The organism is Paenibacillus tritici (assembly GCF_013204885.1).
Taxonomy (GTDB): domain Bacteria; phylum Bacillota; class Bacilli; order Paenibacillales; family Paenibacillaceae; genus Paenibacillus_AQ; species Paenibacillus_AQ tritici.
In genome coordinates this window covers 115,344-173,014 of record NZ_JABMKX010000002.1, presented here as the reverse complement: position 1 = coordinate 173,014, position 57,671 = coordinate 115,344, and the positions used below count along the sequence as shown (strand labels likewise).

Genomic DNA, 57,671 nt, shown 5'->3' with positions numbered 1-57,671 from the left:
TCAAAATTGTCAGAAACGGTGAAGCGCAATATTTGAGAATTGTACAGAACGAATGGGTGAAGCCCCGTTAAGCGGATTATACCAAATACTAGAAAGGGGGATTAAGCCTTGCTGCATATGATTATCCTGCTTCCGTTTTTGCTGGCTGCGCTAATGCTGCTGATGAAGCAGAAGAACACCCGGTTTCACCTGGGCTGGATCGTTCTGCCCCTTCCTGCGGCTCTCTTCATTTATTTCCTGACGAGAATTCCATTCATCCGGGCGGGAGAGCCTATTGAGAACAGTATCACCTGGATGCCGTCCTTTGGGGTGAATATCTCGCTGGTACTGGATGGACTCAGCTTGCTCTTTGTCCTGCTCATTACCGGGATGGGTGCCCTGGTGGTGCTCTATTCGATTTATTATCTCGATAAGCTCATGGAGGGAATCCGCCAGTTCTATATCTACCTGCTCATGTTCATGGGAGCCATGTTAGGAGTGGTGCTGTCAGATAATCTGATGGTGCTGTACGGATTCTGGGAACTGACGAGCATATCCTCGTTCCTGCTCATTGCCTTCTGGCACCGGCGGGAAAGATCCTCCTATGGAGCAATGAAGTCCATGCTGATCACGGTGTTCGGCGGTCTGGCAATGCTTGCCGGATTCAATCTGCTATATGTAATGACCGGCACTTATAGTATACGTGAGATTGTTGCACAAGCAGGGACTTTGACAGAAAGTGTAATGTTTATCCCGTCCATGCTGCTTATTCTCCTGGGAGCCTTTACGAAATCTGCCCAGTTTCCGTTCCATATCTGGCTGCCTGATGCCATGGAAGCGCCGACTCCGGTCAGTGCGTATCTTCACTCGGCTACCATGGTTAAGGCGGGGATCTATCTGGTAGCGCGGCTCACCCCGCTGTATGCCGGACAATCCGAGTGGTTCTGGCTGGTCTCAGTCACAGGACTGGTAACTCTGATCTATGGGTCGTTCAAAGCGATCCGGCAAACCGATCTCAAGGCCTTACTCGCGTACTCCACGATCAGTCAACTTGGCTTGATCATGTCTTTGCTTGGACTGGGGTCGGCGGCAGCCTTCTTTACCGGTACGGGGGATGCGGTTTTCTATACGATGGCTACTACAGCAGCGCTTTTTCACCTTATTAACCATGCTGTATTTAAAGGCAGTCTGTTTATGGTCGTGGGCATCATTGACCATGAGACGGGTACCCGTGATCTGCGCAAGCTTGGTGGGCTTATGTCTCTCATGCCGGTCACCTTCTCTATCGCATTGATCGGGACCTTCTCCATGGCCGGATTGCCGCCATTCAGCGGATTCCTCAGTAAAGAAATGTTCTTCACTTCTGTCCTCAATATCCGGGAGTTTGACATCCTGAGCTCAGGATACTGGACCCAGCTCTTTCCGGTGATTGCCTGGATTGCCAGTGTATTTACCTTTGTATACAGCATGATCTTTGTCTTCAAGACCTTCCGCGGCAAGCTGAAGGAAGACAAATTGGATAAAGTGCCTCATGAAGCTCCACTGGGTCTCTTACTGTCACCGGTGATTCTAATTTCACTGGCTGTAGTGTTTGCTTTCTTCCCTGACCTGGTCTCTGCTACGCTGATTGAACCGGCCATGTCTTCCATCCATACGGGATTACTCGCACCAGAAGAAGCCTTTGAGGTTTCTATTCATTTCTGGCATGGCTGGACACCGGAAATCTTCATGACCCTCGGCGTTATAGCAGCAGGTACGCTGTTGTTTAGAATCTATACCCGGTTACGTGTACTAGACCGTGAAGCCGGCGGCACCAATGCACTGAGCCGGATGTATGACTTCTCGTTAAGACTGCTCGAGCAGGGTTCAAGACGCTTAACCGATGCCTATATGACTGGCTCGGGCCGCCATTACCTGATCTATATTTTCAGCTTTTTCATCATTTCCTTGCTCACAGTTCTGCTCCGGCAGCCGGGCATTAGCTTTGGTATGGATCAGTATGCCTCATTGTCTTTTTATGAACTAGCTGTTGTAGCAGCCATGCTGCTGGCTGCCTTTGCAGTTCCATTTGCCAAGTCACGTGTGAGCGCGATTCTGTTCACCGGTGGTGTGGGGTACATGGTGACGTTGCTCTTCGTGCTTTTTCGGGCACCGGATCTTGCACTCACACAGATGATTATAGAGACCGTATCGGTCATTCTGTTCCTTCTTTGTTTCCGGTACTTGCCGAAGCTGAAGAAGCAGAAGGAGCCGCTACGCTTTAAGCTGCCCAATTTAATTATAGCGGTGGGAGCCGGGATCACGATGACGTTGATTGCTCTGGCGGCGATGGGGACCAGTCCGTTTGAACCGATCTCCGAGTTTTTCCTGAAGGAAAGCTATAACCTGGCTGGCGGCAAGAATGTCGTCAACGTCATCCTGGTAGATTTCCGCGGATTTGATACCTTGTTTGAAATCATGGTGCTTGGCATCGCCTCACTGGCCATTTATGGTCTGATTCATCTGAGAATGGAGACAGAATTACCGCCGCTGGAGCCTGCAAAGGAAGAAATATTGCCGCTGCGCAGCAATGATGTGATTCTACAGACGATCTCGAAGGGCGTTGTCCTTATCATTCTGATATTCTCCCTGTATCTGTTCTTTGCCGGACATAATCATCCCGGGGGAGGCTTTATCGGGGCTTTGATGGCTTCTGCTGCGCTTATGCTCATTGCCATCGCCTTTGGCAGGGATCAGGTACGCAAGGTGCTCCCTGTGAATTACCGGCTGCTGACCGCTTCCGGGCTCATGCTGGCTATTCTGACAGCGTCAGGTTCATTCCTGTTTGACGCTCCTTTTCTAAGTCATACGTTCGGCCACTTCCATCTGCCAGTACTTGGGGATACGGAGCTGGCGACTGCCGTCCTGTTTGACCTTGGCGTATTCCTGGCTGTAGTCGGCGTGACGATGACCATCATTTTATCGATCGGAGGGGAGAAGAAATGGAACTCGTAATGGCGGTAGCGGTCGGAATTCTCTTCATGATCGGTGTTTACCTGATTTTGTCCAAAAGCCTGCTGCGCATTGTGCTGGGCACCTCCTTGCTGACGCATGGAGTCCATCTGCTGCTGCTCACGATGGCCGGGCTCAAAAAGGGTGCAGCGCCTGTACTAGGCAAAGCGGATACCTATGTTGATCCGCTGCCGCAGGCGCTCATTCTAACCTCCATCGTCATTAGCTTTGGAGTCACAGCCTTCTTTTTCGTACTCGCATACCGGTCTTATCAGACGCGGGGTACTGATGAAATGGACAGCATTAAGGAGGACAACGAATGAGCAATCTATTGGTGCTCCCGATTCTCATTCCGCTGGCTACGGCGGTCATCCTGATTTTTCTCAAAGAGAAGATCCGGCTTCAGCGCGTGATTAGTGCGCTCAGCGGCCTATTGAATATTCTGATTGCGGTGCTGCTGGTTACACGTGTCCACTCAGAGGGCATTCAGACCCTGCAGATGGGGGGCTGGCTTCCTCCATATGGCATTGTTTTTGTGGGGGATATGTTTGCTGTATTGCTGGTAATGATGGCTTCGATCGTCAGTTTTGCGATTCTGTGCTACTCCTTCAGCAGTATTGGAGAGCAGCGGGAGCGGTTCTATTACTATACGTTCTTTCAGTTTTTGCTGGTCGGGGTATATGGCTCGTTTCTTACCGGAGATATTTTCAACCTGTTTGTCTTTTTTGAGGTCATGCTGATTTCTTCTTATGCGCTCATCTCACTCGGAGGGACCAAGCTTCAGCTAAGAGAAACGTCGAAATACCTGCTTATCAATATCGTATCCTCGACACTGTTCGTAGCAGCGGTAGCTTATCTCTATGCAGCGGTAGGAACACTTAACATGGCGCACCTGTCCCAGCGTATCGCTGAAGCGGGACAAGGCGGTGTGCTTAATGTGATTGCTGTTTTGTTCCTGATTGTATTTTCCCTGAAGGCCGGACTATTCCTGTTCTTCTGGCTTCCAGGGTCCTACAGTGCGCCTCCGGCGGCTGTCAGAGCGTTATTCGGTGCCCTGCTGACCAAAGTAGGACTCTATGCAATCATCCGCACCTTCACGTTGCTGTTCGTGAACGATCCCGGCTTCACCCATGACTGGATCGCCTGGATGGCTGCTGCTACCATGATCCTGGGCAGCCTGGGGGCCGTGGCTTATAAGGATATCCCGCGGATTCTGAATTATAACATCATTATCAGCGTTGGATTTGTAGCCTTTGGACTCGCTGCGGGGACTGCAGATTCAATGAATGGGGCAGTCTTCTATCTGCTGCACGATATGCTGGCCAAGGGACTTATGTTTATTCTGGGCGGGATGATTATATCCGCAGCCGGAACCGACCGGCTAGGCAATATGGGCGGGATGATCAGAAAGTATCCGCTTCTCGGCTGGATGTTTTTCATTCTGGCACTGGCCCTGGTGGGGATTCCGCCGCTTAGCGGTTTTGCCGGCAAAATTATGATCCTCCGCGGAGCGTTGTCAGAGGGGATGCTTACGTTGTCTCTCATTGGTCTGGGGTCAAGCTTTATGGTGCTGTTCTCCCTGATGAAGGTGTTCCGGCTGGCATTCTGGGGAAATGAACCCAAGGAAGAGCAGCCTAAGGTGAGCTTGAAGGCTGCTTCGGCTGTGGCTGCCGGCCTGCTGCTGCTTGTGATTGCAATGGGGATCGGGGCGGAGGTTGTGTATACTTATGTATCGCAGGCTGGTGACGTTCTGGCTTCACCTGCGCTATATATAGAAGCCATAATGAAGGAGTAGAGGAGATGGCCTTACAATTCCTGTTTAATCTGTTGATTGCCTTTCTGTGGATGGCGATAAATAATAATAACTCCGGTTCAAGCTTCGTTGTAGGTTATCTGCTGGGCATCGGGCTTTTACTGTTATTTAGGAAATCCAGGTCCCAGTCCCGGCCATTCTATCTCATACGTATATGGGCTGTACTTAAGCTTCTGCTGATCTTTGCCCGTGAACTTACGGTTTCGAATTTCGTGGTCATAGGTCATATTATCCGTCCACGACTGGCTATACGTCCCGGTATCTTTGCTTATGAGACTGCTTTGACCACGCCCTGGGAAGTCACACTGCTCTCGTGCCTGATTTGTCTGACACCGGGAACCCTGACCCTGGATGTGTCCAAGGATGGCAAGACGCTGTACATTCATGCTATTGATATCAAAGATGCAGAGCTGCTGGTCACGCAGATTAGAGGCACTTTCGAACGAGCGATTAGGGAGGTGACCCGTTAATGATCCCAGTTATGCTAACCGTGGCTATGATCATTCTGGCTCTGGCGATGCTGGCCTGCCTGTTCCGTCTCCTGAAAGGGCCAACCCGCTCCGACAGGGTTGCCGCCCTCGATACGATAGGCATTCATGTACTCGCTATGATAACCGTCTTCAGTATGCTGCTGGATACCCAGGACTTTATAGAAGTCATCCTGGTTATCGGGATTCTGACGTTTATTGGTACTACGGCACTGGCCAGATATATTGAACGGGGAGCCGTTATAGAAGATGGAGGGAACCCCAATGACAGGTGAACTGATTAGCTCGATGATTGTGGTAATGGGTGCAGTCTTCTGCGGCTTAAGTGCCTTCGGCTTAGTACGGCTGCCCGATGTCTATCTGCGTTCACATGCGGCTACCAAAAGTGCAACCTTCGGGGTATTGTGTTTGCTGACAGGAGGCTTCCTGTACTTTTGGTTCAAAGACGGAACGGTTAACGTCAAGCTTCTGCTGGCGATTGTATTTGTATTCATCACTTCACCGGTAGCAGGTCACCTGAATGGCCGGGCTGCCTACCGTTCCGGAGTGCCCTTATGGAAGGGAAGCGTTCAGGATGACTTGAAGGTGCTGGAGGAAGAAAGCAAGGAAATGTCTGTAAAATAACAGTTAATCGCTGAATTGCTGAGCTGAGCGTAATTGGAGACGATGCTCCTGTACAATGAAATGGATAAATTCTATAATAGGGATCTAAATCGGTATTGAAGGAGCTTGCTTATAGCGGGCTCTTTTTAATAAGCTGAATGGAGCCAAACTATGTTCTTTAACAGAATTTCATCCTTCATCACAAATCTCAAACTGACCTCATCCAGAATCATTTTGCTCGGTTTTGCCGTCCCTATTTTGCTGGGTACAGTGCTGCTGGCCTTGCCGATATCTTCGTCCAGCGGACTTAGTATAGGCTGGCTGGCAGCTCTGTTCACTTCGACTTCAGCCGTATGCGTAACGGGACTTGTTGTACTTGATACCGGTACCGACTTTTCTTATTTTGGACAGATGATCATCTTACTTCTGATTCAAATTGGCGGTTTGGGATTTATGACATTCAGTGTTTTGATCGCCGTGATCATGGGCAAAAAGATTGGACTAAAAGAACGCCTGCTTATCCAGCAATCATCTAATTCTGTAACCACACAAGGAGTCGTGCGGTTATCGCTCAGTATCTTTCTCATTACGTTTATTGTGGAGACAGCTGGAGCTATATTGTTGGCTCTTCGATGGGCCAATGAACTAGGAACAGCAAGGTCAATTTATTATGGGATATTCCATTCAGTGTCTGCCTTTAATAACGCCGGATTTGGATTGTGGCCAGACAGTCTGAGCCGCTATGTCGGTGATCCGTTGGTTAATATTGTGATCTCCCTTTTGTTTATCGTCGGCGGGATTGGATTCACGGTGATTCTGGATCTGTACCGGAAAAGAAGATGGAGAGATCTTTCGCTTCATACTAAAATAGTTTTAATTACTTCCGGGCTCCTTTGTATGGCAGGGTTTTTGGTCATATTTGCGATAGAACTCTTTAATACGGAAACCTTTAGTTCCCTCTCATGGAGCGAAAGGTTTTGGGCGGCCTATTTTCAGGGTGTTGTTACCCGTACAGCCGGCTTTAATTCTATTGATATTGGAGCAATGCTCCCGGCCTCACAATTTTTTATGATTTTCCTGATGTTTGTAGGGGCTTCTTCCGGATCGACGGGAGGAGGTATAAAAACGACTACTTTTGCTGTACTTATGTTAAGTATCGTCTCAACGATTAAGGGGAAAACAGATGTGCAGCTGCTTAAAAAACGGATCTCCCAGGATATCATATTCCGGGCACTCGCAGTATTGACCATATCCCTGGGCGTAGTTCTTACAGCCACCTTTCTTCTATCCATTACAGAATATGCTCATCCTAAAGACTTCCTGGCGCTTCTCTTTGAAGTAACCTCAGCATTTGGAACTGTAGGAATGTCTATGAATCTAACGCAGGAGCTTTCGCCCCTGGGGAAATGTATCATCATAATTACAATGTACATCGGGAGACTAGGGCCCTTGACTCTAGCTTTGGCACTGGCACAAAAAAATGTGAAGCAAAAATATCGGTATCCGGAGGATAAGCTGCTTATCGGCTAAAGATTAAGTCTTCAATCACCCGAAAACAAGCCATCCCGTTAATCAGCGGAAGGGCTTGTTTGGCATGTCTCTTAACGTTCCTGGCGTTTATCTAATCCCAAGGCTTCCTTAAGACCGTTCTGGAGAATTTGTGAGAAGTTAAGGCCGGCTTCGTCTGCCGCTTCCCGCAGCCACTTTGGCAGTGTGCAGTTTTTGGTTACAGACTTGTTGGCTGCTTCGTCACGGTAGGGCGGCATAAATACGTCAATGAAAATAACTTTGTCGGCCGGGTCTTCTAGCTGAATCTGTTCAGGGGCAGAAGGATTTGGAGGGATGTTTCCGTTATCTTCTAACTCTAATAGGAAATCGACTAACATATCTTTTGCGTTACGGACAGCGGTCTGAATGTCGAGTGCAAGAATCGCACTTCCGGGAAAATCCGGAAAATACAGTCCATAACCGCCATCCTCGCCCTGTTCAGCAACTACTGGATAAATATAACGTTGCACCCATTTCGCCATTTTTTCATTCTCCTCTTATAGGTTAAGGGAAACCCCAATTATTAAAATATAACTCCGGAAGTTCGTTCAATGCTTTTGAGTGTGCCTTTTGGTATTACCTGCCCCATTGCATGGACGCTTACATCAGCGTATCGAGCCGGGTCAGTACGGTATATATAGTGCTGGTGGCTTCCGCGATTGCCATAATTAAGTGAAGGTATGAATCCGGCATCCTGCAAGGCTCTAAGCATTTCCCGTACTGTAACTTGTGTGCCCAAGCGTTCTCCGCCTTTCAGATTATATTGTAACGCGCATTACTATCACAATCGCACATGACATTTATGTCACACCAAATCCGATATTGTAAGATATAACGATGGGGAATTTCCTCCCCGCCTCTTATACTGGAAATATATTGATCTATTTCCGAAAGGGGACTATTTAACGGTGACGGACGCAATAAAGGCAATCATATTGGGCATTATAGAGGGACTGACGGAATTTCTACCGGTATCGTCCACCGGACATCTTGTATTGGCAGGGGATTTGCTGGACTTTGACGGAGACACGGCAGTAACCTTTAAGATTGTGATACAATTGGGGGCAGTGATGGCAGTACTGCTGCTGTATTGGAAGAAGTACCTGAACATTGGTGTGAATATGCTTAAGATGGATTTCGCAAAGAGTAAGGGATTGAACGCCATTCATATGATCCTCGCTATGGTGCCGGCGTTAATCATCTATCTGCTATTCAAGGACACGATTAAAAGCCAGCTGTTCGGTCCGAAGCCCGTCTTAATAGGGCTTATTGCCGGTGGCTTGCTGATGATCTTCGCCGCACGCAGCAAGAGAACCGAAACGGCAGAGACCGTGGACGGTCTGAATTATAAACAAGCCTTCGGGATCGGACTGTTCCAGTGTCTGGCGCTGTGGCCCGGCTTCTCAAGATCGGGCTCGACGATATCAGGGGGCTTGCTGCTGGGAACCAGCCAGAAGGCCGCGGCAGACTTCACCTTCCTGATCTCCGTGCCGGTCATGTTCGGGGCAAGCCTCCTGGATCTGTACGACAGCCGTGATTTGCTGAGTTCGGATGCGCTTGTGCTGATGCTAATCGGATTTATTACTTCCTTCATCGTGGCAATGATAGCGGTAGTAACATTCATCAAGCTAATTAAGCGGCTGCGCCTGGAATGGTTTGCTCTATACCGGTTTGTATTAGCAGGCCTATTCTATGTAATTGTCATCCTGTAACTATTCTTAAAATAAATCATTGAGGAGAGTGGCAATGACCGAAGCAGAGAACAAGAACCGGGAACTGGAGAAGCGGATTGCTGTATTGGAGGCCCGTCTAACCAATATGGAGAATGCGCCCCGGCAACCCGCCAACAACTTAGGCAGGACCGTCCTTGCGATCGTACTCGGTATCCTGCTGTTCCTGGTGGTTATCGGGGTTGTCCAGTTTGTAAGCACAGGCTAGTTGGCTTGAATGATCTTCATATACAAGGTGGCCCTGCCGGAAGTTGGCGGGGTCTCTTACGTGTAAGCTGCTTCGGAGGTTCAGCCGTATTCCTTGGGCTCCTGCAGCAGAATGGAGAAGGTCTGGGTCTCGTGGTCCACTTCAATCGTCTCGATACCCACGAAATCCGGGATTTCGGGATGAACCGCATCCACGCTGTAATCAGGATGAGTCAGCAGTAATTGAATGACTTGTATGGCGTCCACGTTGATCTTGATCCCCTTTACAGTAGAGTCTCACCATGCCCTTATCTCTGTACCGTATTATCCCCGCAGCGCTTAGCGAATATGTCTGTGGATTATATTTCTGTCTTCGTTCCGCTCCATTACAGCCATTAATTGCCCCTGAAAAATCCGTCTCTGGATCTGATCAATCCGCTGCAGCGCCAGAGGGACGGGAACCTGGAAGGCTACAGCGAGTTCGGCCACAGCATCCTCACGGAGTTCGGGCAGGACATTCGCAGCGATCATCGAATAGGGCATGGAGGCATACAGAATAAACCGGTCGGATTCGTCCTTCTGCGCCTGTGTGAATTGTCCGGGCATCAGGGTAGACTTACCGGCATGCCGGAGCAGGTGGCAGAGCACCTGGAGGAATTCCAGCCGCTGCAGCTCGGGAGGCAGCCTGTTGTCGATGAACATACTGTACATTCCGGCCGTCGCTTCAATCCCCTTGCTTCTGACGTCCAGGTAGTGCACCCAAATATTCAGCCGTTCGGCTATGTAGTCAATGGATATGTCGGATGGCTTACGGACGCCAATACGCTGGTATAGATCCTCTGTCCATTTCTCCAAAGCGGTCATCTGATAATAGCCTTGCATATTCAATCACCCCAATATAAGATCGTATGTTCGTGTTATTGGCCAAAAGAAAAGCCCGCAAGGGCTTAGCAATTCAGCGCACGTACAACTCAAGCGGCTGAAATATGGAACGAGTGTTCCTATGTATGTAAGCATAAAGGAATTACGCCCGAATATCAAGTGTTTTTCCCAAGGTGGGGTGTGTGGCCTGACTCAGCATCTGGACCATGTTCTGGGCATCCGTCTGCGCCTGCTCCTTAGCGAGGCTCATTACCTGCAGCCCTGCGGCCTGCTGTAAGGAAGACTGGCTCATGACAACGGATAAAGCTGCAATATCCATGTAGTCACCTCCTTCTGGGTAGTCTGGAAGCGACGATGCTTCCTCTACTTATTATCGACTGCTGGCCGCCTGTCCGTTAGGTGAATGACATTTCTTTGCCGATTGGCCCATGCAACGGGGCGGATTTCCACATATTCTGTGCTGTATTCAATATTCAAGAGGAGGAATTAATTATGGGAGCAGAGTATGGTTGCGGTTGTGGAAATAACGTAGGTGGAGTGAATCAGGGACCACCAATCCTTCCGGTAGCAAGCCCTTGGACTTCGACGGGTGCAATTCTGGTACTGTTCATTCTGCTGGTTATTATCACTAAAGCCTGCTTATTCTAAAACCAGCCTGTAGCAAGTGTGGCCCTGTCCGGCTGTTGCCGGACAGGGCTATTTCTTTTTCTTTTTATAACTACGGACCGCCGGTCCGATCTGACGTTTGATTCGGCCTGTGGCTTCGTCGGTTTCAATGATATATAATTCCCTGATTGTTCCTGCAAGCGCGAACCATTCCTGCAAAGCTTCAGCCTCGGACATAGGGCCGTACAGCCGTTTCCCCCGATAACAGATATAGAACACTTCAGGCTCTCCATCTAAGTCAGATTATCCCATTTCATTTTACGCTTTATCGCGGTGAAATTGAATAACTAAGCAGGGCCAGGGGTTCAGCTCTGTGCAAGTCCAATCCGGCAGCCTCCTGTTTACTTGAACATGAACTCCACCCGGGTACCGTCGGCGAAGTCCTCCAGCTGATTGCCGACCCAGCTTCCTGCCCCGCGGTTATCGCCGGGGGTTATGTATTCAATATGTGCGCCGGCACCGCCTTCTGCGCACATGGCCATGGGCCATTCATCCCGGTCATAGCCTTTTTTGGTGGGGACACCCTTCAGGGATGCCTTACGGTTCTCCTCCGCTTCATTCCGGTCGATGGTGCAGATGGCAGACTCCCCCTTCCGGATGGCCTCCTGAATATGTCTGGCGGTCTCCGGGTAGCGTTCTGACGGGAATTCCAGCTTCACTACCTCCGAAGGATCTGTAGAAGGGGTCTGCGGCAGCAGCTGCCCGTTCTCCCCGAACCAGTAAGCGGCCAGACTGAGCAAGATGAGAATCAAGAGACTGGTGAACGTTTTTTTGGCTTTCATATCTGCTCCTTTGCACATGTTGTGGGTATATAGCCTATGCTCACAATAGTATAGCGTAAGAGTACAGGATTGCGACAGTCCAATTTCTTAGGGATTCGCCGTGCTGAGATTCCATAATTCGTCATAATATGTACAAACACCAAGCAGAAACGGCTTTGTTGTCCTTGTACAGGACGTACCGTTTCAGCGAGAAATAGAAGGATAATGTATGGCGTGAAGCATATAAATTCTTATATTTAGGAAAAGGATGGTGGAAACTGTGGAACAGCGCATACTCAGGGATCTGCTGGATTCGGCCTCACGGCTCATTGGTGATGTGCAGTGGCAGGCGGCTTTTCGCAAAGTGCTGATGGCACCTGCGGATGATGAGCTGGGCCCTCCGGCCAAGCAGCTGCTGGAAACCTTGTACTGGCTGCAGGGGCAGGGGATGATCAGCGGACAGCATGACTATCTGGAGAGCCCGGATGATCTCAATAACAAGCTGAAGAATACGGCTGGCAGCTATGCCGGACTTCACGGCTATGAGATGGGGCCGATCGGCAATCAGACGGAACAGTTAATCAGCAGGCAGCGGCAGGGGGTTACGGACAGTGCCATCCGCTGGCACAAAGCCGGGGGCATTGTGGCCATGACCTATCATGCCCATCTGCCGGGTACGGCCCCGGCCTGGACGAATGTCTCCATGAGCCTCAGTGAAGCTAATTTCAGCAAATATATCACACCGGGAACGCCCGAATATACGGCGATGATTGCCGAGCTGGATAAGGTGGCTGTTTTCCTGAAAAAACTGAATGACGCCGGCGTGCCTGTACTCTGGAGGCCCTATCATGAGATGAACGGCGGCTGGTTCTGGTGGGGGCAGAAGTCTTCCTTCGTTACCCTCTGGGAGATTATGTTTGAGCGCTACACCGTCTATCATAAGCTGCATAATCTGCTCTGGGTATGGAGCCCGAATGCCAAGAACGAGTGGAGCGATGAACTGGCGAAGTATTATCCGGGCAGCGGAAGAGTGGATGTGCTGGCATCAGATATCTACGAGGGGGATTTCAAGGCAAGCCATCATGACAGCCTGTGGGATCTGGGGCGCGGCAAGCTGATCGCCGTAGGTGAGAACGGAGAGCTTCCGCCGCCTTCGGTGCTGACAGGAACGCAGAATAAATGGAGTTACCAGATGACCTGGGGCAAGCTGCTGTATGAGCGGAACAACGATGCTACGATTCAGGCTTTTATGAAGAATGGTGCTGTGTTCACCAGGGATGAGTATGCGGCTAAGGCGGCGGAATTTGCTTCAACAGGCGGCGAGCTTCCGAAGCAGGGGTTGTACGGGCAATACTATAATAATATTACGCTTAGCGGCACGCCTGCCCTCACCCGGACGGATGCCAACATTAACTTCGCCTGGAGGCAGTCCGCGCCGGGTCCGGCGGTTCATGCAGATCTGTTCTCCGTGCGCTGGAGCGGCAGACTGAGTGCGGCCTACACTGAGACTTACAATATCTATTCTTATTCAGATGACGGAATCCGGGTATGGATTGACGGGAAGCTGATTATCGACAGCTGGATCAAGCAGAGCGGGCAGGAACGGAAGGGCACAGTGAAGCTGATTGCGGGGAAGCTGCATGAGCTGAAGGTGGAGTACTACGAGAACCAGGGGGATGCGCGTGCAGTACTTATGTGGGAGAGCCCCAGCCAGGCCAAAAGCGTAATTCCGGCAGGAGCCCTCTACCTTCCCTAATCAGATCTGCTCGCGGTAGCTGATGTTGTTGGCGATCTTCTCGTCGCGGACGGCCTGGCGCAGGATATCCTTCACATCCTGAACCTTACGGATTCTATAGAAGGGGAGCTGTGGAGAAGAGGCATCGTCTGACAAAATTATAAGCGTCCCGATGCCCAGCATACGCTGCATGACCGACTGGCTGACGGAGAAGTCGTTCACCCGCAGGAGCTCGATTTCTTCGACATCCTTGCCGATCAGTCCGCTCTTCACCATAATCCGCTGGGACGTAATCGTATACTTGGTTGAATTCAGTCCGACCAGCCCCTTGAGACGGTCGGATATGCCGGCAGGCTTGCCCTGCCATAATTCTTGTTCCGTACCGGAGCCGGAGCGGCGGCCAGCCGCCGGACGCTGTGCTGCTGCCGGTGTATTGTGATTCTCTGTGCTTGCTCCGCATTCTCCGCAGAATTTGGCATCTTGCTTGTACTCCGCACCACAGGCTGTGCAATAAGGCATAAGATAACTCCCTCTCATCTAACGTATAATTTCATTATAGTATAACAAGAATTCCCGGTCATTACGGGGTTCTTGTTTCTATTTCCCCATATGAATACGCTTAACCGCTGAAATATGTTTCATAACCGCGGTTTTTACATTAATTTCATTTGCACTTAACAAAATTCGATATTATTCTGTTAAGTGGAGGGATATTAACTATGAGACAAGCTTTATTTGCAGGACTAATTATGGTGGTTGTTCTACTTAGTGCCTGCGGCAATAACAGTGCTGAACCTGCTTCAGAGGAAGTGGTGCAGGAGACAGTGCAGAGCTTTTACAATGAAATGTCAAAATATGACGAAATGGGCAAATCCTCGCTGGAGAATTTCAACACCACGCTAACCTCTTATTCCACCGGACAAGCGACGGACAAAGAATTGCAGAAGGCGGTTAACCGTTTCCAGGATACGGCCTCCGAGATTGCAGATCAGGTGAACGATGTCAAAATCTCGAAGAGCCTGCCGGATACCGTGCAGACGTTGCTTAGAGATTCGGTTATCGCGTTCCAAAGCGCCTATCAGCTCAAGGAAAAGGCTTCCCAAAGCGCAGTATCTCCCGATGTAACCGCCGAGGAGTTCAACGCGATGAATCAGCAGGCAGACGTAGCGATGCTGTACGGCATTTCCAAGCTGAACGAAGCCAGACTCGCAGCGGGACTGATTGAGCCGGAGAAGGCCGTAACAGGAACCGTGTCAGAAGCAGGGGCAGATATCGGAAAAGCTCCAAGTACTGGCGGCACAGAGACTACTTCAGGGAAGTAAGCGGATAAGAGAGTTGTGATCGCGCAAGGTGTTTCTGATAAGACGCTTTACAGTGTAACTGTGGGCGTCTTTTTGCTGCCGGTTGAATCATATGTCTAACCTTTTTGAGAAGTACTTAGGGGCCTCCTTGAAGCCTTGTCTCTCATAAAATTTATGAGCCTGTATTCTTCTGGAATGACAATGAACCTGGATACTAGCACATCCTCTTTGGTGGGCACAAGCTGAGGCGTATTCCTCTAATGCCTGACCAATGCCCTTACTTCTAACGGAGGAGTCCACAACCAAATAACTAATGGAGGCGATATCTCCTCTCATGCCCAATTGCGGGATATAATGCAGGGACAGACAGGCGATTACACCTCCTTCCGCTTCATAGACCATTAATTCCTCGTTGGGGTCAGCAAGAAATCTCTCTATGTTCTCTTTCATAAAAGTCTCCGTATCCGGGTAACCTAATTGCGTCAATAGTCTGGAAATATCCTCACGATCCTCCACATTTGCAGCTCTAATCATAAATTTCGTCTCCACTCCTTTTCTTACTCTTCACCTTAATGATGGCATCAGATTAGACAAATTACTAGAACCACGGTATGGATGTTTCAATGCAGGTGTGGTGCTATATAGAGTGTACTTGTATTACTTCTCTTATGGGATTACAGTGACTCCAGAGAATGTTTGGCCCTCCTTCTGCGTCCTTTTACTGACATTAATTTCTGCTTGCCTAACAAGAGGGATCACGGATATAATACAAACATACGTTCGGTACATAGGCGGCAAGATAATGAGTCCGGGTTATACACACATAGAGTGGGGGAATAGGTAATGGGCAAGAAGCTTGAAGCGGGCAGTCTGCGGGAGAGCAGTAGAATCCTGCTTACGGAGCATAAGAGCGGGATCAGGAGAGACGAACGGGAGGCCTGGCGCAGCCTGAGACCGGTTCTGGATGAGCAGAAGGTGGAGGAGATTGAGCATACGCTGGCCTTATCGCTGCGGAGTCATGTGCGGGTGACGGTAGTGCTGTTTGACCCTTTGGAGCAGAAGCTGCTGAGCGGATTCGTAACCTCCATTCACACCCACTCGCGTGAGATTAAGCTGCAGTGGGCGGAGGAATGGAAGTGGCTGCTTATAGATGACATTGTCGAGGCTTATATTGTCTGACGAAGGAAGGCTCTGCCTGTAAAAGGAGTCCTTAGTTACTCCCGTTCCCGGCCCGGTCCGTCTTCTCATAGGCAATCAGCGTCACTTCCGGGTTCCCGGTCATCCGGGCAATCTCCGATTCAGCCTGACGGATCACCTCCACGACATCCTCCTGGTCGCTAAGCGCGGCTATTTTGTAGCTGTCGCTGTGAATATCCATGTTCAACCACCTTTCATGTATTAAGACTTACAGGTCCGCTTACTTATTCTGGCCTGTTATGGCGGAATCCATCCGGCTGAACAAGATCCCTGGAATACCGGGGGTCTTATTTCTGATTATACGGATAGTACATCCGAATTTTACGGGCTGTATAGGTTATTCGTACAAGCAACACGGGAAAAGGGGGCATTAACTATATAAGGGGGTGAGTATATGCTGACTTTGGAACAAGTGAAGAGTAAATCGGCCGGGAAGCTCGGCAATCTGCATCCGGCTGTGCTGGCAGGGACCACAGAGCTGATTAGACGTTGTTATAACCGGGGAGTGCCGATCCTCATTACGCAGGGAATGCGCACGATAGCGCAGCAGAATGAGCTTTATGCTCAGGGAAGAACGAAGAAGGGCGATATTGTGACTAATGCCCGGGGCGGGAGCAGCTACCATAATTATGGACTGGCGATTGACTTCGCACTGCTGCTGCCGGATGGTAAAAGTGTATCCTGGGATATTAACCGGGACGGAGACGGTGATAAGGTGGCAGACTGGCAGGAGGTTGCACAGGAGGGCAAGAAGCTTGGCTTCGAATGGGGCGGGGACTGGACCTCCTTCAAAGATTATGCCCATCTGCAGATGAGCTTCGGCCTGACTACCTCACAGCTTAAAGCCGGTAAACGGCCGGCGGCGCAGCAGGTCACAGCCGCGTTAAGCCGCATTAACGGAGGTGAACCAGAGGTGAATAAGGATATCCCCATTAACATCACGCTGAACGGGCGGAAGCTTACGAACGGGCTGATGGACAATGCCACAACCTATGCTCCGGTCCGTGCCATCGCTGAAGCGCTGGGTGCCCAGGTAACCTATGATGCGCGCACCAAGACTGTGAACATTGTGAAGGAATAACTTCTCTGTATAGATGCTGTCCCGGATGGGGAAATTATCAGCGATAAACCACATCCTTGAAGGGGGCACAACATTTTGAACAAGCTGATCACAAGCCTTGCCTGCGGTACAGTCCTGTCCATGAGTCTGCTCGGAGCCGGTGACATCTCCGCAGCAGCAGGCGGTATGAGCACAACTACACCACCGGGAATGAACAGCACAACGACAGATGGCAGAATGGGTAATATGGGCAACATGGGGAATATGGATGACCGGACGATGGACAACCGGGGCAACACCCTGATGAATGAGACCAGAGATTCCATGCACAAGACCGAAAACATCATGAAGGACAAAATCCGTACCGGAGACAACAGCTCCGTCTCTCCGCTGTCGAACAACACGACTACCGGCAGATATCGGGCGCAGAGTACGACCGCCACAGACAATAACGACAACCGCTCCAACTGGGGCTGGCTCGGCCTGCTCGGCCTTCTCGGTCTTGCTGGAATGCGCAGCAGAACCGGTGAGCGCGACCGCCACTAGGATTTGGCCGTGGACAACAAGCCCGTATCAGCTTTGGCTGACCGGGCTATTTTTTTGAGCACAGGGAAAACAGGAAAAATTTATTGCGTATCCACCTAATACGTGCTATTATATTTCTTGTCGCGTAAGAACGCGCAATAACATGCCGGGGTGGCGGAACAGGCAGACGCACAGGACTTAAAATCCTGCGGTACGTGAGTACCGTACGGGTTCGACCCCCGTCCTCGGCATCCATATTAATAGTAGTGAAAGGCGCATTCAACCGAATGCGCCTTTTCTATACATACAGAACAGAAAAAGGATAATGTAAATGAAGAATCGAATTAAGTGAAGCTTGTTGCTGCTCCTTTGGCAGAGCAATCCTAAGTTGCCAGAAGCACTCACTGCTTTCCAGAAGGAGCTGTTTATAAATAGGATTATTAACAGTTCACGATACATCCTTTCAAGCCGGATACGGATTAGTGGTCGGTTGAGGCTATAGCAGCGGCTAATTAGCGTCGATCTTCGGTAAGATACGGTTACATTGGTCCTGAATTTCAACTCCTTTCAGGGACTGCAAAATAAACGAGGAGAGGTGCTGCTCTTCTCGTTTATTGTTAACTCTAGGTATCTATCAATCAAAATGGGGTAGCGGCCCAGTTGACAAATACAGATAGGCTGGTTTTATAGGGTTGGATTTATATGGATGTTGGTAGGTGTTTTTTAATATCTGAGTCATGCTATTGGCTTTTTCCTCAATTTGAAATGACAGAATTTTTGATGAGGTAGATGATATAAAAAAGCTAATAGGCATAAGATCCCAAGTAAAAATTGCTGATCATTTTGATGGATAAAGATTGGAAATTAAAGAAGATTTTTAAAGGCTTACTCGAGGTAATAGGAGGGATGGTAACACTTTGTTTTAAGAGGATAGATTTTTACAAGCTGAATAAAAGCTAAGGGTCTACTTATCAAAAACTATTTCGTCTCAAATACCGTGGGATTAGACTGATTCATTTAACTTCAGCCACTAATGTCTTTGGATTTCCTATATTAAACTTCTGTTCTCTTTAGAAATCCAAAGACAAAAGCAGGCTTCATCGCTCATCCAGTTCCAAATTACCCTTCAGCTATACGTTCCTTTTCAGATTATTTTTGGTTCAAAAAAATAGATTTTTTATCTCAATTTTTCAAATTAGAAACCAAGATATTAGTTATATAGATTGTACAAGTGAAGTTCCTGTCGCAATTTCGGTAGATGTTGGCAGTTATCCTTCTATAAATGATTAAATTTAAGTATTTCGCTCACGCTCCCCCACTGCAAATATCTCCTCCGTAATTTTTCTTTTTAGAGATTGACCAAAATGCAATAATCAGATCTTTTGTCTTAATCTTTGATACTTGGCATCTCCAAAATCAATATATTTCTCTTTCATTAATCGACCAATAACAATTCCGATATTTACTCCAAGTTCAATGGAGAATTCACGGATTTTTTTAATATCTAGAAAATCTGCTTGTTTTAGGAATGAAGAGTATTTATCTTGCGGTATTAAAAAATCCATTGCAAACTTGTCTGCATCTTTTTCTAATTGATCTACTTCATCATTTTCAATGTCGATAAAGACAATATTTTTTTTGTTTTGAAATACATGACCAATTTCATGAAAGAATGTAAACCAAAAGATATCCTCATATTTCCCTCTTGTAGTGAGAGCGACCATAACCCTGTCATTGGAAAGCCATTTAGTTGCTCCATTAACATGTGTTTTTAATAACGCTTCAACCATGACGCAGGAAACTCCGGCTTCAGCACATAATATAACTAAGTCTTTCCAGGAAGACTTTAGAGGTCGAGTCGTAAGTCGTCTAATTTTAGGTAATAGATCAGCTAATTTCTCTGCATTATAAGAATTTATATCTGAATTTTCTTGAGCTTCAAATTCACATTGATTAATCCATGCTGCTAATGCATATTCATTAGCATTAAAAGCTTCAGACTTTCTAAATGCTGTTGCTTCAACAGTAGGTAAACAGTCAAGTGAAACCACACGAAAATACGATCTTAAATTTTTGATTTTTTCTATTGATGAGCTAGCCATAGGAATCCAACCTTTATTAGACATCTCATCATAAGGGATTTTTTTTAATAGTTGTGTTTCTTCAGTTAACTGCGGTAATGCTTGCATTCTTGCCAAAGTATCCTGATACTTTGTTTCGAGATTATTCCAGAATGAAGATGGAATACCTAAAACACTTTCAAGCCTCAATGCCATATCGTAGGTTAAAGAAGCTGTGCCTTTAATCAATTTATTAATGTGTTTTGGTGTAACTTGAAGTCTTTCTGCGAGTTCTTTTTGAGTCATTCCTCTATCATCAATAATTTCTTGTATAGTAACACCAGGAGGTATTGCAATACTTGGTTGAAATTTATTTCCCATGATAATCCTTCACCTCCATGATAGTAACAATAAAAATAGTATGTAAGTTGAGTTCTGAAAAATCAGTGTGTTCTTCGTACACAGGCTTAATTATCAACCTATAATTTCCCGTTAAATTAAGTCCAATATGATATTTATATTCATGATCCAACATATGCGCCTTTCCAATTTTTGTGTCTAATAATACTCCTACCGAGTCTAATGATTCAATTTGTGAAATTCTGTTTTGAATTGATTTTGCCATAATTTCCCCATGTTTTTTTCTTAAATATTTAATGTTTTGATAGTTCTCTTCTTCTTTTTCACTAAGATAACGAACCTCCACAAGTATTCTCCTTGTATAAATTATTAACCAATTTGGTTAATTATATGATATCATATTCTTTAGAGTAGTTGTAATTAAATTAAACTATGGAGATAAAAATGATGGATGAAAATCTCATTAAAAGGCGTTGGATGGTAAGGGAAGAAGAATTGGATGAGGATCAATACAAAGTTAGGACGCTTCGACCTGACAACTATGTAATTGACGGTTGTGCTGGAAGTGGAAAAACAATACTAGCTTTGCACAAGGCAAAGGAGATTCAAGACAATAATGAAGGAACTTATTTACTAGTTATGTTTACAAAGACTTTAGAAGCGTTTATAAAGGATGGAATTTCAAGTTTAGAATTGTCTCCTGATTGTGTTTGTACTGTTGATCAATTAGATAATAAAGGCTACGGTCAAGCAGATTACATTATCGTAGATGAGGTTCAGGATTTAACATTAAAGCAACTGGAAAAATTAATATCCATGGCTAACAAGTATATATTGTTTTTTGGGGATAACGCACAGAAGTTATATAAAAAAGGGACACTTTTAGAAGATGTTAAAAATTTCGCTGCCATTCCAAGTAGTAATTTTAAGACACTGAAATATAATCACAGGTTACCTATACAAATCGCACAATTTGCACAATACGTTTCTTCAATACCAACAGATATTGTAAGCCGTTGCGTTAAACAAGATGGAACTAAACCCGTGATTTTAGAATTTAGCACAGAGCTAAATGAAATGAGCTACATAGCTAATATGATTAGAAATGAAGGGTGGCTTGATGTTGGCATCCTTGTAAATACAAATGAGAGGGTACAACAATTGGTGAATTATTTTTCATCTATTGGGTTAACTGTGGAATATAAATATGATAAAAAAGTAAATGGAAGAGATAGAACGTATCAGAATTTAGATTTTTTTACACCAAAACCTAAACCCAAGATAATGACTTATCATAGCTCTAAAGGACTTCAATTTGATCACGTTATACTTCCTATGTGTGATGTTAATGGTGGCCAAAAATATAGGATGCAAGAAGCTTTGTATGTTGCATTGACTAGAGCTAGTGTAGATCTCACGGTTACTTACACTGCTAGTAGTCTTTCGCCTTATATAAAACGAATCCCAAGCAACAAAAACTTATATACTTACCATAAAATGTGAGGAGGTAATAAATCATGCATTTATATTTTCCAACAAGCTCATTAAACTTCAATGATTTTTTTGCGACTGAAAGCATTTCACCTAAGAAGTTTTATTCAGATAGAATTTTTGGAACAAAGAGACACTTTGTAACAGAATGGAATATCGATGATAATTACCTTACGTGGTTTACCTCAATTCCTTCTTTTGAACTACTTAAAAACCAAGATTCAGAGTATGAAGAATATCCACTTATTATTGAGTTGGAATGTGAACCGGAAAAGGATGGATTCTGTAGGATAGATGATGATATTTATACTGTTAACAAAACTATTTATTTTAACACTAACAACGTATCATTTTTGTTTCTATCAGAAAGTGTATTAAACAAGATTTTAATAAAGTCTCGATTAGTTGACGAAACCAAACTTGTCGAAAAATATAAATATAATATGAGTGTTATTGAAGGCCAGCAAGTAAAATTATTTAATAAACCCGCTTTACAGGAAATCTTATCTTTTAATGAAAATATTGATGAGAATTTAAAGAATGATAAAATTTTTAATAACATAAAAGGTTTTCTCTATGCTTGGATTTCAAAAGGGTGGTTAAGTGAGTATAAAAAAAATCAAATGTACATCTCTTTATTCGAGAATTATCGAGAGAAGCTAAATCAAACTATACTATTAAGTAATCAACTTATGCTTGACACAACTGAATTATTAAATTACGTACAGAAGCAATCAAAAAAAAATTCCGTGAAAAATATTCAGTTAGATCTTTTCCCAATAGAACATATAAGGGATAATAAATTGCTCTCTCTAAAACCTGTTTTTGGAGCAAATGAGTTAGAAAACAAAGCTTTTGAAATTATATTAAACACTATTCTTCAATATCCTAAATCAAAAGTTGGAGAAGTCGGCCACACTGAATTAGAACAATTAGTTTCCAAAGTTAAAAATGAATTATTACTTAAGTTAGGGGATGTTAACGAATATAGATCTGATATTGACGCAATACAAAAAAAAGTTGCCGATCGAATTACCGAAATGAACATTGAACAGATTCATTCGTTAAGTTTAAAAAGTTTTATGATTTTTTTGATGAAATGCAATAACATTGATGAAATGGAAACCTATATGAAAGATAGGAATGTTGATGATGAATATATTTCATATTCTTTTTTGGGGGCATTCTTTGGTTTTTCTGGTCTGAGCAGAAGGGTAACTTATGAGTTGTTGGATGGAAATAATTCGAAACTGTTTAATCAAATTGATAAGGAATTAAATCATTTACATAAACAATTAGAAACTAATAATTCTAAAATCATCAAAAATAATCTTACAAATAACTTTATAAATAATAAAAAAAATGATGACATGCACTTACTCAATACCAAAAATAATGAAGAGTTTTATTTAAAAAGAAAATTAATTGAAGAATTATCTTACATTAAAAGTGCTAAAGCAATTCGAAGGTATCTAAAAAAGCCAAGTCCTTTAAAAATAAACAATGATACTGATGCGTTTCTAAACCAAGACATTAAAGGTATTACGATGCTTTTTAAGACAATTAACTCCGATACTAATCTATATATTTATTTGGTCCATAAAAATTATGTAACTATACAAGAGAAAGATAATTTCAAAACAATGCTAGATGAATTGCATTTAAATAAATCTTATTGTCAAGGTGATTATCCAGTGTTTAGTTATAAAAAAGAAGTGAAGAATAAAAATTTAGAATTGAATTTTGATGATTATAAGCAGTTATATTCTTATGTTATGCAATTAAAGAAATAATCCAAATAGATATATAAAGTAAGTCTACTATAAGTCTTTATTTGAGGATAGAAGCCTGTGAATGCCTAAAGGTTTCATCTTAGGTGCATTTAAATGGCCAAATTTTCAAAGTAATAAAATGAGTAGAGCGCAAGAAGACCATGCTCAAATCTGTTTGCTAACATGGTGCATATCCAAACCTCTGAACGCAGAGAGTATGGAACACAAAAAAGTGCCTTAAACCCGTATGGGAAAAGGCTTTATGCTCGATCTTTCGGTAGTATAGAAAAGGTTCTACGAAGACCACTTCAAGACTTAAAATCTGCGGTACCTAAGTACCGTACGAATTCTTCCCCGTCCCCAGCACAACAACAATAAGGGTTCCAGCTCATTAGAACTGGAACCCTTATTTGTTTTACAAACCAAAGATCGTGGAATGACAGGTTCCTTGCCGTAATTAGCAAAGAACATGTTCTGACAAGTTCAATACTCCTCGTCTACCAACGCATATCCCACGGAATTGTTCTACTGCCTACTCCACATCACCCGTCGATTGCCGGAAAACCGGCATCGTCTTCACATGCGTAACCAGTGGAGGTCTGTTGGGATTTTCGATTTTGGACAGAAGCATCTCGGCAGCAAGGAAGCCCATTTCGGACCGGTGGATATGAACGGTGGTCAAGTGGGGTTCGACGATTCGCGACTCCGGGGAATTATCGAATCCGCAGACCTTAACCTCACCAGGAATTTGGATATTCAGGTCCTTTAAGATACGAATAGCATTAATCGCGATGTAGTCATTGGCGCATACGAACGCGGGTGGAAGATTAGTCATGCTCGCTAGTCGCTGCTTAAGCCACTTATAGTCAGCGATATACCGGTCGTCTTCAAGAATGCAGAAGGATTCATCAAGATCAATCCGGGCGGTATACATGGCTTTGGTGAACCCGTCCCAACGCTCGTTGAAGCTCATGCAATGGCGTGAATCGCCGATGAACCCGATCTCCGTAATTCCTTCATCAATGAGCTTCTTCGTTAGACTGAAAGTACTGTGGATGTTCTCCATCAGCAGCAGATCTGCCTTCATCTCTGAAAACGTCAGTTCTGCTGAAGCATCAATGAATAATGTCGGGATCCCGAATGACGTAATAAACTCCGAGTAGCTCTTGTCGAACAATTCGATACAGACAATGCCATCTACTTTACTTTTGTCGAAATTGACAGGAAGAGCCGACGAATCGAGTTCATTCTCCCGAACGATATGTATCGACAAATTGAAGCCTTCGGAGCTGATTTTTTGTTCGAGGCCGCTTAGCAGTGACGTGCCAAAATGTGAATTGTTCGGCATATTTGCAGTAAGCAGGGCGATATTGCCGGTTTTTTTGGCAGGAGTGCCTTCTTGTTCGAACAAGGCGAACTGCTTGTAATTCATATCAATAGCTTTCCTAACCACTTTGCTGCGTGTCTCATCCGGTATAGAGGGATTATTATTTAATGCTTTGGATACAGTATTCCTAGAAAGTCCAAGCGAATCGGCTATATCTTGAATGGTTACTTTTTCTTTGTTCAAAGATAATGGCTCCTTTAGCAGAAGTAATGCGTTCTCAACCACAATAATCGTAGTATAAATTAATGTAATTGTCAACTTAATTGTTACAAATGAACAAATGGATAAAAAGTAAAAAGAAAGATTAATAAGGTTTACATTTTGTTCAAAAGTAAACAAATGCACAAGTAAATTGGACGGTGTGCATTCACCCGTTTATGGATTTTTCGTAATATAAAACTATTATTTTGTTGTTTTATGTAGAAAAAACAATGAATTTTACGTTATTAAAATGAAATGGTGTTTTTGTTATGTGCATATGTTTACTTTTGTATTCATAAAAAGTCTTGACGAAGTAACCGTGATGTTGTAAATTGAATTTGCTAAGCCGTTGACAGTGACTTATGGAAGCACTTACTTTCGCGCGAGAAGTATCCAAAATCACATTTATGTTTTGCAAATGAGTATTGAGGGGGAGGAGAAGTTGCAACAAACTTCTGGAATTACACAAAATAAAAGACCGGAAGCCCGGAATCGCATAGGACTTATGGAGAAACTCAGGTATATCAAGAACAACTATTGGCTTTACCTTTTTGTGCTTCCCGCAGTCGTATTGACTATTATTTTTAAATATCTTCCTATGTATGGTGTTTTGATCGCTTTTAAAGACTACAGCTTTCGCAAGGGTATTTTGGGGAGTGACTGGGTTGGGTTTCATCACTTCGAACGATTCTTTAATGCACCCAATTTTGAGCAATTGTTATTCAATACACTTCAGTTGAACATTTACGGTCTTTTACTGGGATTCCCGGTGCCGATTATTCTGGCATTAATGTTGAATCAGGTACGCAAGGCCGCGATGAAAAAGAACATTCAATTGTTCTTATATGCGCCGAACTTCATTTCTGTTGTTGTTGTTGTGGGTATGCTCTTTGTCTTATTCTCTCCAACAGGCCCGGTCAATAAATTAGTGGTGGCCTTTGGCGGGATGCCGCTCTCGTTCATGTCAGAACCGGAATATTTTCGTCCGATGTATATCCTCTCCGGAATCTGGCAGGGGGCTGGATGGGCGTCCATTATCTATGTGGCTGCATTGGCCAATGTGGATCCGGAGCTGCACAATGCGGCGACACTTGACGGTGCAAGCCTGCTTCAGCGTATACGCCATATAGATTTACCAACGATCAGGCCGGTTATTGCGATTATGATCATTCTCGCGGCAGGCGGCATTATGGCCGGCGGCGGTGACAAAGCCATTCTGATGTGGAACGAGATGAACATGGAGAAATCGGATGTAATCAGTACTTATGTCTACCGGATCGGCTTCCAGCAGGCGAACTATTCGTTCTCCGCTGCCGTGGAATTGTTTAATACCGTCATTAACCTCATTATGCTGTTTACGGTGAATTTTATCGTGAAACGGGTTAACGATGGCGATGGAATTGTATAGGAAAGGAGATCATCATGGACAGTATTAAACCAACTAAGATGGACAAGGTCGTGCTCGGTGTTATCTTCACCCTGCTAGTTCTCCTCGTTGTAGCGATTATTGGTCCGCTGATTTATATGGTCGTGGCTTCGTTCATGGAACCGACGGCACTTCTGAATAAGGGGTTATCCTTCGACTTCTCAGATTATAGCCTTGAGGGATACAGAATGATTTTATCGGATGACAAAATCATTGGTGGATTCCTGAACGCGTTGCTGTATTCCTCCGTTTTCACAGTGATAACGGTTTCTGTCTGCGTCTTTGCAGGATATCCATTGGCGCTCGACGACTTCGTAGGAAGAAAAGTAATTATGACGCTTTTCATTATCACCATGTTCTTTGGCGGTGGTCTGATCCCGACTTATCTCGTGGTGAAGAGTCTGGGCATGCTTGATACCATCTGGGCGCTCGTGATCCCGGGTGCAGTGAGCGTCTGGAACATTATTCTGGCCCGGACGTTCTTCCGGGGCTTGCCAAAGGAAATGAACGAAGCGGCTAAGATTGACGGTGCCTCGGATTTCACAATTTTCTTTAGTATTATCATACCGCTTTCCAAGCCTATCGTATTTGTCCTTGCGTTATATGCTTTCGTGGGTCACTGGAACGATTTCTTTCAATCTCTGATCTACTTGGAGAATCAAGACAAATATCCGCTGCAGCTCGTACTTCGGCGTATTCTGATTCTGAACAAGGTTGATCCGAATATTGTCTCTTCTATTAAGGAACAGGCTGAGTTAGCGCGATTGTCTGAATTGATGAAGTATGCAGCCATCGTAGTCTCCAGTCTTCCGCTTCTTGTAATGTATCCTTTCTTCCAGAAATACTTCGAAAAAGGTGTCATGGTCGGTTCCCTCAAGTAGAGAGCCTACAGTTATTTAAATGAAGACATTTAAAAGGGGAGAATTAGTATGAAACATCTTAAGAAAACAGTATCCATTATTTCTCTGACGGCTGTTATGGCAATTACGGGATGCAGCAGCGATAAAGGAAGCGACAAAGAAAAGGGGGATTCCGGTGATCAAACTCTAACCTTCATGACGCCGAACTCACCGCTTGCTCCTCAAGACCCGAATGAGAAGCTGATCTTCAAACGCCTGGAAGAAAAGACCGGCATTCATATTGACTGGAAAGTCTATGCGGAGGATGTTTATGTCGAGAAGCGGAATCTGGCTTTGGCTACAGGTGAGCTTCCGGATGCGCTTTTCAACGCCGGCCTGAGTGATTTCGATTTGTTGAAATTGGCCAATGACGGCACCATCATTCCTGTCGAGGAATACATTACGCCTGAGAAAATGCCGAACCTCAGTAAGGTGCTGGAGCAGGCACCCCAATACAAAGGTATGATGACTTCACCGGACGGGCACATCCTCGCATTCCCTTGGATTGAGGAGCTTGGTGAAGGCAAGGAGAGTATTCACTCTGTCAACAATATTCCGTGGATTAACAAGGCATGGCTGGATAAGCTTGGCCTGCAAATGCCAAAGACGACGGAAGAACTGAAACAAGTGTTGATCGCGTTCAAAACAAAGGATCCGAATGGCAATGGCAAAGCCGACGAGATTCCGGTTTCCTTTATTAATGATGACGGGGCCAACGAGGATCTAAGCTTCCTTCTCGGTTCCTTCGGAGCTGGCTTTAACGGGGATCTGACGCTGGTCGACAATGACGGCAAGGTGAACAATGCCGTATTGGCGCCGGGCTATAAGGAAGGTATGAAGTACTTTCAGGAGCTGTACGCAGCGGGTCTGATCGATCCGGAATTCATTACCCAAGACTGGAACAAATTTATAGCCAAAGCTAAAGATGACCGCTACGGTTTGTACTTCACTTGGGACAAGGCGAATGTGAGCGGCATGGACAGTCCGTTTGAACCGATGCCGGCACTGGAAGGGCCGAACGGCTGGAAGAATGTAGCCCGTGCGAACGGTATGGGATTTGACCGCGGCAGAATGGTGCTCACAGCCGATAACAAGAACATCGAAGCGACGATTAAATGGATAGACGCAATGTATGATCCGTCCCAGTCTGTACAGAACAATTGGGGAACTTATGGCGACGAAACGCAGCAGAATATTTTTGAAATGGACGAAGCTACTAAAATGCTGAAGCACTTGCCGCTGAACGGTGCTTCACCGAACGAGCTGCGCGTCAAAACAAGCGCTGGCGGACCGTTAGCTATTCTCGATTCCTATTACGGTAAGGTAACAACGATGCCGGACGATGCGGCCTATCGCATTGATATTCTGAAGAAAATCTATGTGCCGGATATGAAAGCTGAGCATATGTATCCGAGAGTATTTTTCTCCAAAGAGGAATCAGAGCGCCTGACCCAAACCGAAGCCGACCTGTGGCCTTATATTCTGAAGAAACGTACGGAATGGATGCAAGGCGCGAACGTGGACAAAGAGTGGGACGCATTCATCAAAGAGCTTGATCGTCTTGGCATGCAGGATTGGCTGAAAATCAAACAAACAGGTTACGACAGAGCGGGGAAATAGCCAGTTACATTATAATGCATACCGTCGGAGCGTGAGTTCATGCTGCACTGGGCCATGCTCCGGCTATTATTATTCTGGAGGAGTGGGAGAAACATGAATTATACAGAGAAGTTCCGTCCGCAGTATCATTATTCGCCACAAAAGAACTGGATGAACGATCCGAACGGAATGGTATATTACGAGAATGAGTACCATCTATTTTATCAGCACACTCCGTTCGCGAGCCAACCCGATTTCGGTAGAATGCATTGGGGGCACGCGGTAAGCACCGATCTGGTCCATTGGGAGGAGCTTGAAGCATCCTTGCCGCCAGGTGAGGACGGTGCGATTTTCTCTGGAAGCGCGGTAGTCGATACACATAACACTAGTGGTTTTTTTGATGAGGATGGCTCAGGGCTTGTGGCGATCTATACGAATAACGACAACAAGGTGCAGCCAGGTAAGCCGCAGGTTCAAAGCATCGCCTACAGCAGAGATAAGGGACGGACTTGGACGAAATATGAAGGGAACCCGGTCTTATTCCCGGAGACGACGCTTGATTTCCGCGATCCGAAGGTATTCTGGCATGAGGATACATCTAATTGGATTATGACTCTGGCTGTTCAAGACCGTGTGGAGTTCTACACCTCTCCGAATTTGAAGGAATGGGCATTTGCTAGTGCATTTGGCGCTGACGTCATCGGAACACATCGCGGCGTTTATGAATGTCCGGATCTATTCTCGATTCATGTCGATGGTGATCCCAATCAGAAGAAGTGGGTGCTCATTCTAAGTGTAGGCGATTGTAATGGAGTGAACCCGAACGAACCTGAACCACCGGCAGGCGGCTCCGGTATGATGTACTTCGTCGGCAGCTTCGATGGTAAGACATTTACACCCGACGAGCCTATTCTTTCGGTTCATGATGTGAAATGGATTGATTTCGGGTCCGATTTCTATGCGGCCGTCACCTGGAGCGATATACCGGAAGGAGACGGACGTAAGCTCTGGATCGGCTGGATGAACAACTGGCGGTATGCCGGGATGCTTCCGACTGACAAGTGGCGGGGAAATGCATCCATTCCACGGGAGTTGAAGTTGAGAACCTATCGGGAAGGCCTTCGTCTGGTGCAAGAACCGGTAGAAGAATTGAGCAAGATAGGTTCACCGCTTATGGCTCTGGAGGATGTAACCTTGGTGCCGGATACGAATCCGCTGGCGGACATCACCACTGATAGAGCGGAATTGATCGCGGAATTCGAAATTGGAACTGCAACGGAGTTCGGAATGAAGGTTAGAAAGTCTGCAGATGAAGAAACGGTGGTCGGGTACGATACCCTTAACATGGAGTTGTTTGTCGACCGCACGAATTCAGGCACTACGAATTTCCATCCAGACTTCGCAGCTAAGCACCAGGCACCGCTGACGCCTGTGAATAACCGTATACGCATGTCCATCTTCTTGGATTGGTCTTCGATTGAAGTGTTCGGTGGTGAGGGTACCGCGGTCATCTCGGACATGATTTTCCCCGCTGCCGCAAGCAACGGACTTGAGCTCTACGCGGTAGGCGGAAACGTAAAGCTGGTGTCGCTCCAGATCAACGAGCTGGGAAGCATATGGAGAGATGAGGTCAAGGAGGAAGCACATGCGTATCGGGGCAATTGAAGCAGGCGGAACCAAGTTTGTCTGTGGTGTCGGGAATGAATTAGGGGAGATTGAAGATCGGGTTCATTTTCCGACGCGTCGACCCGAAGAGACGATGGAGAATGTCATCGCCTACTTCCGCGATAAGAGAGTCGATAGCATAGGAATCGGATCATTTGGTCCGATCGACCTCGAACAATCCAGTCCGACTTACGGTTATGTGACGACAACGCCAAAACCCGGCTGGTCCGGATATAATTTCGTGGGTACGCTGAAATCGGTCTTCGATGTTCCGGTCGGCTGGGATACGGACGTCAATGCTGCCGCGTTGGGCGAAGCCACATGGGGTGCAGCACAAGGATTGGATAGCTGCGTCTACTATACGATCGGGACTGGCGTAGGAGTCGGCGTCTATACCGAGGGGAACCTGGTACATGGACTTGTTCATCCAGAGGGTGGACATATCCTCACAAGGCGGCATCCGAACGATGACTTTGGTGGCAATTGTCCCTATCATGGCGATTGTCTGGAAGGCATGGCCGCCGGCCCGGCGCTGGAAGCAAGATGGAAGGCAAAGGGTGATACACTGCCGGAAGACCACCCGGCATGGGAGATGGAGGCGTTCTACATCGCGCAGGCCATATCGAATGTGATCCTGACGTTATCCCCTAAGAAAGTCATTCTCGGCGGGGGCGTGATGAAGCAAGCTCAGCTATTCCCGATGATCCGGGCGCAGGTGGGCAGCATTCTCAATGGATACGTGAGTGCTAAGCCTATTGTATCGGATATCGAACATTATATTGTCGCCCCTAAGCTCGGCGATAATGCTGGATTGTGTGGGTCCTTAGCGCTGGGAGTAAGAGCATTGGATTCAGGTACAAATGTTGGTTAGTAGTTGAATCATATTAGAATAAGAATGCATAAAGAGCCGCCGATTGGCGGCTTTTTATTTATGATATGTCTCCTACGAAGCAAGTCCTCCTATCAGGCTAACGGGATTCAGCTTGTTGTTGATATGGCAGAGGAGCAGTGCTTTAATAGAATCACAATCGATAATGATATCCGGGACAACCCCGGCGGCTTCCGGCTGTTTGTTTCGGATGATGATGTCCGTTACGGGGATGCCATTGCTGAGGGGTGCGGTCAGGTGAATTCAGCACAAATAGATATTCTGTTTCCGCAGCAAAAGGCCCGGTTTATCAAGCTGGTTCTGGCTGATCCGGAAGACGGCTATGGACGATTTACGAGCTTAATGTCTGGAATATCACGGACGAAGGTGAATAATCCCCAGATATAGACTCGGTCAGTCCTCATCTTGATGAGGTGAGAACTGCTGTGACATACAGGGAAAATCAGTAAAATGGCAAAGAGGTTGTCTAGAGTATATTGTGTGAAATGCCTTTAGCTGGGATGATAAAGGTTGCCTGGGGATTATGATCTACTCTATAGAATGGATGGACAGGAGGAACAGAGTTGAGCAAATACTTGCTGAAGCTGCTTGCATATAGTCTGGTGCTTGGCATTCTGCCTACTATCATTATCGGCTTTGCTTCCTATTCTACAGCTTCAAGGGATATGGAGAAGAAGGTCAAGGAAATGAATATGCAGTGGCTGGATCAAACGCAGATGCGTGTCGAGCAGATTCTCAAAACCACAGAGAAATCGGCCACCCAGTTTGCCAACTCCTCGCTTGTCAGGGAATCCATGAGGAGCCCGTTATCTTCATATAACTTTGAAGCGGTCCGCCAGCTAACCAAGGAGCTGTATAATCTGCAATCAAGTGACGCCATTATTACGCAGGCATATCTGGTCAGCCTGGAGCAGAACTGGGCGCTCAACCTGAATGTAATGAAGCCGTTGGATCAACTGGAGAACTATCAGGAATTTCTGGAAAATGCCAAAAATCCTAAAAGTATCTTCTGGTATACGGGGTTCTCGACTTCCGGTAAAGATGATTTGTACGAATCTGTGGAAACGATTACATTGGTGCACAAAATCCCCATTCTGCCTCGGACCAATGAACCGCAGGGACTGCTGGTCGTGAGCATTGTTTTATCTGAAATCCAGGATGTCATGGAGTTATCCTCCAACGCATCCAGCCGGAATTATATTCTGGACCGGACGGGTGCGGATATTCTGGCTGCTGAACCGGATAAGACCCGATATGATGATATTAACAGAGAGGTGCTTAACCGGCTGACCTCCGATACGGAACGGCCATCAGGAATATTGAATACCCGGCTGGACGGAAAAGAAGCGGCTGTTATGTACCGTTCTTCAGGCTATAACAGCTGGACCTATATATCGGTAGTGGATATCGGAGAGATCAAAAAGGATACCCGGGAAATCGCCGGCTTCACGATCCTTGTATGTCTTGCTATCCTGCTGATCGTAGTAGCAATGGCTTTGTACGGAAGCCGCAGGATGTATCTGCCCATCCGTAATCTGCTGAAGGTGGCGCGGACCTACGGGGAATCGGATTCAGACCCGCAGAGTGTCCGCGGGCGGGATGACCTTGAATACATCAAGTCAAGTTTCCAGTCCCTTGCAGGATCACGGGATCAGCTGGAGATGCAGATGATGGGCCAGACCAGTCACCTGAAGGAATATTTTGTATTAAAGCTGTTTACCGGCCAGATCAGCAAAAATGATTATTTATTCCGCTCATATAAATACGGCTTTCCTGAAGGTTGGAGGAGCCTCGGGGTGCTTGCCCTGCAGATTGATAATCTGCAGGAAACCCGCTGCCGGGAGGAGGATCGCGAGCTGCTGCTCTATGCGATCAGCAATATTGCCCAGGAGGTGCTGCCTGCTTCGCTCCGCTTCCCGCCGATCACGCTGAACGGTTCTCAGGTTACTCTGATTGCCACGGATAAGGAGGATAGAGAGATGGTTAGAAATATTCTGTATGAAGCTGCAGAGTGTATCAAGATAAACGCTGAAAAGGTGCTGCAGATTAAGGTGAGCATCGGGATCAGCAATCCGTATGTTCAGCTCACAGATACCGCTCACGCCTACGCAGAAAGCCTGAATGCTCTGAAGGCGCGGATCAGTCTGGGGCCGGAAATTATCATTCATTACGGCGATACTGGGAACCATGCAGCGGACAGTCATTATGAATATTCCCATCTGAAGATACTGGAAGACAGGGTGATCTACGCCATCAAAGAAATGCAGCCAGACAGCGCTTCTGAGCTGCTGGGTGAATATCTGGACACACTGGTCTATAAGGACCGTCCGCTGTATGAGCATCAGACCATGCTGCTGCAGCTGGCCTCCGGAATTCTGCGGATCGCCCAGGAGCAGGGAATTCCGGTCAAGCAGGTGCTGGAGGGTGAAAGCGGCTTGAGAAAGATCTTTCAGCTGCAGACCCGGGAGGAGATTATTCACTGGTTTGAATCCAGACTCTTCAGGCCTATAATCAGACTGCTGTCAGACAGCTCCAAAATCCAATACGTAAAAATTGCCGACAGGCTGGTGAACTTGATTCATGAACAGTATGATCAGGACATTACGCTGGAAATGTACTCGAAGCTGCTGAGCTATCATCCGGTGTACTTAAGCCGTATTTTCAAGCGGGAAATCGGAGTCTCATTCAGCGATTTTCTGACAGACTACCGGATGAAGATGGCCAAGGAGATGCTGGAGACGACAGATATGAGAATATCGGAGATCAGCGAGAAAATAAAATATAAAAATATCAGCTCCTTTATCCGCAGCTACAAGAAGACCTATCAGATTACACCGGGCCAATACCGGGAGAATATGATGAATGGAGCCCAGGAATGAAAATGAACGTCTGTCGTGGTATAGGTATCCTGATGTTGACTGCTGTTCTTGCCGGCTGCGGACCTGTGGATGGAAGCAAAGCCAAATCCTCCGGCCCGGACCGCTTCTATCTGTCCATAGGTGCCACCTTGATCGGCGAGCTGCCGCCCAACAATAATGCAGTAGAGAAGGCTATTGAAGCTTATACGAATACCGATCTTCAGATTGAATGGATTCCGATGTCTGCTTATGATGATAAGCAGAGGCTGATGATTGCTGCAGGTGAGCTCCCCAAGCTGGTTAAACTTGCCTATACACCGGACTACATCAGTACTATAAAAGCCGGCCAATTCTGGGAGTTAGGCCCGATGCTGAAGGATTATGCTCATTTATCGGTTCTGGACAGCCAGTATTACAGCAATATCTCGGTGGAAGGGCGGATCTATGGCATCCCCATTGTCCGTGATCTCGGCCGGGCGACCATCCAGTACCGCAAGGACTGGTTCGACAGGCTGGGCTTGAAGGTTCCGGTTACGCTGGAGGACTGGTACACTGTCGTGCACGCCATGACCTTGGAGGACCCTGACGGGAACGGGAAGCAGGATACTTACGGTATGGTACTGGATAAAAGATACAACCAGGATGTCAGCTCGATGCTGACCCGGATTTCCGTATCCCAGGGCGGACCGAACAAGTGGCTGGTGGAGGACAACCAGTTTATACCGGAGTTCCTGACGGAGCCATTTTTTGAAACCATGAAGCTGTTCAGAAGGCTATACACGGAAAAGCTGATTAATTCCGATTTCATCGTTGTCGATAATAACGAAGCCTCCAAAATCTATGATTCAGGACGTGCCGGCATCCAGATCTCCGGAGGTAATGCCCAAAGCTGGATGGATAAATTAATTAAGACGGTTCCGGAGGCTGAGGTTGATGTAGTTTTTCTTGCAGGGCCTGACGGAAACCGCCTACCGGGTGAGCCGGGCAATGCCGGTTTCTTTGCGGTCCCCAAGGATTCCGTAAAAACATTGGAGGAGGTCAAACAGATACTGGAGTTTCTCGACAAGTTGTTCGATCCTCCGATGCAGATGGTGATTACAAGGGGAATTGAAGACCGGCATTGGTCTGACAGTGGAGATTATGCCGAAATTTTGGACCGCACGCTGGATCTGAGAGAGGTTAAGCCATACAGGGATCTGCTGCCCAATCTGGCAGAATACCAGCAATCCATCAAGCCGGTCCGTCAGCCTGAGCTTTACCAGAAGAATCAGGAGATCGGCAAAATGAACAAGGAATATGTCGTAGAGAATCCGGCGCTGACACTGGAATCGGATACTTATAGAGAAAAAGGCAAGGAACTGGAGATTATTATCCAAGATGCAGAGACCAAATTCATTATGGGCATGATCGATGAAGAGGGCTGGCGGGCGGAGCTGTCCAGATGGCAGGAAGCAGGCGGCAGTCAGATGTGCCGTGAATATGAACTAGCCAACAGAAGCAGGGCGGCGGAGTAATTAGCGGGTAGAGATCACGGATCTCACCCGCTTTTTTGTTTATCTCATGCTTTAACCATGGTTGCCTGGAGTTAACGGTAAAGGATATATCAAGGTTACTGCAGGATTTGGTATCCCCGGTAACCCTTATGGACAGCGCCCGGACAACTGCAGCAATGAACAGGTTGCCCCAGCCTTATAGCCGGTCACGGCAAACTGAAATAAGATTGGACCTGAAACCAAACAGGATAATAAGGAGGTTACAAAAGGTGAAGCAGAATGTCTCAATTTCTGCAGGACTGCCCGGCACTAAAGCCCCCAGAGGCAAGGCAGATACCCTGCTACGGGATATTATCCGGGATAAGTGGCTGTATCTGATGCTACTGCCAGGTATCATCTATTTCATTATCTTTAAGTACGTCCCGATGTACGGGGTATCGATGGCTTTTATGGATTATAAGCCGTACACAGGTTTTCTGGGCAGCCCCTGGGTAGGCTTCAAGCATTTTGAACGTTTTTTCTCGGAGCCGCAGTTCGGCATGTTATTCCGCAATACGGTCATTCTGGCTGTCTACAACCTGGTGTTCTTTTTCCCGATGCCGATTATCCTTTCCCTTATGCTTAATGAGGTAAGAAGGGCCAAATTCAAAAATTTCGTGCAGACCCTGATCTACATTCCGCATTTTGTATCCTGGGTTGTGGTTGTCGGGATCTTTTATATTCTGCTAACAACGGAGAACGGCATTTTAAATGAGTTGTTATATCAGATTACCGGCCGCAAAATCGCCTTTCTGCTGGAAGCGGAATGGTTCCGGACGATGATTATCACCCAATCAATCTGGAAGGAAATCGGCTGGGGAACGGTTATTTTTCTGGCTGCCCTGGCTGGTGTCGATCTGCAGCAGTATGAAGCAGCACGGATCGACGGGGCCAGCCGCTGGCGTCAGCTGTGGCACATTACACTGCCTGCGATACGCAGTACAATCATCATTCTGTTTATTCTGCGGCTGGGTAATTTCCTGGATTCGGGCTTTGAGCATATCTTCCTCATGATTACGCCGACCAACCGTGAGGTGGGTGAAGTGTTCGACACCTACGTGTATACCAAAGGGATGACTCAGGGCCAGTACAGCTACAGTTCGGCGGTTGGTCTGTTCAAATCAGCAGTCGGATTAGTACTGGTGCTGGGGTCCAACTGGCTGGCCAAAAAATTCGGGGAAGAAGGGGTCTACTGAACCCCGCTGCATGAACAAGGAACGGAGGAGGAGTATTCTACTATGCTTCAAGATAAAACCATCGGTAACCGGATTTTTGACATTACCAATTACACGCTGTTAATTCTTATCGGTCTGATCTGCGTACTGCCCTTTGTATATGTGCTGGCGGTTTCCTTTACCAGTCCGGCGGAAGTCGCCAAGGGCGGGTTAATTCTGTGGCCGAAGGAATGGTCGCTGGCCTCATACCGGTATATTTTCTCAACGGATACGCTGTTCCGCAGCATGCTGGTGTCCATCTACATTACGGTAGTGGGAACCTTCATCAACCTGCTGTTCACCTCGCTTATGGCCTATCCGCTGGCAAAAGCAACACTCAGAGGCCGCCAGTTTATTCTGCTTGCTGTACTGTTCACGATGCTGTTCGGCGGAGGCATGATTCCTACATACTTCGTAGTCAAGGCGATGGGTCTGACAAACAGCCTGTGGTCGCTGATGATCCCGAATGCGATCAGCGCCTTTAACCTGATTGTGCTTAAAAATTTCTTTCAGCAGATTCCTGACGGCCTGGAGGATTCGGCACGGATCGACGGCTGCACCGATGTAGGCGTGCTGTTCCGGATTGTGCTTCCGCTCTCGATGCCCGCAATGGCTACCTTTGGCCTATTTTATGCGGTCGGGCACTGGAACCAGTTCTTCAGCGCCATTCTGTATATCAACGATAGCCGGCTGTACCCGATACAGGTGCTGCTCCGTCAGATCGTTATTTTAGCGCAGGGCAGCATCGGCGATACCTCGATTGACAACGTGGAGATTCAGCCGCTGACCATACGGATGGCCGTCATCGTGTTTGCGACAGTTCCTATTCTGCTGGTCTATCCGTTCCTCCAGAAGCATTTTGCCAAAGGTGTAATGCTTGGATCGGTTAAGGGCTGAGGATGTCTGGAAGGTAAATCAACAAGCTATGAATGCCCGTATCTCCGATCACACGGGTGTTACGGGCTTACCATAGAAATTTCTACAACCGGAGGGGTTAGGTTAATGAAGAAAAGAATGGCGTTACTAATGGGGGGCGCGTTACTGGCTACAACTGTATTGTCTGCATGCGGCAGCAATAATGAGCAGAATGCGGCAGGCGGTAATACCGATGCGGCTAAGGGTAACACAAATTCACCTGCTGTGGAGGACACAGCACCGTTGGAGCTGTCCATTGCCGTACACCAGGCCGCTGAAGCACCGGCCAAAGGGAATCCGATGGAGCAGGCAATCGAAAAATATACAAACACGAAGCTCAGCTTCCAGTGGATTCCGAATTCGGGCTATGATGAAAAGATTAACGTTATGATTGCCTCGGGCGAGCTTCCCAAAATTCTGAAGGTCAGCTATGTTCCTAATATTATCAGTGCAATGCAGGCGGATGTGTTCTGGGAACTCGGACCTTATCTTCAGGATTACAAGAATCTTGCCGCACAGCCTGAGACCTACTATGACAATATTAAAGTGGACGGCAAGCTGTATGGGCTGCCCGTATTCCGTAACGTAGGCCGCGCAGCCCTTCAATACCGCAAAGACTGGTTCGATGAGTCAGGCCTCCAGGTGCCAAAAACGCTGGATGACTGGTACAACGTACTGAAGGCTGTGGCAGAAGGCGATCCGGACAAGAACGGCAAGAATGACACCTACGGCTTCATGTTGGATAAGAACTACAATCAGAATGTGTTCTCAACCCTGACCAGACTGTCCGTTATGCAGGGCGGTCCGAACAAGTGGGGAGTGGACGATCAGGGCAATTTCACACCTGAGTTCATGACGCCGGAGTTCACCGATACCCTAAACCTGTTCAGAAAGCTGTATGCCGAGAAGTTGATCAACCAGGACTTTGCCGTAACCGATTCTCAGACGGTCGATAAGGCCTATGAAGCAGGCCGGGTAGCCCTGCGGATCTCCGGCGGCAACGCCCAGTCCATGCAGTCGAACCTGGAGAAGGTCGTTCCTACAGCCGTTATGGATGTAGTTGGACTGGAGGGGTCGGCAGGAATCCGCGTTCCGGCTGAAAGCGGCAACGCCGGAATTCTGGCCATACCAAAGTCCTCTGTCCAGAGTGAAGCGGAATTGAAACGGATCATGACGTTCTTCGACCAGCTGCTGGATAAGGAAATGGTCAACCTGATCAACAAAGGGATTGAAGGCACTCACTATACCGTCGAAGGCGATTATACCCTTCCGCTGGATAAGGATGCCGATGCCAAGGAAGTGAAGCCTTACCGGGATACGCTGCTCCAGCGCGGAGAATCGTATAACATGGATAAGCTGATGAAGCAGACAGAGCTGTTCGAGAAGAACAATAAGGTGGTCACTGAGAACGAAAAGTATGTAGTGACCAATCCGGCCCTGACGCTGATCTCTAATACCTTCACGGAGCGGGGCAGCGAGCTGGAGCAGATGATTACAGACGCGGAGACCAAATATATCATGGGCAAACTGGATGAAGCCGGCTGGAACGCCGAAATCGAGAAGTGGAAGCAGGCCGGCGGCAGCGGCCTGATGGAAGAGTATAAAGAAGCTTATCTGAGAAACAAAAAATAATTGTCGGCTGGAGTGAAACCGTCTTATGAACCTGGAAAGGAAGTAAGACGGTTTTTTTAGAGTAAATCTTGAAAGCGCTTATATAAGTGCAGATTTATCATTTTTGAAACAAGGAGGACACACATGTACAAGCGGACGGAAAGAGCCATGAGCCAGTTCATGGTGCTGGTGATGCTGGTAACGGCTGTGTTTGGCCTGCAGCCTGGCCCCGCTGAGGCGGAGGGCAATGCGCAAGGCGGCCAGGTTGAGGTATGGGACTTCGGAGGCGTACAGGCAGCGGGAGATTCCTACATCAATCATATTACAGTGGATACACTCAATGGATTAGGCTCCTTTATCGGGGCCGGCTGGTTCAGGCAGAATACCGTGTTCGGCGACTTAACGGTAATGACCCCTGCCGGGGGCGGTTACCACAGACTATATTATTACGACGGTGAAGTGAACGGCGCATTATCCTATGGCAAGCCTACCACCAAAACCTTCAGCGACGGCTATGCGAGCAAGGGCTCTGTCTATTCCGCCGGCAACGGAGATGCTTCAGCCAAATACATCCAGATGGAGAATGTGGAAGCCGGGGACAACATTACGGTGTACGGCTTTGTTACCAACGGATCCGGGCCGGCAACCGTTAATTTTGCCCTGACCAGCAGCTCCACCGGTGAGGTCGTGACCAGAAGCACCGACACGTTTACTTCAGCTGGGCAGATCCTTGAATATCATGCACTGGACTCCGGAACATTGCGGCTGTTTTATTCTGAGTCAGGAAGCTATAAACCCAATGTCGTCCGCATTACCATAACCCCGGGTGTTACAGTATCCGGTACGCTCAACCTGAATGAGTATACACTATCCGGTCATTCCATCGTATTTCAGAATCAGTCCACCGGAGAGCTCCTGCCGGCAAAGCTGGATGTTGAAGGCACTTACACGGCCGCTCTTACAGCAGGCTACACGTATACCGCCGTTCTTCGGGGCGTCAGCTCTGAATATGCCATTTCAGACACCTCGAAGACCGTAGCCGTTACTCTTGCTGATCTTGGCAGCGGCATTAAGAATGTCCAATTAAATGTAGTAAAAACCCCGTTGGCAAAACTCAGCGGTACCCTTAGCGGATTCGAGTACGGCTACAGCCTGAATAACCTGAAGGTTACCCTGGTTCCGCCACAGGGAAGTCTTGCTCCGGCCGTAGAAGCTGTACTGGATACAGCAGCGCTGACGTACTCGGCAGATCTCCGTGCCGGAGAGCGCTATACCCTGACCCTTTCCGGTGTGAACGATTACCTGCTTACAGGCGAAGCGGACGTTAGCATCAGCACGGATACTGCGCGGACCCTCACGGTTGCAAAGGCGGCGGTTTATGACGCAACCGGTGCTTTTACAGGATTGCCGTCCGGGGTTACTGTCAGCAGCCTGGAATTTACGAATCTAAATGACGGGTACAGCTATACCGGAAAAGTTACGGGCGGCGGCTACTCAGTCAAGCTGAGGGATGGCGCTTATGCAGTGATCGCAGTTTGCTCTGACCCCGCCTACACAACCGCCGGACACACTGTTATCAAGGGGAGCGACACGGTAAAGGCTCTCAAATTCTTAACCTCCAAGGCTCCGGCCGCTCTTCCGCTAATTCAGGATTTGTATGTGGGCGACAGTTCCAAGGAGCACAATTTCGGCTCGGTCAAGGAGGCACTGGCTGCAGCCGCGAGAATGAATCCTTCCAGCGAGGCTGAGCGGATTACGATCCATATTGTCCCCGGCACTTACCGGGCCCAGCTGAAAATCGCCACTCCTTACATCAGCCTCGTCAATGCCGACCCGGATAAGGAGGTTAAAATCACGTGGTACTACGGGGTTGGGTACGATTATTACAGCGCAGGGCCGGATGGGCTGTACAATGAGGACCGGGCTTTTGATAAATACCTGAAGGGCAATCCGGGCAGCTTCAAGTGGGGGGCAACCGTATTTGTGACGGGCGCCGCCACAGGCTTCCGGGCCGAGAACATCGTCTTTGAAAATTCCTTCAACAAATATATTACTGAAGAGGAGCTGGAGGACGGGGTAGAGGTTACAACGATCAACACGCCTACCAATCTTACCCCAAGAACAGCTTCACTGGACGCCAGATCGAGAGGGGCAACGGAACGGGCGGCTGCCATCGCGGTCGAAGCCGATCAGGCAGAATTTTATAAATGCAAATTTCTGTCCAACCAGGATACGCTGTTCACGGGCAACACCCGCCAATATTACAAGGACAGCTTCATAGAAGGCAACACCGACTATATCTTCGGCTCGGGCAATGTTGTATTCGATAACAGTACGCTTAACTTTGCAGGCTACAGCGATCAGGATTCCGGCGGCCATATTACAGCAGCCAAACCTCCTTCAGCAGCGGACTCGTCCTTCCATGGCTATCTGTTCAGGGATAGCACAGTCACAGGCAGCTCTATTAATAACTATAAGGCATCCGGGGACTTCGGGAGACCATGGGGACAGAATGCCAAGGTGATTTTTCTGGATACCAGGCTGGAGAGCAGCTCCATCATCTATCCGGAAGGCTGGGCAGGCATGGGAGGCTCTGTTCCGGAAAAGGCAGACTTCTATGAATACAACACCACCTATAACGGCATGCCGGCAGACACCTCTTCAAGAAAAGGGAATGTGCTTAGCGCAGCGGCAGCTGTAGTTGATGTGACCCGGTATTTCGGCACGGATTGGGTACCTCATTATTATGAGCCGGGTACCTTGACACCGCCTGTCCTGCAGGCAGACTCCGTCAGCGAATCCCGGGGTGTTATCAGCTGGCAGAGCGCTGTCAGCAGCATCGGCTCGATCTTTTATGAGGTATATCAGGATGGTCAGAAGGTCGCCACAACAACTGAAACCACTTATACGGCGGATAATCTGGCTCCCCTGACGAGCTATACCTTTAAAGTAAATGCCGTCAACACTGCCGGAAATACGGCGGAAAGTAATGCTGTACAGATTACTATCAATAAGCAGGGACTGCCTGCTGCACCAATCATAACTGCTGAACCCGGAGATGGGAATGCAACAATTACGTGGTCAACAGTAACAGGCGCTACCTACTATACTGTCAAAGGCAGGTCGGCGGACAGTACCGGGTACGACATGCTCCATACCATTAGCCCGGCAACGGTTACCTCTTATACGTATTCGGAGTTAACCAACAGAACAGCCTATCACTTTGTTGTATCCGCTTCCAATGAGCATGGGGAAGGCCCGGATTCCAATGAAGCTGCGATAACTCCGGGAACCGGAACTGCACCCGGTAATGTTATTAAACCGGAGGATTTCACGGCCTATGACATCGGCAGTCCCGGCACACCGGGCTCATCAAGCTTTGATGAGGATACCAACCTGTTCACGCTGACCGGTTCAGGAACGGGAATCAATAAGAACGCCACCGGACTGGATCAGTTTTATATGAAGGCAGTCAGGGTCAAAGGAGATTATACGATCAGCGCCAAAGCGGTTTATAGTGAAGGCCAGCTGGGGGCGATGAGCTTGACACTCAGAGAGAGCCTGGACCCGGACAGCTACCATTACACACAGGCAGCCACCGCCACAGGCGGACGAAAAATGTTCCGGTACAGCGGCTCCTCCAACGGCTCTAATTCTGTGATGCCGGTGAAGGGAACCGCCTACCTGCAGATCACCAAAACCGGCGACAAAATCCTGTCCATCGTCAGCACCCTGCCGATCCCGGAAAATCCGGTTGCCTCGGAAACGCTAGCGATCAGCACAGCTACCGCCAAGCAGCTGGGCCTGGATGAGAACGGGAATCCCAAGGAGCTGTACGTGGGGCTGATGGTGAATGCCGCCAATGCCTCCTCGTCGCTTACAGCTGTATTCGAAGATGTCAGAATGGTGATGGCTGATGGAACGGTGCGGTTTGACGCCAACGCCGGCAAGCCGGTCGCGCCGAAGAATGTCCAGGCCAAGCCTTATAATGCGGGTGCCCGGATTACCTGGGATGCGTTAAATACAGCCACTTCCTACACGGTACATCAAAGCACAAACCCGGAAGGGCCATTTACAGAAGCGCTTACCGTCGGAGGCTCTGTGTATGAAGCTTTTGTTACAGGGCTGGAAAATGACAGAACGTACTATTTTGCTGTCACTGCAAAGAATGCCAGCGGGGAAAGCGTGCCGTCACAGGTGGTAAGTGTCTCGCCTACTGCTTCAGCGGATTTGCCTCCGGTTCTGACGATGACTTCGGCTGAGCCGGCCGCCGGGGTGTTCAGTGCCCTGCTGCCGCTAAGCGGGACTGTGGATAAGGAGAGCATCCTGACAATCAGAAATAACGGAATTCCTGAAAAGCTGAACGGGACGGAGGAGCATTTACTTTTACACAAAGGTGACACGTTCAGTGCAAAGCTGATTCTGGTGCCGGGACTGAATGAAATTGAAATCAAGGCCACCGATACGTACGGCAACGAAAGCTTTATTAAGTATGCCGTTACTTACACTTATCGAGCGGGCAGCATTGGCTTCTATGATGCAGAGGGACAAGCCGTTACTGTGCTCGAAGCAGGCCGGGAAATTTGGATACAGGCGGAAGCGGAAAACTATATTGCTGATACCAAAGATGTTCTGCTGTTTATCGGCCTGTATGACGAACATAACAACTTGATCAAATTCATCAGTACGGCAGAGTCCCTGTATAGCGGAGAGACGGATACCCTTTACGCCCGGTTGAGGCTTCCTGATGAGGTGGACGGCTATACGCTCAAAGCCTTTGTCTGGGACAACATGACTGACATGCAGCCTGTTTCTGAAACGGCCGAGTTACAATCCAATTAATCTGCGGGAGGATAAACCATGAAAAAAAGGATGATCTCAACTGCGTTATGTGCGCTGCTGGGCGTTTCATTCCTGGCTGATGCCGTGCCTGCTCATGCTGCCCAGGCGCCGGCGGCAATGCCGGCGTTTCCGGGGGCCGAGGGCGGAGGGATGTATGCCAGCGGCGGCCGGGGCTACGACGTCTATGAAGTAACCAATCTGAATGACTCCGGGCCGGGGTCCTTGAGAGAGGCAATCAGCGGAGATGACAGAATGGTCGTATTCCGGGTATCGGGGACGATTCAACTGGCAAGCCCGCTCGGCTTCACCAACAGAAAAAACATTACGGTTGCCGGACAGACCGCTCCGGGAGACGGGATTTGCATCGCCGGCTTTAACACCGACATCAGCAGTGCAACCAATATTATTATCCGGTATTTAAGATTCAGACCCGGTTCGGCCAACATCTCCAGTGAGCCGGATGCCCTTGGCGGCCGGGGCTCAAATCATGTGATGATTGATCATGTCTCAGCCGGCTGGTCGACGGACGAAGGATTATCCTTTTATGAGAATAACAATCTGACCGTGCAGTGGAGCATCATCAGTGAAAGTCTTACTTTATCCGGGCATGTAAAAGGAAAACACGGATACGGAGGGATCTGGGGCGGCAATGCGACAACCTTCCACCACAATCTGCTTACCAGCCATACCAGCAGAATGCCGAGAATCGGGAACGGCAATACGCCCGGAAATATCACGATGTCTAACAATGTAATTTACAACTGGGGCTTTAACAACACCTATGGCGGCTTAACCACGCTGCAGTCCAATGTCATTAATAACTACTATAAGCCGGGGCCGTCTACCCTCCAGTCCGTAAAAGGCAGAATTATCAATCCCGGTGACGGCGAGTTTTTTGTGGACGGAAATTACATGTACGGCAGCCCGGAGATCAGCGCGGACAACAGCAAGGGGATTCAGAATGTAATCCCTGCCACGGTTCTCTCCAAAGCCCCGTTTCAGAATGACAGCTATACAACCGTAAAGATCACGGATGCCGGGCAGGCGTACCAGGATGTGCTGGACATGGCTGGTGCGGTGCTGCCAAGAAGAGATGCCGCAGATGCCCGGGCCGTACAGGATGTAATAGACGGGACCGGCCGGACGATCAACCGGGAATATGAGGTGGGCGGTTATCCGGAATTACAGTCCGCTGAAGCTCCGCTGGACAGCGATCATGACTGCATGCCGGATGCCTGGGAAGAGGCCCATGGACTGGATAAGCTGGACAAAGCGGACGGCAAAACCATCAGTCCGAACGGGTACAGCAATCTGGAGAATTATCTGAACAGTCTGGCAGATATGACCCATCCTGCTGACAATCCTGTGGTTAAGCTGAAATCACCTGTATATAACGCTTTGTTTGCCGAGGGCGGAGCCATCCGGATTGATGCAGAGGCTGCAGACAAGGATGGAATTTCCAAGGTGCAATTTTACAGCAATGATGTGCTGCTGGGGGAAGTAAAGAAGGCCCCGTACAGCTTCACTCTGGACAATGTGGAGGACGGCACTTATTTTATCTCCGCGCGGGCTTATGATACGAAGGGAAATGCAACCCAGTCCACCTCCCTGCCGGTTCATGTCAATGGTCCCGAAGTGAGTACGGGCTGGACTTCCGCGGATATCGGCAATACCCCGGTGAAGGGCAGCGGAAGCCTGGACGGCTCCGGTACGCTGACTGTGAAAGGGTCCGGAAAAGTCACCAGCAAAAACGACAGCTTCCATTATGTATACCAGCCGGTCAGCGGCAATGCTTCCTTAACCGCCAGACTGGATTCCATCGCCCTGCTGGACAACAACGCCATTTCGGGCCTGATGATCCGGGATAGCCTGGAGCCGGACGCAGCTGCAGCGGTGATCAGTACCTCCATCGTGAAGGCGGACCGGGATGAGCTTGGAAACGGTGATAAGGATGACACGTTCTATGCCACCTATTTCTCATCGCGGATGAACAAAGGGGAGACTATCCGCACACTGAATAATGCCGATTATCCGCAGGATTATTTGCCAAGCTTGACCGATAACACCTTGCCGATCTGGCTGAAGCTGGAGCGTGTAGAGGATACCATTGCAGCGTTTACCTCCTATGACGGTAAACACTGGAAAGAGCTGTTCAGGGATACCTTTGACATGGATAAAGAGGCTTATATCGGATTTGCCGTCGACGGGACCCAGCCTGCAATAGGGGATAAATACTACAACACGGCTAAATTCTCGAATGTGCAGCTCAGCAGCTCCTTTACGGTACAGGATGTCAAGCTTACAGATGCCCTGGGAAATCAGGTAACGGAGCTGGCTCCGGGGCTGACTGCAGCAGCCGCTGTTACCGTTGAGAAGAATTCCATTGTTGCCCCGGAGGGGGTAATTGTTATCCAGCTGTGTGACGCAGAGGGAAATACTCTCTCCGCGTCTTATGTGAAGTCTGCCTTTGGGGTGAACACGACCAAGACTGTAAAAGCCATGTTCAGCACTCCCCTGCAGATGACAGGGCTGCAGATAAAGGCTTATGTCGTCAATAATGTGCAAGAAGGACAGCTTATTTCCAACGAGAAGCTCGTGCAGTTAGGAGGAGGCTTATGACTAAGAAGGTCTTCAGAGCATGCATAGCATGGATCGTGTTCTCAATGCTTGTGCTTCCGTTCGGCAATGCCGGCGTATCGGCAGCTGCAGCTTTAACGGCGAGCTTGGAGGTAGATCATAATACAGCAGCAATCAAGGTTATCAGTACAGCCAATGAGCAGGACACAGTAACTGTATTGATTATGCAAAAGCAGACCCGCTCCATTGCCTATATGGATCAGGCTGAGCTTATAAACGGACAGCACATCTTTCAGACGGTGCTTCCAAAGGGAGAGTATTACGGCTTTGTGAGCTCGGCCGGGAGCGGGCAGGCAGAGCTGCAGGCTTTCACGGTTGAGAATACCGAGACGATAACGGGCTTCAGACCTTTGCAGGCTCTTACAGTTGCCACAGGCGGCAAGCTTGTGCTGCCCGGCTCCGTGATTGCCGTATTCGACAGCGGGGCTAACCGGGAGGTAGGAGTGAAATGGTCGGGAGTGCCGGATACCGGTACAGCCGGTCAATTCACGGTTACCGGTAATGTGAACGGAAGCCTGCAAACCGTGAAGCTGGTGGTAAAGGTCGGCGGCGGGACGGCGCCGACTCCAACACCGACTCCAACACCGACTCCAACATCAACACCGGCGCCGACCGCCACACTTGCAGCGACACCACCGCCGTTGCCAGGCGGACACACCGGAGCAGCAGCGACGCCGAAGCCTTCACCTGCAGCAGCAGGTTCTGCCATCACGCTGACTGCCGTGCTTGATCCGGCATCGGCTGTAGCGAAGGCAGTTGTCCCTGCAGCAGCTGTCAGCATAGCCTTGTCCAAAGCGGTACCGGACGCCAGAGGAATCAGAACTGTGGAAGTCATTATAACTCAGACAGAAGGAGCCAGGGCGTATGAGCCGGTGCTGCCGGCCAGCCTGTTTGCAGGAGATCTGAAGCAGGTGATCCGGCTGGTTACTCCGATTGGGACCGTTGAACTACCCGGAAATATGTTCAAAGATCGGATTACAGCAAGCAACTCTACTGTTTCTATGGTTATCGGATTAGCGGATGCGGCGGCAATAACTGACCCATCGCTGAGAGAAAGCACCAGCGGTAAACCGGTCATCGAATTGACTGCAAAGGTTGACGGTATAGCCGTTGAATGGAACAACAAAAATGCACCGGTTAAAGTATCTGTTCTATATATACCTAAGCAGGACGAACTTAACAACAGTGAACATATCGTAGTCTGGTATATTGATCCGGCGGGAAAGGCAGCCAAGATACCCAACACCAGATATGATGCGGCGGCAGGTAGGGTAACCTTTAGTACCACGCACTTCAGTAAGTTTTCCGTTTCTTATGTATTCAAGACCTTCAATGACGCCGATAAATTTCCGTGGGCGCAGCAATCCATAGAAGCTCTGGCTTCCAAAGGGGTGATCAACGGGATTTCGGATACGTCCTTTGCGTCTGAAGCTAATATCACCCGGGCCGATTTCGTGGTTATTCTGGTAAGGGGCCTGGGGCTTACATCTAGCTTCAGCGATAACTTCAGTGATGTTAGTCCTGCGAAATACTACTATGAAGCGTTGGGAATAGTCCGGGAGCTGGGGATCACAGGCGGAGCAGGAAATAACCTCTTTAAGCCGGATACACCGATTTCCCGCCAGGAGCTGATGGTTCTCGGCAGCAGGGCCCTTTCGCTTAGCGGGGCGGCAATGCCGGAAGGCAGTGCAGACGATATCCGTAAGTTTAGCGACAGAGCAAAGCTTGCGGCTTATGCGGTCGCGGATGTTGCTGCGATGGTAAAGGAGGGAATTGTCAGCGGCAGTGGAAGCAAGCTTAACCCTCACGCCAATACGACTAGGGCAGAGGCTGCCGTTATAATGTTCAGAATTATTAATAAGCTGTAAATTGAACGCTTGGGCGAAATTGTCCGCCTCCCGTACGGGGGGCGGATTTTTGTAACCTTAAGATTGCCCGCTCACTCCCTTAAGTTTCCCGGTTTATGACCGTGCTGTGCTAAGGTATCCTAGCCATATGCGCTTGCGCTAAGGTATGTTTCATCATGATAACGCTTACGATCTGTAGCGGATACGGAATCAATGACGATGGAGGTTTAAAACGATGATCCATAATCCTGTTCTCAAAGGGTTCAACCCTGTAATCGTCATCTGTATCCAAAAATTACACTGGCCTTACACTTCGAAAAGCAACAGTCTGTATAATGGATGAAGTAAATTCTCCCAAATGGACATTATTCTGAAGCAAATGGGCCAGCTGTGGACACCACGTTATCCATACTGCTCCGGCCAGCCGCGCTACATTCTGTCAGAGAATGTGGAACGTGTCCTGTTAGGTGAACTAAGTGCGGCCGATGGAATGAAGAAGGCCCAGGAGGAAGGCACTAAATGGTTGGCTGATCAACAGTAATGCTATGATGTGGGCTATTGAGAAGTCTGGTCTTGGTTAAGCATAAGCATACGGGAAATCGGCTCGATTTAAGGATGCCTAATTCGATTGAGAGCTGCCCCAAAAGCCATGAAATGGCTGCTTGGGGCAGCTCTGTTTTATGTCGAAGTAGTAGAGAGCTTGTGAGAATTTCGAGAGTCTGACTTGTCAGTAGAATATCTACTTTTGGGACAGCTCCCTATTGTGAGCTTCAGCGTATCGTGCTAACGGGTGGTGAATCAAGCGTTAGCCTTGGAACGGCTTAGTTGTCTCACGTATGACCAGGCTGGTGGGCAACATGACTTTCTTATGACCATAAGACGAGCCTTCGGTAATTTCGAACAGCAGTTTGGCACTCTCATAGCCGAGAACGTCGAAATATTGCTTCACTGTGCTCAAGGCGACCTTGGCGAACTTGGAGCTCTCGAAATCGTCAAAGCCGATCAGGGATATTTGTTCGGGGATACGGATATCGAGTGCAGTCAGCTGGTCTATTACCTCAAGGGCCCGCTTATCGTTCGCGCAGAACAGTGCGGTCAGCTCCCCGCTCTGAATCAGGTGTGCAAGCATAGAGTGATCCATGTCCTTATCCAGGAACAAAAGAGACTCGGAGATTGGAAGGGACGCATTCAACATAGCATTGCGGTAACCATTATATCTGTCAATCTCCGGACTCAGATGATAGTCGTAAGCTGCAAATCCGATTCGTCGATGACCTTGCTGGATCAAGTATTCGACTGCTTCATAAGCACCGTCGTGGTTATTGCAAGTGACGACGTTGACTGGATAGCCGGAAGGCGAACGATCCAGCATAACAAACGGAATCGCTGTTTTTCGAATTTCCCCGAGATAGCCCTTTGCCGCTTCGGGATCAGAGGAATAGATGAGAAGTCCTCTTAGTTCGGTTTGAATCAGCTCCAGAACAAGTGCACGTTCCTGCTCGAAATCATTCTCCACGAATTCAATGATCAGCTTGCAGCCATGTTTGCCCAGAAAGGACTGGATGCCCCGCATGATCTGCATATACGAGCTATCGTACAGTTCGACGCCGGAAATGACGAAAGCCACCAGATTCGAGGTCTTTTCCGGGACGGCCGCTTGACTGGCGACGAAGCTCCCCTTACCTCTGACGCGATAGATCACGCCTTCGTTCACCAGCTCTGACAGTGCTTTGCGCACGGTGATAGTGCTGACTTCCAGCAGCTTGGAGAATTCCGACTCGCTAGGAATCCGGTTTTCTTCTGTGAATTCCTGATTCTCAATCTGGGATAAGACATAGTCTTTAACCATCTGGTACTTTGGCAGAGTTAAGTCCTTCTTGCTCAAGTAAGTTCACCTCATATCGACATTTCCTCAATTATAGCGTACATCGTTTTAAAAAGTATACTTACTTACAGCGTGTTTTGGATGAGTTTTATCGAATAAGATAAAAAAATTGAATTTTGAGCAGGTATGTATTACTATGAGGTCAAATAAAGTATACTTTACCATTAACCTAACATAACATCTTGACTGCTGTCAGCTACGCCGGTCAACGGACAACCCAAAGAGCCGCTGGCAAATCCAGCAGCCCGAAGCTTAAGTATTTCATTTAGAGGGTAACCATGGCGCCTTCCTTCTCGAACGGGTAGTCGATGACAATACGGGCAACCTCGCAATCGCCGATGCCGCTGTACAGATTGACCTTGCCATCGGGACGCATTTCGATGCCGGCGGTGAATGCGCAGTCCGTCAGATGCGGTTTCTTGGCGGGACCCTCAGGGTAACATGGACGCGTGCCGATGATTCTCAGCTCTGAGAATTGATTCGTCTGCGGGTCCAATACGAAGGCCATGTTCATATAGGTCGATATACCTTTTTCGGCATAACAGATATGGCCGATGACGCCGATCTTCCCGCTCTCAAGCAAGTAGGCCTGATTGCAGCCCCCCCACTCATCCTCGTGGAACAGGCCTTGGATATTAGGGGCGTTCCCGATAACCTCGGAAGACAGGTCATCGAGGCTGTTGATGATCGTGAATCCAACTAAAGATTCACTTCCGAATTCCTTGCGTATTCCTTCGCCGCGTGGCCGTGAGAAGACGCCGATCCTGCCATCCTGAAGCTCTACGAGCCGAATGTCTTTCATATTATCCGGCCCCGTCGTGAAGTAGAAGAGATCATGAATATCACGGCCTTTGTAGAAGTAACCATAGAAAGAATCAAGCTGCCCCTGCTTGTAACGGACATGCGTACCGCCCAGTACGAGCTGTTTGTGGATGATGCTGATATAAGGGTCTTCAAGCTGATATATCATGGTGTCCGGCACGGCTGTCCAGTCATCCGGACCGCTCTGCTCGAACAGGCGGACCCAAGACCTTGCCCACTCATCGCGTCTTTCCAGGCGTCCGTAAATGTAGCGCTTGCCGTTCCATTCAAACGGGATCGAAGGATTGTAGACATCGAACTCTTCCGCTCCATGGAAGACAAGCTTGGCGCTTTCATAGATCCGTTTGTTTGCTTCAAACTGCTGACGCAGCTGCAATAAGTTCATTTGCGGCAATCTCCTTTCAGGCTTCAATAACAATTCTATCCTAATGGATAGCTATGTCCCAATTCTTGCTCCATTTTGGGATGCATTATGGTGGTTTGACATTGCAAGGCTTGTCTTTATCAAAGTACATAACGAACAAGGAGGAGTATCGCCAATGTTGAAGCTTCTTGCAGCGGACGGCATTGATTCTGAAATTCAGGCCCATTACCGGCTGATCGCCTCGGTGCGCGAGACGATCGGCATGCATAGCCATGACTTTTTTGAATTATTTCTCATTCTGAAGGGAAGCGTTGTGCATGTCATTAACAACAGCCGTCAGGTGTTGCAGGAGAATACTCTCGTGTTCATACGGGACCGGGATATGCATTGTTATGAGCAGACGGCGGATAGTGATTGCCAGTTCATCAATTTATCGTTCAACCGGGAGGTCCTGGATGACATGATTGCTTTTTTGGGAGAGGGATTCCCCAGCGGAAGGCTTCTTGAGCCGGCCATGCCGCCATCGACTTTGCTGTCCAAGACGGAAAAAGAATATGTGCGGTATCGGCTGGAGCTGCTCAATCTGATCCCGCAGGAGAAGAAGCCGGCTATCAAAGCAGAGGTAAGAGCCATCTTGACCGACCTGTTCTCCCGTTACATCACGGCCGAAGCAGAACCGTTCGAACCAGCGGGACAGCCGGAATGGTTAAAGGCCCTATGCAAAGAGGTGAACAAGAAAGAACAATTTACACGGGGAACGGCCGCGCTTGTCCAGCTGTCCGGTAAATCGCATGCCTACGTATGCAGAATGTTCAGAGAGTATCTTGGGATGTCTCCAACCCAATATATCAATGAATTAAGGATGTCCTACGCTGAGAATTTGCTGCTGAACACGGATATGGAAATCGTGGATATCAGTTTGGAGATTGGACTTGAGAACGTCAGCTACTTCTACGACTTGTTTAAACGGAGACATAATCTGACGCCTCACCGGTACCGGCAATTCGGTAAAATCCATAGATAGGTATACCAAATTAATATTAATTATGTTTGCTTTTTATATATTGACGCATCAAATAGTATGTGCTATTTTCTATTTAGCATAATAACCTTCGGCATCATGATGATCTAATCTGAGTAAACGGAAAGCACGAACAACCCGGTTTCGACGAACTTGGGTTCCGATCTGGAGGTGAAAATGAATGCGCTTGCAAACAGTTGGATCGTGGAGTTCAGGTGGCTGTGAGCGACCGGTACCAGGTGTATCAGACTACAACAGGTTGACAGTCAGGAGGCGTTTCAGTGAAGACAAGTAATAACAGGTTCATAGCCAGAATGATCAGGCACCGCTATCTCTACCTTATGGTGCTTCCCGGCTTCCTGACGCTGTTAATTTTTCACTATTTTCCGATGTACGGAATTCTAATCGCTTTCAAGGATTTTAATGCTTCTAAGGGGATATGGGGAAGCGAGTGGGTGGGATTCAAGTACTTCCTTTCTTTTTTTAATGATCCCATGGCGTTTAGAGTGTTGAAGAACACATTGCTTCTCGGTTTGTATACTTTATTCTGGTCGTTTCCGGCGCCGATTATATTGGCCCTGCTGTTCAATGAACTAAGGAACAAAAGATTTAAGAAAATAGTGCAGACGGTATCTTATTTCCCGCACTTCATTTCAGTCGTCATTGTTGCGGGAATGCTGAAGGAATTTACGGCAAGAGACGGCTTGTTTAACCATATTGTCGCCTTTTTCGGCGGAGAGCCGGTGATGTTTCTCCTGGAGTCGGATTTTTTCCGGTCGATCTTCATCTCCTCCGGTATATGGCAAGGCGTCGGGTTCGGCACGATCATCTATCTTGCCGCATTAAGCGGAATAGATCCAACGCTTTATGATGTGGCTGAAGTAGACGGCGCAGGCCGGTGGAAGAAGGTTGTGCACATTACCTGGCCTTCACTTAAGCCGACTACAATTATTTTGCTGATTTTTGCGGTAGGAGGAGTTCTGGGGAGTGACTTTCAGAAGATCATTCTACTCTATTCCCCTGAGACTTACGAAGTAGCGGATGTCATTGGGTCCTATGTGTATCGTCAAGGTATACTGGGTGCGCAATACGAGTACACCACAGCCATCGGAATGTTTATGTCGCTTATTTCCTTTATTGTTCTTTACTTGACCAATTGGATTAGCCGTAAAGTATCAGAGACAAGTTTGTTCTAGGTGGTGAGAAGTTGAAAAGGGATAGCTTAGGCTCCAGAGCTTTCGATGCCTTAAATGTTGTGATCATGCTGTTGATCATGGTTGTTGTGCTGTATCCGATTCTGAATATCGTCGCGACATCGCTAAGCGGTGCAAGTTACATCTCTTCCGGGAGCGTAACGATTTGGCCTAAGGGATTTAATCTGGAAGCGTACACGACGGTATTTCATGATCCATACATTTTTAAAGGGTATCTGAACTCGATTATTTATGCGGCAGGCTCAACGGGGATCATGCTGCTTTTTACGGCAATGATGGCGTACCCGCTCACGATCCCTGGCTTTGCAGGTAAGAAGTTTTTGACCTTCTTCCTTATGATAACGATGTTTTTCGGCGGCGGTCTAATTCCGACCTATCTGCTTATGCGCAGTCTGAACCTGTTAGACACGGTATGGGTCATGATTCTCCCGGGTGCCATCAGCGCTTATAACGTATTTTTATTTCGTACCTTCTTTCTTAATATTCCTTCTGAGCTGAAGGACTCTGCTTATATCGACGGGGCGAATGATCTAGTGGTCCTATTCAGAATCATACTGCCGTTGTCCAAAGCGCTTTTTGCAACCTTTGCCCTGTTCGGTCTGGTCGGAAGCTGGAACAGCTGGTTCGAAGCTTTGATTTACTTGCGGGATCAGGATAAGTACCCTTTGCAGATGGTGTTAAGAAACTATCTGTTCACTTTGGATACGACTGCGATTCAAGGCCGGGTAGGAGGCGGTGCAGTTGCTGTTAATGCTCCGGGAGAAACACTTGATCCGAAGGCGGTACGAATGAGCGTCATTATTATTACTATGTTTCCGATTATGTGCATCTATCCCTTCTTTCAGAAGCATTTCACCAAGGGATTATTCGTAGGCTCCGTCAAAGGCTGAGGTTTATCGTACACATTAGGGGGGAATGAAATGAGCAAGCTGGCGAGAATACTTGTCCTCGGGTTGGCCGCACTAATGATTGTTTCAGGATGTTCGAATGAATCCAAGAATTCTGCTACCGATGAAGAGAATCAGGATGTGATGCGCTTCTCGGTGACTCTGCCTACGTATGGGGTGGATAATCCGAATAGTCTCGTAGGCAAGGAATGGCACAAACGTATGGAAGCATACATGGGTAAAAAGGTGGAAATTGATTATAACTATATTCCGTCTTCTGAATATGACGAGAAGGTCAAACTCATGATTGCGAGCGACGATCTGACAGACTTCTTCGTGACGCCGTTATTTTATGATACGAGTGAAATGGCTGGGCAGGGCCAGCTTCTTGAATTAGCCCAATATACAGATTTGATGCCGAATTATATGAACTACATTAGCAAGGTGAAAAATGGAATGAAGCGGGTGACGAATGCTGACGGCGAGATGTATACCTTTATGGAAACATCCACTCCGAGGTTCCCTGAGGATCGCGGCATGCTCATTCAGAATACATCCTCTTACCGCTATGACGTGTTCCAAGCGAATCATATCGAAATTCCGCAGACGCTTGATGAATTTTATGAGGCTGCCAAAAGTCTTAAAAAACTCTACCCCGACAAATATCCCGTCGCAACCAAATGGAATAGCCTGAGATCGCTGTTCTCTGCGAACCATATCAAGGACGAAATTTTCTGGAACGGTGAGAAATATGTATATGGGGTGCTGGAAGAAGGGTTTAAAGATGCGCTCCAATTTGCAAATAAGCTGTATGCGGATAAGCTGTTAGATCCGGAGTATACGATTGATACCGATGATACGCTGAAAAGAAAGGCGCTGAACGGCGACAACCTCATGTGGCTGACACAGTGGTTCACCACTCCGGCGGAGTACACCAGAACGGCCAACGATGGCAAGATTTTTGCAGTTTCCCTGTATCCTGACAATCCGAAGTACGGGAAAGCCTGGCAGGAAGTGGTGAATGGCAATACTCCTGATCTGGGCTGGGCAACTTATGGCCTAAGTTCAAAAGTGAAAAACCCCGAAGAGTTGATCAAATTCATTGATTATCAATATTCGGACGAAATGATCAGACTGATCACCTGGGGGATTGAGGGCACGACCTATACGATCGGGGAGGATGGTCTTCCGACCTTTGTGGACTCGTTGAAAAATGCCAAAGACCCGTGGCTGGAAGGCGATAAATACGGCATGCGGGCAAGCCGGAATCATAATCCTGGCCTGCAAATGGTCAGCGACGCAAGAGCGTTTGTAGATTTCGCCGCGACAGACTATACCGTATTTAACGGCAAATATGAAGAGGTGCCGATTGAGAAGTCGCCATTCCTGACGAGCTTACCCATGCCTGAGAACGAATACGTTCCTTCCTGGCTGAGCGAACCTTCAATTCAGCTCACAGGCGATGAGAACCAGCGGATCTCGGAGATTATGAACCCGGTTAAAACGTTTGTTACGGAAGAACAGGCCAAATTCGTGGCCGGCAAGAGCAGCTTCGATGATTGGCAGGAATTCATAGATAAAGTCCAAACAATGGGCGCCATTGATGAAGCGCTGAAAATTTATAACGATGCTGCGCAAAGAGTGACAGCAAATTAAGATAACGAAACCATAGGATGTGAGAAGAGCTTTGAACGAAAAAAAAGAGATTTTATTCCATGTTGAGAAGCTTCTGAATAAAAGAAATCAATTTATGATTACAAAAATTTCTCCCATAGAATTTTCAGGTTTTACGACAATGGAACAGCTCTTCATTCATGAAATGGATGAACAACCGTTCCAGAGCATGGCCAGGGGACAGCAGTGGGGGGAGAACTGGGGGTATGGCTGGTTCCGCTCCACAATCATCGTTCCTAAGGAAGCCGAAGGCAAGCGGCTGGTGGCTATGCTTGATTTTGGATCGGAAGCGACTGTGTATGTTGACGGCATCGTGAGTGGTGCAAAGGATCTTAACCATCATTACGTAACCTTAACCCGTTCGGCGGCAAGCGGCGAATCCTTCGAGATTGTTGCGGAGGCGTACGCCGGCCATTCCGGTTCACAGCCGGTGTTCGGAGAGTCACAGCTCTGTATTTTTGAAGAAGAGGTGTACCAGTTTTTTATTGACTTGGAATGCCTGTATGATCTTCGCAATCATCTCGATGTCAAATCTCTCCGCGTTGCGGAGATAGACCGTTGTCTGACTCAGGTATTTGCGGCGGTGGACCTGACCCTGCGTCAGGACTTGCTGGGAGAGAACGTAAAAGAGTGCAGGGAGATCATGAAACCGCTTTTATCCTGTGTAAACGGTTCAACAGTGCCTACCCTGTACCTTATGGGACAGTCCCATCTGGATGTGGCCTGGCTGTGGCCGATTGCCGAGACGAAGCGTAAGATTGCACGGACAATGTCCAATCAGCTTGCGCTCATGGATGAATATCCGGAATATACGTACATGCAGAGCCAGCCGTATTTGTTCCAGTTGGTCAAGAGACTGTATCCGGAGCTGTATACGCGGATCAAGCAAGCGGTGAAGGAAGGCAGAATTATTCCCGAAGGCTCCATGTGGATAGAGCCTGATACGAACCTTACTAGCGGCGAAAGCCTGATCCGTCAGGCAATGCACGGCAAACGCTTCTTCAAGGAAGAGTTCGGTGTAGACAATGAAATGCTGTGGCTGCCTGACGTATTCGGCTATTCCGGGAACCTGCCGCAAATCATGAAGGGGTGCGGGATTAAGTATTTCGGTTCCGTTAAATTGTTCGGGACTTA

53 protein-coding genes and 1 tRNA gene (2 of these 54 cut by a window edge) are annotated in these 57,671 nt (G+C 47.8%); 39 read left to right on the top strand and 15 right to left on the bottom strand.

The genetic code is table 11. The features are described from left to right. The 8 genes from HQN87_RS03865 to HQN87_RS03830 all read left to right on the top strand — a co-directional run. Nucleotides 1–71 carry the 3' end of a universal stress protein gene (locus HQN87_RS03865; RefSeq protein WP_173128097.1) on the top strand. Its footprint begins 562 nt before the window's first position, so only the last 71 of its 633 coding nucleotides appear in the window; its start codon lies beyond the left edge, outside the window; the stop codon is at nucleotides 69–71. A gap of 46 nt (nucleotides 72–117) precedes the next feature. Next, complete coding sequence (locus tag HQN87_RS03860; RefSeq protein ID WP_173128860.1) at nucleotides 118–2,973, top strand: Na+/H+ antiporter subunit A; 2,856 nt, start codon at nucleotides 118–120, stop codon at nucleotides 2,971–2,973. Further along, nucleotides 2,961–3,293, top strand: a complete 333-nt coding sequence (locus tag HQN87_RS03855; protein ID WP_173128094.1) for a Na(+)/H(+) antiporter subunit C — start codon at nucleotides 2,961–2,963, stop codon at nucleotides 3,291–3,293. Before HQN87_RS03860 ends, HQN87_RS03855 begins: the two co-directional genes overlap by 13 nt. Beyond that, nucleotides 3,290–4,765, top strand: coding sequence for a Na+/H+ antiporter subunit D (locus tag HQN87_RS03850; protein ID WP_173128091.1), 1,476 nt, complete (start codon nucleotides 3,290–3,292; stop codon nucleotides 4,763–4,765). The genes HQN87_RS03855 and HQN87_RS03850 overlap by 4 nt, the downstream gene beginning before the upstream one ends. A 5-nt stretch (nucleotides 4,766–4,770) precedes the next feature. After that, nucleotides 4,771–5,253: a Na+/H+ antiporter subunit E gene (locus HQN87_RS03845; protein ID WP_173128088.1), complete on the top strand. Its 483-nt coding sequence runs from the start codon at nucleotides 4,771–4,773 to the stop codon at nucleotides 5,251–5,253. Next, a complete protein-coding gene (locus HQN87_RS03840; protein ID WP_036725027.1) occupies nucleotides 5,253–5,546 on the top strand; it encodes a Na(+)/H(+) antiporter subunit F1 in 294 nt (97 codons plus the stop codon). The genes HQN87_RS03845 and HQN87_RS03840 overlap by 1 nt, the downstream gene beginning before the upstream one ends. Further along, entirely contained in the window at nucleotides 5,536–5,895 is a 360-nt protein-coding gene (gene mnhG / locus HQN87_RS03835; RefSeq protein ID WP_173128085.1) for a monovalent cation/H(+) antiporter subunit G, read from the top strand. The genes HQN87_RS03840 and mnhG overlap by 11 nt, the downstream gene beginning before the upstream one ends. A 150-nt stretch (nucleotides 5,896–6,045) precedes the next feature. Beyond that, a complete protein-coding gene (locus tag HQN87_RS03830) occupies nucleotides 6,046–7,404 on the top strand; it encodes a TrkH family potassium uptake protein (RefSeq protein WP_173128082.1) in 1,359 nt (452 codons plus the stop codon). A 71-nt stretch (nucleotides 7,405–7,475) separates the two neighbouring features. Here the strand turns inward: HQN87_RS03830 and HQN87_RS03825 are convergent, their stop codons facing one another. Both HQN87_RS03825 and HQN87_RS03820 read right to left on the bottom strand, forming a co-directional pair. Continuing rightward, nucleotides 7,476–7,904 (bottom strand): type II toxin-antitoxin system HicB family antitoxin, encoded by a 429-nt coding sequence (locus HQN87_RS03825; protein ID WP_173128079.1) that lies wholly within the window; start codon nucleotides 7,902–7,904, stop codon nucleotides 7,476–7,478. 41 nt (nucleotides 7,905–7,945) lie between these two features. Further along, nucleotides 7,946–8,134 carry a type II toxin-antitoxin system HicA family toxin gene (locus HQN87_RS03820; protein WP_254075362.1) on the bottom strand — a complete coding sequence of 63 codons (189 nt, stop codon included), beginning with the start codon at nucleotides 8,132–8,134 and terminating at the stop codon, nucleotides 7,946–7,948. Between the two features lie 196 nt (nucleotides 8,135–8,330). On the opposite strand from HQN87_RS03820, the gene HQN87_RS03815 reads away from it, so the two are divergent. Beyond that, entirely contained in the window at nucleotides 8,331–9,134 is an 804-nt protein-coding gene (locus HQN87_RS03815; RefSeq protein WP_173128073.1) for an undecaprenyl-diphosphate phosphatase, read from the top strand. A gap of 34 nt (nucleotides 9,135–9,168) precedes the next feature. Beyond that, nucleotides 9,169–9,360, top strand: coding sequence for a hypothetical protein (locus HQN87_RS03810; RefSeq protein ID WP_173128070.1), 192 nt, complete (start codon nucleotides 9,169–9,171; stop codon nucleotides 9,358–9,360). An 80-nt stretch (nucleotides 9,361–9,440) separates the two neighbouring features. Here the strand turns inward: HQN87_RS03810 and HQN87_RS03805 are convergent, their stop codons facing one another. From HQN87_RS03805 to HQN87_RS03795, 3 genes are all read right to left on the bottom strand, one after another. Next, entirely contained in the window at nucleotides 9,441–9,605 is a 165-nt protein-coding gene (locus HQN87_RS03805; protein WP_173128067.1) for a hypothetical protein, read from the bottom strand. Nucleotides 9,606–9,677: 72 nt separating this feature from the next. Continuing rightward, complete coding sequence (locus tag HQN87_RS03800) at nucleotides 9,678–10,220, bottom strand: ImmA/IrrE family metallo-endopeptidase (protein WP_173128064.1); 543 nt, start codon at nucleotides 10,218–10,220, stop codon at nucleotides 9,678–9,680. A 142-nt stretch (nucleotides 10,221–10,362) separates the two neighbouring features. Then, on the bottom strand, nucleotides 10,363–10,539 hold the full coding sequence (locus HQN87_RS03795) for a YjfB family protein (RefSeq protein ID WP_173128061.1): 177 nt from the start codon (nucleotides 10,537–10,539) through the stop codon (nucleotides 10,363–10,365). A gap of 173 nt (nucleotides 10,540–10,712) precedes the next feature. Here HQN87_RS03795 and HQN87_RS33185 point away from each other — a divergent pair, with 173 nt between their 5' ends. After that, nucleotides 10,713–10,868, top strand: a complete 156-nt coding sequence (locus HQN87_RS33185; protein ID WP_379255664.1) for a YjcZ family sporulation protein — start codon at nucleotides 10,713–10,715, stop codon at nucleotides 10,866–10,868. A gap of 48 nt (nucleotides 10,869–10,916) precedes the next feature. Here HQN87_RS33185 and HQN87_RS03790 read toward each other — a convergent pair whose 3' ends face one another. Continuing rightward, nucleotides 10,917–11,063, bottom strand: coding sequence for a hypothetical protein (locus HQN87_RS03790; protein ID WP_173128058.1), 147 nt, complete (start codon nucleotides 11,061–11,063; stop codon nucleotides 10,917–10,919). Nucleotides 11,064–11,227: 164 nt separating this feature from the next. After that, on the bottom strand, nucleotides 11,228–11,668 hold the full coding sequence (locus HQN87_RS03785; protein ID WP_173128055.1) for a NucA/NucB deoxyribonuclease domain-containing protein: 441 nt from the start codon (nucleotides 11,666–11,668) through the stop codon (nucleotides 11,228–11,230). Nucleotides 11,669–11,927: 259 nt separating this feature from the next. Between HQN87_RS03785 and HQN87_RS03780 the strand changes: the two genes are divergently transcribed. Next, on the top strand, nucleotides 11,928–13,403 hold the full coding sequence (locus HQN87_RS03780) for a glycosyl hydrolase (RefSeq protein ID WP_173128052.1): 1,476 nt from the start codon (nucleotides 11,928–11,930) through the stop codon (nucleotides 13,401–13,403). Here the strand turns inward: HQN87_RS03780 and HQN87_RS03775 are convergent, their stop codons facing one another. Continuing rightward, a complete protein-coding gene (locus HQN87_RS03775) occupies nucleotides 13,404–13,901 on the bottom strand; it encodes a PH domain-containing protein (RefSeq protein ID WP_173128048.1) in 498 nt (165 codons plus the stop codon). It lies immediately after the preceding gene. A gap of 200 nt (nucleotides 13,902–14,101) precedes the next feature. Between HQN87_RS03775 and HQN87_RS03770 the strand changes: the two genes are divergently transcribed. Then, the gene (locus HQN87_RS03770) at nucleotides 14,102–14,704 is read left to right on the top strand and encodes a hypothetical protein (protein WP_173128045.1); all 603 of its coding nucleotides are present in this window, start codon (nucleotides 14,102–14,104) and stop codon (nucleotides 14,702–14,704) included. 87 nt (nucleotides 14,705–14,791) lie between these two features. Here HQN87_RS03770 and HQN87_RS03765 read toward each other — a convergent pair whose 3' ends face one another. Further along, nucleotides 14,792–15,217: a GNAT family N-acetyltransferase gene (locus HQN87_RS03765; protein WP_173128042.1), complete on the bottom strand. Its 426-nt coding sequence runs from the start codon at nucleotides 15,215–15,217 to the stop codon at nucleotides 14,792–14,794. Between the two features lie 309 nt (nucleotides 15,218–15,526). On the opposite strand from HQN87_RS03765, the gene HQN87_RS03760 reads away from it, so the two are divergent. Further along, complete coding sequence (locus HQN87_RS03760) at nucleotides 15,527–15,862, top strand: YolD-like family protein (RefSeq protein WP_173128039.1); 336 nt, start codon at nucleotides 15,527–15,529, stop codon at nucleotides 15,860–15,862. A gap of 31 nt (nucleotides 15,863–15,893) precedes the next feature. Here HQN87_RS03760 and HQN87_RS03755 read toward each other — a convergent pair whose 3' ends face one another. Then, nucleotides 15,894–16,061 (bottom strand): hypothetical protein, encoded by a 168-nt coding sequence (locus tag HQN87_RS03755; protein WP_173128035.1) that lies wholly within the window; start codon nucleotides 16,059–16,061, stop codon nucleotides 15,894–15,896. A 213-nt stretch (nucleotides 16,062–16,274) separates the two neighbouring features. Between HQN87_RS03755 and HQN87_RS03750 the strand changes: the two genes are divergently transcribed. The 3 genes from HQN87_RS03750 to HQN87_RS03740 all read left to right on the top strand — a co-directional run bounded on the left by HQN87_RS03750 (nucleotide 16,275) and on the right by HQN87_RS03740 (nucleotide 17,716). Then, complete coding sequence (locus tag HQN87_RS03750) at nucleotides 16,275–16,961, top strand: M15 family metallopeptidase (protein ID WP_173128032.1); 687 nt, start codon at nucleotides 16,275–16,277, stop codon at nucleotides 16,959–16,961. A 75-nt stretch (nucleotides 16,962–17,036) separates the two neighbouring features. Continuing rightward, nucleotides 17,037–17,486, top strand: a complete 450-nt coding sequence (locus HQN87_RS32225; RefSeq protein ID WP_254075348.1) for a WGxxGxxG family protein — start codon at nucleotides 17,037–17,039, stop codon at nucleotides 17,484–17,486. 144 nt (nucleotides 17,487–17,630) lie between these two features. Further along, a tRNA-Leu gene (locus HQN87_RS03740) sits at nucleotides 17,631–17,716 on the top strand. 1,122 nt (nucleotides 17,717–18,838) lie between these two features. On the opposite strand, the gene HQN87_RS03735 is transcribed toward HQN87_RS03740, so the two are convergent. Together HQN87_RS03735 and HQN87_RS03730 are read right to left on the bottom strand one after the other, a co-directional pair. After that, the gene (locus tag HQN87_RS03735) at nucleotides 18,839–19,906 is read right to left on the bottom strand and encodes a HigA family addiction module antitoxin (protein WP_173128028.1); all 1,068 of its coding nucleotides are present in this window, start codon (nucleotides 19,904–19,906) and stop codon (nucleotides 18,839–18,841) included. Next, entirely contained in the window at nucleotides 19,896–20,231 is a 336-nt protein-coding gene (locus tag HQN87_RS03730) for a hypothetical protein (RefSeq protein WP_173128024.1), read from the bottom strand. The genes HQN87_RS03735 and HQN87_RS03730 overlap by 11 nt, the downstream gene beginning before the upstream one ends. Before the next feature lie 98 nt (nucleotides 20,232–20,329). Between HQN87_RS03730 and HQN87_RS03725 the strand changes: the two genes are divergently transcribed. Next, on the top strand, nucleotides 20,330–21,388 hold the full coding sequence (locus HQN87_RS03725) for a 3'-5' exonuclease (RefSeq protein ID WP_216857134.1): 1,059 nt from the start codon (nucleotides 20,330–20,332) through the stop codon (nucleotides 21,386–21,388). A gap of 14 nt (nucleotides 21,389–21,402) precedes the next feature. Beyond that, a complete protein-coding gene (locus HQN87_RS03720; protein WP_173128018.1) occupies nucleotides 21,403–23,169 on the top strand; it encodes a hypothetical protein in 1,767 nt (588 codons plus the stop codon). A gap of 511 nt (nucleotides 23,170–23,680) precedes the next feature. Here HQN87_RS03720 and HQN87_RS03715 read toward each other — a convergent pair. Continuing rightward, a complete protein-coding gene (locus tag HQN87_RS03715; RefSeq protein WP_173128015.1) occupies nucleotides 23,681–24,718 on the bottom strand; it encodes a LacI family DNA-binding transcriptional regulator in 1,038 nt (345 codons plus the stop codon). A 436-nt stretch (nucleotides 24,719–25,154) separates the two neighbouring features. On the opposite strand from HQN87_RS03715, the gene HQN87_RS03710 reads away from it, so the two are divergent. The 15 genes from HQN87_RS03710 to HQN87_RS03640 all read left to right on the top strand — a co-directional run bounded on the left by HQN87_RS03710 (nucleotide 25,155) and on the right by HQN87_RS03640 (nucleotide 49,211). Further along, nucleotides 25,155–26,144 carry an ABC transporter permease gene (locus HQN87_RS03710; protein ID WP_173128012.1) on the top strand — a complete coding sequence of 330 codons (990 nt, stop codon included), beginning with the start codon at nucleotides 25,155–25,157 and terminating at the stop codon, nucleotides 26,142–26,144. A gap of 14 nt (nucleotides 26,145–26,158) precedes the next feature. Then, nucleotides 26,159–27,043 carry a carbohydrate ABC transporter permease gene (locus HQN87_RS03705; RefSeq protein WP_173128009.1) on the top strand — a complete coding sequence of 295 codons (885 nt, stop codon included), beginning with the start codon at nucleotides 26,159–26,161 and terminating at the stop codon, nucleotides 27,041–27,043. A 48-nt stretch (nucleotides 27,044–27,091) separates the two neighbouring features. Beyond that, entirely contained in the window at nucleotides 27,092–28,681 is a 1,590-nt protein-coding gene (locus tag HQN87_RS03700) for an ABC transporter substrate-binding protein (RefSeq protein ID WP_173128006.1), read from the top strand. A gap of 93 nt (nucleotides 28,682–28,774) precedes the next feature. Beyond that, nucleotides 28,775–30,325, top strand: a complete 1,551-nt coding sequence (locus HQN87_RS03695) for a glycoside hydrolase family 32 protein (RefSeq protein WP_173128003.1) — start codon at nucleotides 28,775–28,777, stop codon at nucleotides 30,323–30,325. Further along, nucleotides 30,306–31,196, top strand: a complete 891-nt coding sequence (locus tag HQN87_RS03690) for an ROK family protein (RefSeq protein ID WP_173128000.1) — start codon at nucleotides 30,306–30,308, stop codon at nucleotides 31,194–31,196. The genes HQN87_RS03695 and HQN87_RS03690 overlap by 20 nt, the downstream gene beginning before the upstream one ends. Nucleotides 31,197–31,256: 60 nt before the next feature. After that, complete coding sequence (locus HQN87_RS03685) at nucleotides 31,257–31,601, top strand: discoidin domain-containing protein (protein ID WP_173127997.1); 345 nt, start codon at nucleotides 31,257–31,259, stop codon at nucleotides 31,599–31,601. 176 nt (nucleotides 31,602–31,777) lie between these two features. After that, nucleotides 31,778–34,093, top strand: a complete 2,316-nt coding sequence (locus HQN87_RS03680) for an AraC family transcriptional regulator (RefSeq protein WP_173127994.1) — start codon at nucleotides 31,778–31,780, stop codon at nucleotides 34,091–34,093. Nucleotides 34,094–34,095: 2 nt separating this feature from the next. After that, a complete protein-coding gene (locus HQN87_RS03675) occupies nucleotides 34,096–35,586 on the top strand; it encodes an extracellular solute-binding protein (RefSeq protein WP_254075347.1) in 1,491 nt (496 codons plus the stop codon). A gap of 278 nt (nucleotides 35,587–35,864) precedes the next feature. Continuing rightward, nucleotides 35,865–36,800 (top strand): ABC transporter permease, encoded by a 936-nt coding sequence (locus HQN87_RS03670; RefSeq protein WP_254075360.1) that lies wholly within the window; start codon nucleotides 35,865–35,867, stop codon nucleotides 36,798–36,800. Nucleotides 36,801–36,842: 42 nt separating this feature from the next. Then, nucleotides 36,843–37,715, top strand: coding sequence for a carbohydrate ABC transporter permease (locus HQN87_RS03665; RefSeq protein ID WP_173127988.1), 873 nt, complete (start codon nucleotides 36,843–36,845; stop codon nucleotides 37,713–37,715). 105 nt (nucleotides 37,716–37,820) lie between these two features. Then, entirely contained in the window at nucleotides 37,821–39,365 is a 1,545-nt protein-coding gene (locus HQN87_RS03660) for an extracellular solute-binding protein (protein ID WP_173127984.1), read from the top strand. Nucleotides 39,366–39,488: 123 nt separating this feature from the next. Then, on the top strand, nucleotides 39,489–44,186 hold the full coding sequence (locus HQN87_RS03655) for a pectinesterase family protein (protein ID WP_173127981.1): 4,698 nt from the start codon (nucleotides 39,489–39,491) through the stop codon (nucleotides 44,184–44,186). 18 nt (nucleotides 44,187–44,204) lie between these two features. Continuing rightward, entirely contained in the window at nucleotides 44,205–46,805 is a 2,601-nt protein-coding gene (locus tag HQN87_RS03650) for an Ig-like domain-containing protein (protein ID WP_173127979.1), read from the top strand. After that, nucleotides 46,802–48,691, top strand: a complete 1,890-nt coding sequence (locus HQN87_RS03645; RefSeq protein WP_173127976.1) for an S-layer homology domain-containing protein — start codon at nucleotides 46,802–46,804, stop codon at nucleotides 48,689–48,691. The genes HQN87_RS03650 and HQN87_RS03645 overlap by 4 nt, the downstream gene beginning before the upstream one ends. 337 nt (nucleotides 48,692–49,028) lie before the next feature. Beyond that, on the top strand, nucleotides 49,029–49,211 hold the full coding sequence (locus tag HQN87_RS03640; protein WP_216857133.1) for a hypothetical protein: 183 nt from the start codon (nucleotides 49,029–49,031) through the stop codon (nucleotides 49,209–49,211). A 264-nt stretch (nucleotides 49,212–49,475) separates the two neighbouring features. Here HQN87_RS03640 and HQN87_RS03635 read toward each other — a convergent pair whose 3' ends face one another. Both HQN87_RS03635 and HQN87_RS03630 read right to left on the bottom strand, forming a co-directional pair. Continuing rightward, nucleotides 49,476–50,555 carry a LacI family DNA-binding transcriptional regulator gene (locus HQN87_RS03635; protein WP_173127973.1) on the bottom strand — a complete coding sequence of 360 codons (1,080 nt, stop codon included), beginning with the start codon at nucleotides 50,553–50,555 and terminating at the stop codon, nucleotides 49,476–49,478. Between the two features lie 265 nt (nucleotides 50,556–50,820). Further along, nucleotides 50,821–51,762 (bottom strand): MTP-1 family protein, encoded by a 942-nt coding sequence (locus tag HQN87_RS03630; protein WP_173127970.1) that lies wholly within the window; start codon nucleotides 51,760–51,762, stop codon nucleotides 50,821–50,823. Nucleotides 51,763–51,916: 154 nt separating this feature from the next. Between HQN87_RS03630 and HQN87_RS03625 the strand changes: the two genes are divergently transcribed. The 5 genes from HQN87_RS03625 to HQN87_RS03605 all read left to right on the top strand — a co-directional run. After that, on the top strand, nucleotides 51,917–52,765 hold the full coding sequence (locus HQN87_RS03625) for a helix-turn-helix transcriptional regulator (RefSeq protein ID WP_173127967.1): 849 nt from the start codon (nucleotides 51,917–51,919) through the stop codon (nucleotides 52,763–52,765). Nucleotides 52,766–53,043: 278 nt separating this feature from the next. Continuing rightward, complete coding sequence (locus HQN87_RS03620) at nucleotides 53,044–53,958, top strand: ABC transporter permease (protein ID WP_173127964.1); 915 nt, start codon at nucleotides 53,044–53,046, stop codon at nucleotides 53,956–53,958. Between the two features lie 11 nt (nucleotides 53,959–53,969). Further along, on the top strand, nucleotides 53,970–54,866 hold the full coding sequence (locus HQN87_RS03615; RefSeq protein WP_173127961.1) for a carbohydrate ABC transporter permease: 897 nt from the start codon (nucleotides 53,970–53,972) through the stop codon (nucleotides 54,864–54,866). 30 nt (nucleotides 54,867–54,896) lie between these two features. Then, a complete protein-coding gene (locus HQN87_RS03610) occupies nucleotides 54,897–56,519 on the top strand; it encodes an extracellular solute-binding protein (RefSeq protein ID WP_173127958.1) in 1,623 nt (540 codons plus the stop codon). 139 nt (nucleotides 56,520–56,658) lie between these two features. After that, nucleotides 56,659–57,671 carry the beginning of an alpha-mannosidase gene (locus HQN87_RS03605; protein WP_254075346.1) on the top strand. It continues 1,918 nt past the right edge of the window, so the window shows 1,013 of its 2,931 coding nt (coding positions 1–1,013); its start codon is at nucleotides 56,659–56,661; the stop codon falls past the right edge of the window.

Bases quoted from the DNA above. Each gene is read 5' to 3' on its own strand.
- HQN87_RS03860 (WP_173128860.1), top strand. From the start codon at position 118: ATGATTATCCTGCTTCCGTTTTTGCTGGCTGCGCTAATGCTGCTGATG.
- HQN87_RS03855 (WP_173128094.1), top strand. From the start codon at position 2,961: ATGGAACTCGTAATGGCGGTAGCGGTCGGAATTCTCTTCATGATCGGT.
- HQN87_RS03850 (WP_173128091.1), top strand. From the start codon at position 3,290: ATGAGCAATCTATTGGTGCTCCCGATTCTCATTCCGCTGGCTACGGCG.
- HQN87_RS03845 (WP_173128088.1), top strand. From the start codon at position 4,771: ATGGCCTTACAATTCCTGTTTAATCTGTTGATTGCCTTTCTGTGGATG.
- HQN87_RS03840 (WP_036725027.1), top strand. From the start codon at position 5,253: ATGATCCCAGTTATGCTAACCGTGGCTATGATCATTCTGGCTCTGGCG.
- mnhG (WP_173128085.1), top strand. From the start codon at position 5,536: ATGACAGGTGAACTGATTAGCTCGATGATTGTGGTAATGGGTGCAGTC.
- HQN87_RS03830 (WP_173128082.1), top strand. From the start codon at position 6,046: ATGTTCTTTAACAGAATTTCATCCTTCATCACAAATCTCAAACTGACC.
- HQN87_RS03825 (WP_173128079.1), bottom strand. From the start codon at position 7,904: ATGGCGAAATGGGTGCAACGTTATATTTATCCAGTAGTTGCTGAACAG.
- HQN87_RS03820 (WP_254075362.1), bottom strand. From the start codon at position 8,134: ATGCTTAGAGCCTTGCAGGATGCCGGATTCATACCTTCACTTAATTAT.
- HQN87_RS03810 (WP_173128070.1), top strand. From the start codon at position 9,169: ATGACCGAAGCAGAGAACAAGAACCGGGAACTGGAGAAGCGGATTGCT.
- HQN87_RS03800 (WP_173128064.1), bottom strand. From the start codon at position 10,220: ATGCAAGGCTATTATCAGATGACCGCTTTGGAGAAATGGACAGAGGAT.
- HQN87_RS03795 (WP_173128061.1), bottom strand. From the start codon at position 10,539: ATGGATATTGCAGCTTTATCCGTTGTCATGAGCCAGTCTTCCTTACAG.
- HQN87_RS33185 (WP_379255664.1), top strand. From the start codon at position 10,713: ATGGGAGCAGAGTATGGTTGCGGTTGTGGAAATAACGTAGGTGGAGTG.
- HQN87_RS03790 (WP_173128058.1), bottom strand. From the start codon at position 11,063: ATGTCCGAGGCTGAAGCTTTGCAGGAATGGTTCGCGCTTGCAGGAACA.
- HQN87_RS03785 (WP_173128055.1), bottom strand. From the start codon at position 11,668: ATGAAAGCCAAAAAAACGTTCACCAGTCTCTTGATTCTCATCTTGCTC.
- HQN87_RS03775 (WP_173128048.1), bottom strand. From the start codon at position 13,901: ATGCCTTATTGCACAGCCTGTGGTGCGGAGTACAAGCAAGATGCCAAA.
- HQN87_RS03770 (WP_173128045.1), top strand. From the start codon at position 14,102: ATGAGACAAGCTTTATTTGCAGGACTAATTATGGTGGTTGTTCTACTT.
- HQN87_RS03765 (WP_173128042.1), bottom strand. From the start codon at position 15,217: ATGATTAGAGCTGCAAATGTGGAGGATCGTGAGGATATTTCCAGACTA.
- HQN87_RS03760 (WP_173128039.1), top strand. From the start codon at position 15,527: ATGGGCAAGAAGCTTGAAGCGGGCAGTCTGCGGGAGAGCAGTAGAATC.
- HQN87_RS03755 (WP_173128035.1), bottom strand. From the start codon at position 16,061: ATGGATATTCACAGCGACAGCTACAAAATAGCCGCGCTTAGCGACCAG.
- HQN87_RS03750 (WP_173128032.1), top strand. From the start codon at position 16,275: ATGCTGACTTTGGAACAAGTGAAGAGTAAATCGGCCGGGAAGCTCGGC.
- HQN87_RS03735 (WP_173128028.1), bottom strand. From the start codon at position 19,906: ATGGGAAATAAATTTCAACCAAGTATTGCAATACCTCCTGGTGTTACT.
- HQN87_RS03725 (WP_216857134.1), top strand. From the start codon at position 20,330: ATGATGGATGAAAATCTCATTAAAAGGCGTTGGATGGTAAGGGAAGAA.
- HQN87_RS03720 (WP_173128018.1), top strand. From the start codon at position 21,403: ATGCATTTATATTTTCCAACAAGCTCATTAAACTTCAATGATTTTTTT.
- HQN87_RS03710 (WP_173128012.1), top strand. From the start codon at position 25,155: ATGAGTATTGAGGGGGAGGAGAAGTTGCAACAAACTTCTGGAATTACA.
- HQN87_RS03705 (WP_173128009.1), top strand. From the start codon at position 26,159: ATGGACAGTATTAAACCAACTAAGATGGACAAGGTCGTGCTCGGTGTT.
- HQN87_RS03700 (WP_173128006.1), top strand. From the start codon at position 27,092: ATGAAACATCTTAAGAAAACAGTATCCATTATTTCTCTGACGGCTGTT.
- HQN87_RS03695 (WP_173128003.1), top strand. From the start codon at position 28,775: ATGAATTATACAGAGAAGTTCCGTCCGCAGTATCATTATTCGCCACAA.
- HQN87_RS03690 (WP_173128000.1), top strand. From the start codon at position 30,306: ATGCGTATCGGGGCAATTGAAGCAGGCGGAACCAAGTTTGTCTGTGGT.
- HQN87_RS03685 (WP_173127997.1), top strand. From the start codon at position 31,257: ATGATATGTCTCCTACGAAGCAAGTCCTCCTATCAGGCTAACGGGATT.
- HQN87_RS03675 (WP_254075347.1), top strand. From the start codon at position 34,096: ATGAACGTCTGTCGTGGTATAGGTATCCTGATGTTGACTGCTGTTCTT.
- HQN87_RS03665 (WP_173127988.1), top strand. From the start codon at position 36,843: ATGCTTCAAGATAAAACCATCGGTAACCGGATTTTTGACATTACCAAT.
- HQN87_RS03660 (WP_173127984.1), top strand. From the start codon at position 37,821: ATGAAGAAAAGAATGGCGTTACTAATGGGGGGCGCGTTACTGGCTACA.
- HQN87_RS03655 (WP_173127981.1), top strand. From the start codon at position 39,489: ATGTACAAGCGGACGGAAAGAGCCATGAGCCAGTTCATGGTGCTGGTG.
- HQN87_RS03650 (WP_173127979.1), top strand. From the start codon at position 44,205: ATGAAAAAAAGGATGATCTCAACTGCGTTATGTGCGCTGCTGGGCGTT.
- HQN87_RS03645 (WP_173127976.1), top strand. From the start codon at position 46,802: ATGACTAAGAAGGTCTTCAGAGCATGCATAGCATGGATCGTGTTCTCA.
- HQN87_RS03640 (WP_216857133.1), top strand. From the start codon at position 49,029: ATGGACATTATTCTGAAGCAAATGGGCCAGCTGTGGACACCACGTTAT.
- HQN87_RS03630 (WP_173127970.1), bottom strand. From the start codon at position 51,762: ATGAACTTATTGCAGCTGCGTCAGCAGTTTGAAGCAAACAAACGGATC.
- HQN87_RS03625 (WP_173127967.1), top strand. From the start codon at position 51,917: ATGTTGAAGCTTCTTGCAGCGGACGGCATTGATTCTGAAATTCAGGCC.
- HQN87_RS03610 (WP_173127958.1), top strand. From the start codon at position 54,897: ATGAGCAAGCTGGCGAGAATACTTGTCCTCGGGTTGGCCGCACTAATG.